Origin of the sequence: Pseudomonas sp. S3E12 (assembly GCF_001702295.1) — a bacterium.
GTDB classification, from domain to species: Bacteria; Pseudomonadota; Gammaproteobacteria; order Pseudomonadales; family Pseudomonadaceae; genus Aquipseudomonas; species Aquipseudomonas marginalis.
The window spans coordinates 168890-226560 of the sequence record NZ_MBDT01000021.1 but is presented as its reverse complement, the minus strand read 5'-3'; the positions used below and the strand labels follow the sequence as shown (position 1 = coordinate 226560).

The 57671-nt window shown below is 60.4% G+C and carries 46 protein-coding genes (2 of these 46 running past the window's edge); 19 read left to right on the top strand and 27 right to left on the bottom strand.

Features of this window, described 5'->3' with window-relative positions:
• From clpX to BB029_RS17630, 4 genes are all read left to right on the top strand, one after another.
• On the top strand, positions 1–477 hold the final stretch of the coding sequence (clpX, locus tag BB029_RS17645) for an ATP-dependent Clp protease ATP-binding subunit ClpX (RefSeq protein ID WP_003238279.1). Its footprint begins 807 nt before the window's first position; only the last 477 of its 1284 coding nucleotides appear in the window; the start codon falls outside the window, past its left edge; the stop codon is at positions 475–477.
• 162 nt (positions 478–639) lie between these two features.
• A complete protein-coding gene (lon, locus tag BB029_RS17640) occupies positions 640–3036 on the top strand; it encodes an endopeptidase La (protein WP_065940151.1) in 2397 nt (798 codons plus the stop codon).
• 149 nt (positions 3037–3185) lie between these two features.
• Positions 3186–3458 carry an HU family DNA-binding protein gene (locus BB029_RS17635; protein WP_003174819.1) on the top strand — a complete coding sequence of 91 codons (273 nt, stop codon included), beginning with the start codon at positions 3186–3188 and terminating at the stop codon, positions 3456–3458.
• A gap of 229 nt (positions 3459–3687) precedes the next feature.
• Positions 3688–5562 carry a SurA N-terminal domain-containing protein gene (locus tag BB029_RS17630; RefSeq protein ID WP_065940150.1) on the top strand — a complete coding sequence of 625 codons (1875 nt, stop codon included), beginning with the start codon at positions 3688–3690 and terminating at the stop codon, positions 5560–5562.
• A gap of 157 nt (positions 5563–5719) precedes the next feature.
• Here the strand turns inward: BB029_RS17630 and BB029_RS33270 are convergent, their stop codons facing one another.
• Together BB029_RS33270 and BB029_RS17620 are read right to left on the bottom strand one after the other, a co-directional pair.
• Positions 5720–11119: a hypothetical protein gene (locus tag BB029_RS33270; protein ID WP_065940149.1), complete on the bottom strand. Its 5400-nt coding sequence runs from the start codon at positions 11117–11119 to the stop codon at positions 5720–5722.
• A 248-nt stretch (positions 11120–11367) separates the two neighbouring features.
• Positions 11368–12597, bottom strand: a complete 1230-nt coding sequence (locus BB029_RS17620; protein WP_065940148.1) for an MFS transporter — start codon at positions 12595–12597, stop codon at positions 11368–11370.
• 118 nt (positions 12598–12715) lie between these two features.
• On the opposite strand from BB029_RS17620, the gene BB029_RS17615 reads away from it, so the two are divergent.
• Both BB029_RS17615 and BB029_RS17610 read left to right on the top strand, forming a co-directional pair.
• The gene (locus BB029_RS17615; RefSeq protein ID WP_065940147.1) at positions 12716–13612 is read left to right on the top strand and encodes a LysR family transcriptional regulator; all 897 of its coding nucleotides are present in this window, start codon (positions 12716–12718) and stop codon (positions 13610–13612) included.
• An 89-nt stretch (positions 13613–13701) separates the two neighbouring features.
• Complete coding sequence (locus BB029_RS17610) at positions 13702–14484, top strand: DUF2242 domain-containing protein (protein ID WP_065940146.1); 783 nt, start codon at positions 13702–13704, stop codon at positions 14482–14484.
• A 1-nt stretch (position 14485) separates the two neighbouring features.
• On the opposite strand, the gene aceE is transcribed toward BB029_RS17610, so the two are convergent.
• Positions 14486–17146: a pyruvate dehydrogenase (acetyl-transferring), homodimeric type gene (gene aceE / locus BB029_RS17605; RefSeq protein ID WP_065940145.1), complete on the bottom strand. Its 2661-nt coding sequence runs from the start codon at positions 17144–17146 to the stop codon at positions 14486–14488.
• A gap of 145 nt (positions 17147–17291) precedes the next feature.
• On the opposite strand from aceE, the gene BB029_RS17600 reads away from it, so the two are divergent.
• Together BB029_RS17600 and BB029_RS32955 are read left to right on the top strand one after the other, a co-directional pair.
• A complete protein-coding gene (locus BB029_RS17600; protein ID WP_027606249.1) occupies positions 17292–17768 on the top strand; it encodes a MarR family winged helix-turn-helix transcriptional regulator in 477 nt (158 codons plus the stop codon).
• Positions 17769–17905: 137 nt separating this feature from the next.
• Positions 17906–18163, top strand: coding sequence for a hypothetical protein (locus BB029_RS32955; protein ID WP_139237758.1), 258 nt, complete (start codon positions 17906–17908; stop codon positions 18161–18163).
• Positions 18164–18171: 8 nt separating this feature from the next.
• Here BB029_RS32955 and BB029_RS17595 read toward each other — a convergent pair whose 3' ends face one another.
• Together BB029_RS17595 and BB029_RS17590 are read right to left on the bottom strand one after the other, a co-directional pair.
• Entirely contained in the window at positions 18172–19206 is a 1035-nt protein-coding gene (locus tag BB029_RS17595) for an AraC family transcriptional regulator (RefSeq protein WP_065940144.1), read from the bottom strand.
• 4 nt (positions 19207–19210) lie between these two features.
• On the bottom strand, positions 19211–20341 hold the full coding sequence (locus BB029_RS17590; RefSeq protein ID WP_065940143.1) for a carbon-nitrogen hydrolase family protein: 1131 nt from the start codon (positions 20339–20341) through the stop codon (positions 19211–19213).
• Between the two features lie 211 nt (positions 20342–20552).
• Between BB029_RS17590 and BB029_RS17585 the strand changes: the two genes are divergently transcribed.
• Together BB029_RS17585 and BB029_RS17580 are read left to right on the top strand one after the other, a co-directional pair.
• Entirely contained in the window at positions 20553–22592 is a 2040-nt protein-coding gene (locus BB029_RS17585) for an NADPH-dependent 2,4-dienoyl-CoA reductase (protein ID WP_065940142.1), read from the top strand.
• 57 nt (positions 22593–22649) lie between these two features.
• Complete coding sequence (locus tag BB029_RS17580) at positions 22650–23534, top strand: 1-aminocyclopropane-1-carboxylate deaminase/D-cysteine desulfhydrase (protein WP_065940141.1); 885 nt, start codon at positions 22650–22652, stop codon at positions 23532–23534.
• On the opposite strand, the gene ispG is transcribed toward BB029_RS17580, so the two are convergent.
• The 5 genes from ispG to idi form a co-directional block, all read right to left on the bottom strand.
• Positions 23531–24814: a flavodoxin-dependent (E)-4-hydroxy-3-methylbut-2-enyl-diphosphate synthase gene (gene ispG, locus BB029_RS17575; RefSeq protein WP_065940140.1), complete on the bottom strand. Its 1284-nt coding sequence runs from the start codon at positions 24812–24814 to the stop codon at positions 23531–23533. The two genes, BB029_RS17580 and ispG, sit on opposite strands and share 4 nt — an antisense overlap.
• Before the next feature lie 210 nt (positions 24815–25024).
• The gene (locus BB029_RS17570) at positions 25025–26137 is read right to left on the bottom strand and encodes a terpene synthase family protein (RefSeq protein WP_065940139.1); all 1113 of its coding nucleotides are present in this window, start codon (positions 26135–26137) and stop codon (positions 25025–25027) included.
• A gap of 41 nt (positions 26138–26178) precedes the next feature.
• Positions 26179–27114, bottom strand: coding sequence for a cyclopropane-fatty-acyl-phospholipid synthase family protein (locus BB029_RS17565; protein ID WP_065940138.1), 936 nt, complete (start codon positions 27112–27114; stop codon positions 26179–26181).
• Between the two features lie 24 nt (positions 27115–27138).
• Positions 27139–28989 (bottom strand): 1-deoxy-D-xylulose-5-phosphate synthase, encoded by a 1851-nt coding sequence (dxs, locus tag BB029_RS17560; RefSeq protein WP_065940137.1) that lies wholly within the window; start codon positions 28987–28989, stop codon positions 27139–27141.
• Between the two features lie 30 nt (positions 28990–29019).
• Positions 29020–29565 carry an isopentenyl-diphosphate Delta-isomerase gene (gene idi / locus BB029_RS17555; RefSeq protein WP_065940136.1) on the bottom strand — a complete coding sequence of 182 codons (546 nt, stop codon included), beginning with the start codon at positions 29563–29565 and terminating at the stop codon, positions 29020–29022.
• 314 nt (positions 29566–29879) lie between these two features.
• Between idi and ispC the strand changes: the two genes are divergently transcribed.
• A complete protein-coding gene (gene ispC / locus BB029_RS17550; protein ID WP_065940135.1) occupies positions 29880–31046 on the top strand; it encodes a 1-deoxy-D-xylulose-5-phosphate reductoisomerase in 1167 nt (388 codons plus the stop codon).
• Between the two features lie 61 nt (positions 31047–31107).
• Here the strand turns inward: ispC and BB029_RS17545 are convergent, their stop codons facing one another.
• The 3 genes from BB029_RS17545 to BB029_RS17535 all read right to left on the bottom strand — a co-directional run bounded on the left by BB029_RS17545 (position 31108) and on the right by BB029_RS17535 (position 33761).
• On the bottom strand, positions 31108–31683 hold the full coding sequence (locus BB029_RS17545; protein ID WP_065940134.1) for a cytochrome b: 576 nt from the start codon (positions 31681–31683) through the stop codon (positions 31108–31110).
• Positions 31684–31796: 113 nt separating this feature from the next.
• Positions 31797–32624: a phosphonoacetaldehyde hydrolase gene (phnX, locus tag BB029_RS17540; protein WP_065940133.1), complete on the bottom strand. Its 828-nt coding sequence runs from the start codon at positions 32622–32624 to the stop codon at positions 31797–31799.
• A gap of 27 nt (positions 32625–32651) precedes the next feature.
• Positions 32652–33761 carry a 2-aminoethylphosphonate--pyruvate transaminase gene (locus tag BB029_RS17535; protein ID WP_065940132.1) on the bottom strand — a complete coding sequence of 370 codons (1110 nt, stop codon included), beginning with the start codon at positions 33759–33761 and terminating at the stop codon, positions 32652–32654.
• Between the two features lie 113 nt (positions 33762–33874).
• On the opposite strand from BB029_RS17535, the gene BB029_RS17530 reads away from it, so the two are divergent.
• Entirely contained in the window at positions 33875–34735 is an 861-nt protein-coding gene (locus tag BB029_RS17530) for a LysR substrate-binding domain-containing protein (protein WP_065940131.1), read from the top strand.
• Here the strand turns inward: BB029_RS17530 and BB029_RS17525 are convergent.
• A complete protein-coding gene (locus tag BB029_RS17525) occupies positions 34705–35601 on the bottom strand; it encodes a LysR substrate-binding domain-containing protein (RefSeq protein ID WP_065940130.1) in 897 nt (298 codons plus the stop codon). The genes BB029_RS17530 and BB029_RS17525 overlap by 31 nt on opposite strands.
• A 257-nt stretch (positions 35602–35858) precedes the next feature.
• On the opposite strand from BB029_RS17525, the gene BB029_RS17520 reads away from it, so the two are divergent.
• Both BB029_RS17520 and BB029_RS17515 read left to right on the top strand, forming a co-directional pair.
• On the top strand, positions 35859–37184 hold the full coding sequence (locus tag BB029_RS17520; RefSeq protein ID WP_065940129.1) for an MFS transporter: 1326 nt from the start codon (positions 35859–35861) through the stop codon (positions 37182–37184).
• 109 nt (positions 37185–37293) lie between these two features.
• A complete protein-coding gene (locus BB029_RS17515; protein ID WP_027606258.1) occupies positions 37294–38001 on the top strand; it encodes a YebC/PmpR family DNA-binding transcriptional regulator in 708 nt (235 codons plus the stop codon).
• Positions 38002–38226: 225 nt separating this feature from the next.
• Here BB029_RS17515 and BB029_RS17510 read toward each other — a convergent pair whose 3' ends face one another.
• The 4 genes from BB029_RS17510 to BB029_RS17495 form a co-directional block, all read right to left on the bottom strand.
• Complete coding sequence (locus BB029_RS17510) at positions 38227–39531, bottom strand: protein kinase (RefSeq protein ID WP_065940423.1); 1305 nt, start codon at positions 39529–39531, stop codon at positions 38227–38229.
• Positions 39532–39570: 39 nt separating this feature from the next.
• Entirely contained in the window at positions 39571–40665 is a 1095-nt protein-coding gene (zapE, locus tag BB029_RS17505; protein WP_065940128.1) for a cell division protein ZapE, read from the bottom strand.
• A gap of 62 nt (positions 40666–40727) precedes the next feature.
• Positions 40728–41465: an anti-sigma factor gene (locus BB029_RS17500; RefSeq protein WP_027606261.1), complete on the bottom strand. Its 738-nt coding sequence runs from the start codon at positions 41463–41465 to the stop codon at positions 40728–40730.
• Positions 41462–41968, bottom strand: a complete 507-nt coding sequence (locus BB029_RS17495) for an RNA polymerase sigma factor (protein ID WP_065940127.1) — start codon at positions 41966–41968, stop codon at positions 41462–41464. The genes BB029_RS17500 and BB029_RS17495 overlap by 4 nt, the downstream gene beginning before the upstream one ends.
• 169 nt (positions 41969–42137) lie before the next feature.
• On the opposite strand from BB029_RS17495, the gene BB029_RS17490 reads away from it, so the two are divergent.
• Positions 42138–43220, top strand: coding sequence for a catalase family peroxidase (locus BB029_RS17490; protein ID WP_065940126.1), 1083 nt, complete (start codon positions 42138–42140; stop codon positions 43218–43220).
• Positions 43217–43756: a cytochrome b gene (locus BB029_RS17485; protein WP_065940125.1), complete on the top strand. Its 540-nt coding sequence runs from the start codon at positions 43217–43219 to the stop codon at positions 43754–43756. Before BB029_RS17490 ends, BB029_RS17485 begins: the two co-directional genes overlap by 4 nt.
• Positions 43757–43774: 18 nt before the next feature.
• Here the strand turns inward: BB029_RS17485 and BB029_RS17480 are convergent, their stop codons facing one another.
• The gene (locus BB029_RS17480) at positions 43775–44926 is read right to left on the bottom strand and encodes a M14-type cytosolic carboxypeptidase (protein WP_065940124.1); all 1152 of its coding nucleotides are present in this window, start codon (positions 44924–44926) and stop codon (positions 43775–43777) included.
• 463 nt (positions 44927–45389) lie between these two features.
• Positions 45390–45740 carry a DUF6124 family protein gene (locus tag BB029_RS17475; protein WP_065940123.1) on the bottom strand — a complete coding sequence of 117 codons (351 nt, stop codon included), beginning with the start codon at positions 45738–45740 and terminating at the stop codon, positions 45390–45392.
• A gap of 131 nt (positions 45741–45871) precedes the next feature.
• Between BB029_RS17475 and BB029_RS17470 the strand changes: the two genes are divergently transcribed.
• On the top strand, positions 45872–46507 hold the full coding sequence (locus BB029_RS17470; protein WP_065940122.1) for a LexA family transcriptional regulator: 636 nt from the start codon (positions 45872–45874) through the stop codon (positions 46505–46507).
• Here BB029_RS17470 and BB029_RS17465 read toward each other — a convergent pair.
• The 4 genes from BB029_RS17465 to BB029_RS17450 form a co-directional block, all read right to left on the bottom strand.
• Positions 46504–48429: an acetyl/propionyl/methylcrotonyl-CoA carboxylase subunit alpha gene (locus BB029_RS17465; protein ID WP_065940121.1), complete on the bottom strand. Its 1926-nt coding sequence runs from the start codon at positions 48427–48429 to the stop codon at positions 46504–46506. The genes BB029_RS17470 and BB029_RS17465 overlap by 4 nt on opposite strands.
• On the bottom strand, positions 48426–49232 hold the full coding sequence (locus tag BB029_RS17460; protein WP_065940120.1) for a gamma-carboxygeranoyl-CoA hydratase: 807 nt from the start codon (positions 49230–49232) through the stop codon (positions 48426–48428). Before BB029_RS17460 ends, BB029_RS17465 begins: the two co-directional genes overlap by 4 nt.
• Positions 49233–49365: 133 nt before the next feature.
• Positions 49366–50973 carry a carboxyl transferase domain-containing protein gene (locus BB029_RS17455; protein WP_065940119.1) on the bottom strand — a complete coding sequence of 536 codons (1608 nt, stop codon included), beginning with the start codon at positions 50971–50973 and terminating at the stop codon, positions 49366–49368.
• 11 nt (positions 50974–50984) lie between these two features.
• A complete protein-coding gene (locus tag BB029_RS17450; RefSeq protein WP_065940118.1) occupies positions 50985–52148 on the bottom strand; it encodes an isovaleryl-CoA dehydrogenase in 1164 nt (387 codons plus the stop codon).
• Positions 52149–52299: 151 nt separating this feature from the next.
• Between BB029_RS17450 and BB029_RS17445 the strand changes: the two genes are divergently transcribed.
• Complete coding sequence (locus tag BB029_RS17445; protein ID WP_065940117.1) at positions 52300–53937, top strand: AMP-binding protein; 1638 nt, start codon at positions 52300–52302, stop codon at positions 53935–53937.
• Between the two features lie 542 nt (positions 53938–54479).
• On the opposite strand, the gene BB029_RS17440 is transcribed toward BB029_RS17445, so the two are convergent.
• The 3 genes from BB029_RS17440 to BB029_RS17430 all read right to left on the bottom strand — a co-directional run bounded on the left by BB029_RS17440 (position 54480) and on the right by BB029_RS17430 (position 56839).
• The gene (locus BB029_RS17440; RefSeq protein ID WP_065940116.1) at positions 54480–55379 is read right to left on the bottom strand and encodes a hydroxymethylglutaryl-CoA lyase; all 900 of its coding nucleotides are present in this window, start codon (positions 55377–55379) and stop codon (positions 54480–54482) included.
• Between the two features lie 16 nt (positions 55380–55395).
• Positions 55396–55788, bottom strand: a complete 393-nt coding sequence (locus BB029_RS17435; protein ID WP_027606274.1) for a MerR family DNA-binding transcriptional regulator — start codon at positions 55786–55788, stop codon at positions 55396–55398.
• Between the two features lie 115 nt (positions 55789–55903).
• Complete coding sequence (locus tag BB029_RS17430) at positions 55904–56839, bottom strand: LysR family transcriptional regulator (RefSeq protein WP_027606275.1); 936 nt, start codon at positions 56837–56839, stop codon at positions 55904–55906.
• Positions 56840–57005: 166 nt separating this feature from the next.
• Here BB029_RS17430 and BB029_RS17425 point away from each other — a divergent pair, with 166 nt between their 5' ends.
• On the top strand, positions 57006–57671 hold the 5' portion of the coding sequence (locus tag BB029_RS17425) for an acyl-CoA dehydrogenase (RefSeq protein WP_065940115.1). 564 nt of this gene lie beyond the right edge of the window; 666 of the gene's 1230 nt are visible here — the first part of the coding sequence; the start codon lies at positions 57006–57008; its stop codon lies off the right edge, out of view.

Here is a 57671-nt window from a genome sequence, read left to right as displayed (position 1 = left end):
GGTTTCAGTGCAGAAGTGCGCAGCAAGGAAGAAGGCAAGAAGGTGGGCGAGTCCCTGCGTGAAGTCGAGCCTGACGATCTGGTCAAGTTCGGTCTGATCCCGGAATTCGTTGGCCGTTTGCCGGTCCTGGCCACGTTGGACGAGTTGGATGAGGCGGCTCTGATTCAGATCCTCACCGAACCGAAAAACGCCCTGACCAAGCAATACGCCAAGCTGTTCGAGATGGAAGGTGTGGACCTCGAATTCCGTACCGACGCGCTCAAATCGGTGGCCAAGCGGGCACTGGAGCGCAAGACCGGTGCACGTGGCCTGCGTTCGATCCTCGAAGGTGTATTGCTCGACACCATGTACGAAATCCCCTCGCAGTCCGAGGTGAGTAAAGTGGTGATCGACGAAAGCGTTATAGAAGGCAAGTCCAAGCCACTGTATATCTACGAAAACAGTGAGCCGACTGCCAAGGCTGCGCCAGACGCGTAAGCGTTTCGCAGTTTTGGTACAAACGAAGGGGCCTCTAGGGGCTCCTTTGTTTTTCATAAGGATTTTTACTGCGTGTAACTGCCAGCATTGAGCTTGTTTTTTTTACACGCAGCCCCCATCTTGGTTTCAAGCTTATTTTTCAACTGTCATAGAGGCGAAATCATGAAGACAACCATCGAATTGCCTCTCCTGCCGTTGCGTGATGTCGTCGTCTATCCGCACATGGTTATCCCGCTGTTCGTGGGGCGCGAGAAGTCTATCGAAGCCCTCGAGGCCGCGATGACGGGCGACAAGCAGATCCTGCTGTTGGCCCAGAAAAATCCTGCCGATGATGATCCGGGCGAAGATGCCTTGTATCGCGTCGGCACCATTGCCACTGTCCTGCAGCTGCTCAAGCTGCCCGATGGCACCGTCAAGGTGCTGGTGGAAGGCGAGCAGCGCGGTGCGGTAGAGCGTTTCATGGAGGTGGACGGCCACCTGCGCGCTGAAGTGGTGCTGATCGACGAAGTCGAGGCCCCTGAGCGCGAGTCCGAAGTGTTTGTGCGCAGCCTGCTCTCGCAGTTTGAGCAGTACGTGCAGTTGGGCAAGAAAGTCCCGGCTGAAGTGTTGTCTTCCCTCAATAGCATCGATGAGCCAAGCCGCCTGGTCGACACCATGGCCGCGCACATGGCGCTGAAGATCGAGCAGAAGCAGGACATCCTCGAAATCATCGACCTGTCGGCCCGTGTCGAACACGTGCTGGCGTTGCTGGATGCCGAAATCGATCTGCTCCAGGTCGAGAAGCGCATCCGTGGTCGTGTCAAAAAACAAATGGAGCGCAGCCAGCGCGAGTACTACCTGAATGAGCAGATGAAGGCCATTCAGAAGGAGCTCGGCGACAGCGAGGAAGGCCACAACGAAATCGAAGAGCTGAAAAAGCGCATCGATGCTGCCGGTCTGCCGAAAGACGCCCTGACCAAAGCCACCGCCGAGTTGAACAAGCTCAAGCAGATGTCGCCGATGTCGGCTGAAGCCACCGTGGTGCGCTCGTACATCGACTGGCTGGTGCAGGTGCCGTGGAAGGCTCAGACCAAGGTACGCCTGGATCTGGCGCGCGCTGAAGACATTCTCGATGCCGACCATTATGGCCTTGAAGAAGTCAAAGAGCGCATCCTCGAATACCTCGCCGTGCAAAAACGCGTGAAGAAGATTCGTGGCCCGGTGTTGTGCCTGGTTGGCCCGCCTGGGGTAGGTAAAACCTCCCTGGCCGAGTCCATCGCCAATGCCACCAACCGTAAATTCGTGCGCATGGCCCTCGGTGGCGTGCGTGATGAGGCGGAAATTCGTGGTCATCGCCGGACTTACATCGGTTCGATGCCAGGAAGATTGATTCAAAAAATGACAAAGGTGGGTGTGCGCAACCCGCTGTTCCTGCTCGATGAAATCGACAAAATGGGCAGCGACATGCGTGGCGATCCGGCATCGGCCTTGCTGGAAGTGCTCGACCCTGAGCAGAACCACAATTTCAATGACCATTACCTGGAGGTCGACTACGACCTGTCCGACGTAATGTTCCTGTGCACCTCCAACTCCATGAATATTCCGCCGGCATTGCTGGACCGGATGGAGGTGATTCGTCTGCCGGGTTACACCGAAGACGAGAAGATCAACATCGCCGTCAAATACCTCGCGCCCAAACAGATTTCGGCCAATGGCCTGAAGAAGGGCGAGATCGAATTCGACGTCGAGTCGATCCGCGACATCGTGCGCTACTACACCCGCGAGGCCGGTGTACGGGGACTTGAGCGCCAGATCGCGAAGATTTGCCGCAAGGCGGTCAAGGAGCACGCGCTGGAAAAACGCTTCTCGGTGAAGGTCACGGCCGACGCTCTTGAGCACTTCCTGGGTGTGCGTAAATTCCGTTACGGCCTGGCAGAACAGCAGGATCAGGTAGGGCAGGTCACTGGCCTGGCGTGGACTCAGGTGGGCGGCGAATTGCTGACCATCGAAGCTGCGGTGATCCCCGGCAAGGGCCAGTTGATCAAGACCGGCTCCCTCGGTGACGTGATGGTCGAATCCATTACCGCCGCGCAGACCGTGGTGCGCAGCCGCGCCAGGAGCCTGGGGATCCCCCTGGACTTCCACGAGAAGCACGACACCCACATCCACATGCCGGAAGGGGCTACACCGAAGGATGGCCCCAGCGCTGGCGTAGGCATGTGCACGGCCCTGGTTTCGGCATTGACCGGCATACCGGTGCGCGCCGATGTCGCGATGACCGGGGAAATCACCCTGCGTGGCCAGGTATTGGCCATTGGTGGCCTTAAAGAGAAATTGCTGGCGGCACACCGCGGTGGCATCAAGACCGTGATCATTCCTGAAGAGAATGTTCGCGACTTGAAGGAAATTCCTGACAATATCAAGCAGGATCTTCAGATTAAACCGGTTAAATGGATTGACGAGGTCCTGCAAATTGCGCTGCAATACGCGCCGGAGCCCTTGCCGGATGTGGCTCCGGAGATAGTCGCAAAGGACGAAAAGCGAGAGTCTGATTCCAAGGAAAGAATTAGCACGCATTAATGTGAATAAGCCTGGGGGCTTCCTTGACAGCTTTTTAGAGCCCTTGTTATAAAGCGGCTCTTAAGTGTCTGTAGGCCATTCAGCACTGGTTTTTGCTGTTTACCAAAAAACTTAGAATCATACTCAATAGATATATAAGGGGACTTAGAGTGAACAAGTCGGAACTGATTGATGCTATCGCTGCATCCGCTGATATCCCGAAAGCTGCTGCCGGCCGTGCGCTGGATGCAGTAATCGAATCCGTCACTGGCGCTCTGAAGGCCGGCGACTCCGTGGTACTGGTAGGCTTCGGTACTTTCTCTGTGACTGACCGCCCAGCTCGCACTGGCCGTAACCCACAGACTGGCAAAGCACTGCAAATCGCTGCTGCCAAGAAACCAGGTTTCAAAGCCGGTAAAGCCCTGAAAGAAGCGGTTAACTAAGCTTCGATCAAGCCTTTGCTACCCGGGTCGGACGCAGGTCTGGCCTGGCAGCGGAGCGACAGCTGACCCAAGTATCCATCGGGTCGCCAAGCCGGGGTGTAGATTCAACCCCCCGTCCGCTCCGCCAGTTACGAGAAGGCGCATCCTCGGATGCGCCTTTCTTCTATCCGGACTCTACCCACGCTCCACGGTTGCCAATTTTTGAAGTTCAACCGTTTCTGGGGGACGCATGCTGCAAAATATCAGGGACAATTCACAAGGCTGGATTGCCAAGACCATTATCGGGATCATCGTCGCATTGATGGCGTTCACCGGTATCGAGGCCATTTTCCAGGCTTCGACCAACACCAAGCAGGACGTGGCCAAGGTCAACGGTGAAGAAATCACCCAGACTGAACTGAGCCAGGCCGTCGATATGCAACGTCGCCAGCTGATGCAACAGCTGGGCAAGGATTTCGATGCTTCACTGCTGGACGAAAAATTGCTGCGCGAAGCAGCCCTCAAGGGCCTGATCGATCGCAAGCTGCTGCTGCAAGGCGCCGCGGACTCCAAGTTTGGCTTCTCTGAGGCTGCGCTGGACCAGGTGATCCTGCAGACGCCGGAATTCCAGGTGGACGGCAAGTTCAACGCCGAACGCTTTGACCAGGTGATCCGTCAGTTGGGCTACAGCCGTCTGCAGTTCCGTCAGATGCTGACCCAGGAAATGTTGATCGGCCAGGTTCGCGCAGGCATCGCCGGCAGCGGTTTCGTGACCGACGCCGAAGTGCTGGCATTTGCCCGTTTGGAAAAGCAGACCCGCGATTTCGCCACCGTCAATATCAAGGCCAACCCTGCGGCGGTGAAACTCACCGACGACGAGGTCAAGGCCTACTACGACCAGCACGCCAAGGAGTTCATGACCCCGGACCAGGTGGTCATCGACTATCTGGAACTGAAGAAGTCTTCCTTCTTCGACCAGGTCAGCGTCAAGGACGATGAACTGCAGGCGGCCTATCAGAAAGAAACCGCCAATCTCGCTGAACAGCGTCGTGCAGCGCACATCCTGATTGAAGTCAACGACAAGGTCACCGACGCGCAAGCCAAGGCCAAGATCGAAGAAATCCAGGCGCGCCTGGCCAAGGGTGAGAAGTTCGAGGCCTTGGCCAAGGAGTTCTCCCAGGATCCAGGCTCGGCCAACAATGGCGGTGACCTCGGCTTTGCCGGCCCTGGCGTCTACGACCCGGACTTCGAAACCGCCTTGTACGCCTTGAACAAGGACCAGGTATCTGCACCGGTGCGCAGTACCTTCGGTTGGCACTTGATCAAGCTGTTGGGCGTTGAGGCACCGCAAGTGCCGACGTTCGCCAGCCTGAAAGACAAGCTGACCCGCGAGCTCAAGACCCAGCAGGTCGAGCAGCGTTTTGTCGAAGCAACCAAGCAATTGGAAGATGCGGCATTCGAAGCCTCCGATCTGGCTCAACCGGCGTCTGACCTGAAACTGACCGTACACACCTCCGCGCCGTTTGGCCGTGAGGGCGGTGACGGTGTTGCGGCCAACCGCGCCGTGGTCACCGCTGCGTTCAGCCCGGAAGTGCTGGATGAGGGGGCCAACAGCAGCGCCATCGAGCTGGACCCGGAAACCATCATCGTGCTGCGTGCCAAAGAGCACCGCAAACCGGCGCAATTGCCGCTGGAAAGCGTTGCAGCGGCGATCCGCACACAGATGGCCAAGGAGCGCGCCAGCGCGGCTGCCAAGACTCACGCTGATGAGCTGATCGCCAGCCTGCGTGATGGCAAGACCCCGCTGAACCAGCCGGTCGACGGCCAGGCCTGGAAAGTCACTGAAGCGGCTACCCGTAGCCAGGAAGCGATTGACCCGGCCGTGCTGCAAGCCCTGTTCCGCATGCCCAAGCCTGCGGCCAAGGACAAGCCGACCTTCACCACCGTGGCACTGGCTGATGGCAGCCTGGTGATCGTGCGCTTGAACGGCGTCAACGAGGCGGCTGCCCCAACGGACGAAGAAAAGGCGCAGTACCGCCGCTTCCTCGCTTCCCGTGTTGGCCAACAGGACTTCGCCGCGTACCGCAAGCAGTTGGAAACCAAGGCCGATATCAAGAAGTACTGATGACGGTTTGAACAAGAAGCCCCCGGCCTGAAAAGACCGGGGGCTTTTTTATGGTTCCAGAGGAAGCCTCAGCAGAGCGCGCCGTTGATGGAGCGGACTGTAATAAGTCCCTATGCTCACTGGGTTCCCATGAGTTGCAGATGGTTTTATACAGGGCCTAGGTAAAATCTTCGTAATCACTCAAATCGGCATTGTTGTGGGTGGCATCATCTTGGGCACGTTGGGCATCCGCGACCCGTTTGTTGTGTTGTTCAATTTCAGCCTGTGTCATTGGTCGCGGAGTTTTTGGGGTAGAGGGTTGAGCAACCCCTTGGGCAGAAAATTTCACGGGTTTGTAGCTTGGGTCCGGGTAGTACTTCATGACGCCGTTATCCAACTGGCCTATCTCAACATATTTGTTTTCTACTTGTCGTTTAACGCCCAGAAACCGGTCATCCAGATAATCCCTGCGAGCAGCCCTGTGGGGAAAGTTATTCAGATGCATGGATTCCACATTAGGCTGCACGTACATTGTTCCTTCATAGCCTTTCACCGGTTTTTTCGTGAGTTTTGCAAACTGCGCAGCGAATGAATTGGCACCGCCGTTAGCAGAATTGCATACAGTCAGGCGAATTTCGTCATAGTCTTCAATCTTTACCCTAGTACGTTTTAAATGGTCGAGGAACTCTCTGGGCGCCAGGTGCTCACCGTTCACTAATATACTGGTGGAACCATCCATTGGATTCACGACGCCATGAGCATCCAGAGTGAGCCGTTTGGCTCCGCCATGAATGTCCTCAAATAAAACAAGCCCTTCATCCAACACCCTGACGTTTTTAATCTCGCCGCCCATCGCGATGCTATTTGGATTAAAAAAAGCCAGCGGTTTTCCATAGGGAGCGTTGTTCGTCAGGCTATAGGGGTACCATTTGCCCTTGAAGAAAACTGCAGTCCCTTCGAAGACCTCGTCCATGATCTTGAACGTACCGGTGGCGGCAGCATCGAAGCGCTTGCTGGCTGCCACCAGATCAAAACTATTCATTGACCCAAGCAATCGTCTGGTACCTGCCAGGTCGCCGATGGTTCCTCCCAGTTTCGAGGCCAAATGGCCTCCTGCATGGATCAGCCTTTGACCACCGTTTACAATCAGTCGACCCAGATCATCAATACCGCTCGCCGGGTTGAGGGCACTGAGTGTCAGTCGACCGATGACCCTTGCCCCCTGGAGCACGCGAGCGGCTGTCGAGGCGCCGGAAGCTGCGGCTTTTAGGCCGGCAGAAGCACCTCCAGTCGCAAACGCCATCACAACGCCCAGGATATCTAAGCCCAAGTCGACGAGACCTGCGCCAATCTTGCCTTGTTGGAAATTGACAATCGCTGACCTGAGGGGAATGAGGTTCATCACTACTTCATGTAAGAACTTATCGGTGTTGAATTCGGTCTCGAAGGTTGTCACACCTTTTGCCTGGGCTTGCAGTCTGTCGATGGCAGCGTCCTGGATCGCGGCACCGGCAATAAGGGTCGTTCTGTCGCTGAAGTAACTTTTGGGCGTGGTGTCGGTGTCGGCTTGCTCCTGGAGCAGGTGCTGCTGTGTATTCGAGGGAGTAAGGGGTTGCATGTACTCAGTGTCGATCTGGGACTCGCTGACAATCCCGGCCTTGACATTATCAAGATCACTCCGATGGCGAACGCTGGCCTCTTTCAAGTCAAACTCAAAGGTCTTGGGATCTCCCCCAAGCGTGGTTTTTATGATGAGACGGTCCGGGTTTGGCGTATAGGCATAGGTCGGCGCGGATGAGATGCCAAGAGCCCCTTTTTTTTTGGCATCTATTACTTTAAATAGCTCCAGCTTCCCTAACTCCAAGTGCTTGCGGTCCTCCAGGGGCATTTTTGAAATCAGGTGTTTGACGACAGTCGGCAAGTGTTGTTTTAGCTTGGGCCTGTAAGCAGAAAAGGCTTGCTCGAATTTACTGGTTATATCGGGAAGTTCCCCTTGCCTGGCGAGCAGGCTGCGGAGGTCGACCTTGCTGTTGGAAGATACCCAGTAGTTAAGCTTCAATCGATTGCTCGTGCTGGACCCTGTGCCAAGCGTCCCGTTTACAACAGTTTCCGTAGGTTTGAGAATACCGGCGGGCGTCCCCAATTTGTCCGCCATATACAGATCCAGAAACGAGTAAGGCCCCTTATAGTCCCGATGAGGTGAGGCCACATTGATGCATTTTTCTTCAAAAGGGATCTGTTCACCGAAGACCCTTTTCAGTTCGGCCAATGCCATTGCCTTTCGGTTCGGCATGTCGACATGCAAGGCTGTAGATGCGGCTTTCAATTCGGTGATTTGGTTGTTAAACGCTTCGAGAACGGTGTTCAGTTGCTGATCGCTATACGCGTCCCGAGCGTTAACCTTAAGAAGTCCCTGGGCAACTCCCCAATCTTTCAATGCCGATTTTCTGGCAGCTTGCTCGATACCTTGTGCCGACTGGGTAATTGGGGCCAGGTCTGCGTAGGCCATGATTTGGGCAAACGTCATTTTCGCCGAGGCACCCGGCGCTTGTGCCTCGACACGGGCGACGGCTGTTGTAAAGGTGACCCAGGTATGTGAGCCCATGGTCACGGTTTCGGGAATATCTTTGACCAGTAGAGCCGGGGCCTTGTGTGACAATAACAAGAGCGCCGCGGCGCAGGCCATGTTCCGAGGGACTCTAGCGTTTTTGACCAAGTGATCGGTCAAGTCCTTGACCACGACAGAAGGAGGCGTGTGCCAGTACTGACTCTTGGTCAGGTCAAAACCCGCAATGGTTGTTCTCGCCGGGGAGGCGGGGTTAAGCGGGCTGGCCTGATGCTCAAGCTCGGCACTGAGCGCCGCCAGGACCAAGTCATTGGCAGTCGACGCGGAGGCGATGCCTTGATATTCATTTTGAAGTGTTACTCCCAGCGCCTTGGCGCGAGGTGTGTTGAGCACTTTACCGAGCCACTGTCGGGCATTGTCCAGTGTTATCTCGGGACCGCCCTCATAGGCGGAGAGGCTGACAGTTGAGCCCAGGCTGCCCAGCAATCCTTTCGAGGCGTCGTAATCCTTGGATAATCTCAGGGAGGTTACCAGACTTGCGCGAGCCTTATCGTCTAGAGGGATGGGCCAGGACAGGGCACCGCCTAAATTGCCATGCCGCGCAGAGGTCAACGGTTGGCGCTTGAGATGACCGATCAGATTGATCAGTTCTTCAGTATTTTTCGGTTGAAGCCAACCGTTCATACGGATGAATTCTTCCAGGGTGACGGATTTCTCAGCCAAATCCTCCTCTGATGCCAGGAACGAACCGGGTGCAAGTGTGATCCTGGTGGTTTTCAGTGCATTGGTCAGCTCAGTCTGAGCATCGCCGATGGCACTCAGCTGAGTGGCCAGGGAGTGTTCATTCAGAATGGCACCCAAGCGCCTCTGTGCCACTTCAATGGTTGCTAGCGACTTTGATGGGGAGGCTGCACGCGAAGAGAGGTTTTGCTGAGCGGGGAAGGCATTGATCTTGCGAAGTATCGCAACCCGCTGCTCCAAGGTGGTCTTTGACCACACAGATGGCTCATCGTAAAACGCCGCGATGTCTTCGAGAGTGGCGTCTTCGGGGCTGTCGGACAGCAAGGCGTCCGGAGTCGGTACTTGGGCGGCGGCGGCGAGGATCAGCGGCCAGGTCAGAGGCAACGACTCTAAGTCTTGCCCGCTAAACACTTTAGAATTGCCGTTGACGTAGCATTTCAGCTCGCCGTCATCGGTGATCTCGAATGGCTTCGACAGGTCCACCCCGTTGAGGCCTGCCCAGCTTTTAAGCTCGGCATTGTTGAGCAGCGAGTGAAGGTGAGCCTTCCATTGCCCGAGCGTCGAGTGCCGTGGAATGTTTTTGATAACAAGTTTACGAAGATCAGCAGGGGGTTTACTCGCTGCGTATTCGTCCAGCTCATTTGCGTAAAGCTGTGCCAACTCGCTGTCACCGATTTCCCGCGCAGTGCCGTCAACCATCTTGATGGAGCCCAACCGCTCGGACAACGCGACAACGGCTTCTCTGTCGACTGGAAGGGGCCACCCGTGAGCTTTGATGAAATCTCCGACACTTGCGGTCTCGCCGGCATTCGCCGTCCATTGGCTATACGTGCTGTCTGGATCGATAGGAATACGTTGTGCCGTCGGCCCGATCAACTGCGAGTCGAGAGAATGAGTTGATCCAGCGTCAGGGCTCAGAAGGGAGGCAATGGAGTCGAGTGCTTTGATCAATTCTCGTTGATTGGCTACGTTGCCAAAAGTGGTCTTGGCCGTCGCCAGGGTTTCCTCGCTGCGTGGATCGGTAGGGCTCAGTGTCAATGCGCCGTTGGTACTGCTCAAGTGAGTATCCAAAGCATGAAAGTCGCCCGTTTTTTCGACGTCGTGACGATAAAACCTACCTACTTCATACAGGGGGGCTGTGCTTTCCCAGTCATCATCCATCTGATAATAATGGGCTCCCAGCGCTTTAGCTGCGCTTATCAACAAAGACCACCACTGTGGAGGATTTTGATGGTAGGTAATCTGCTCCGTATCGCCATTCTTTGGGTACGAGATCGCACCTAAGCCTCCGGATGGTGTGACGTGGACCCGAAACTGCTTGAGGTCGATCCCCTCCTTGGAGGCCCACTCTTTGACGTCCGTGCTATCGAGGATCTTTCTGAAGTGCGCTCGCCATTGTCCGAACAATGAGTCTTTTGGGATGTTTTCAAGTGGTTGAAAGCCAGGATAATGGCGATAACTTAATAGTTTCTGGTGAAAGAGCACGGCCAATGCACCGTCCCCGGCGCTACGGGGGCTAATCGCAGGGGGGGATAAGTCGGGGCTTTGAGTTTCGTCGAGAGTGATAGCTTTGCGCTTGATGAACGTTTCCAGAGCTTGCTTCTGGGTGTTGAGTTGATCCTCACTCCGTGGGTCGGAAAGGTCAAGATTGAGCGCGCCCTGATTGTTGTCCAGTTCAAGGGCACGCTGTTCGAACGCCGCTTTGGTTGATGCTAATGTCCCGTGATCACGAAAAAACCGGGATATTTCAAGCACCCCGACCGTCGTGTGCCCAGCGCTGATAGCTCCACTGTCGCTCGCCAGTACTTGGGCCGCATTCATCAGCAGACGCCACTCATCCGGAACCGTTCTCATCGCTTCAAAGGCCGAGAGGCTCTTGATTGTTCCGTCCGCCTTAACCTGCCCTATGGCGTTTTTCGATGGATCAATGCTGATACCTTTTGTCAGATCGATACCATTGGCAAGCGCCCACACCTTTAACGCCGGAAGTTGCAATAGCTTATTCAGATGAGTGCGCCATTGGCCGTACAGCGAGTCGGTGGAAATATTGTCGATAGAGTCACTGCTGGAGATCGCGACGGGCAGTTCGTTTGCGTATTTGCGCAGTGCTGTGGCGTAAGTGATGGCGAGGTCTCTGTCGGCTTGGGCGCGGGGCGTCAGATCGTTCGCCTCCGAGGCATGCCGAGAGTCTGTTTCTTCCTGCCGCATCTCTCGCAATGTGGCAGCAGCAGTTTGTGGAGCAATATTGCGTAGGGTGTCGATGCTTCTCATGGTCTAGACTTCTCGTGTTGCCTAAGAGGGTGTTTTCAGCAGAGGTCTAGTTGGGTGGCTACAGAGGTGAGGAGGTTCCGGAGTTGGGGTGGTAGTTATATGAATGGATGTGATCCCGCCCTCACATGAGTCACGGGACATTTTTCCAGGCGCTGCCGGATGACTTTTGCCAGTGTGGCGGATGTTCCTGCCGTGCTGCGGGTGTTCGACGAGGTAATCACTTGGTTAGTCGGCACGGGCAATAACCATCAATGGGGCACTGAGCCCTGGTCGGCGTCGCTCCGGCGAGTGGCGCAAATGACTGAAGCCTGCGCGGCCGTCTGCAATGCGCCGGCCCACGCCAATAGCATCAGAAGCACAACCGCCCATGGAAAGGCCGCAACGCCCCAACCTTGAAGCAATACGCCACCCGCCAGGCCGCCGCCGGCTATCCCCAGGTTCCACACGGTCACCAGCATGGATTGTGCGGCATCCGCCGACTCGCCCGCCGATTGGGCCAGTGCGGTTTGCAGCAATGCCGGCAAACCGCCGAACGCCAGGCCCCATAACGCCACGACGATATAGATGACTGCCGGCACATTGATCCACAACGCCAGCGCCAGGGCGATCAGGCCAAACAGCGCACAGCTGATCAGCAGCAAGGCGCGCAGCCACCGGTCAATCAATACACCTGCCAGCCAGATGCTCAGCACCGCCGAGAGGCCGAACACCAGCAGCACTCGGTCAACGTCTGCCTCAACCCCGGCGGGCACCAGCAACGGGGCGATGTAGGTGTACAGAATGTTATGGGCCAGCACGTAGGTAAACGTCACCCATAGCACCGGACGAACGCCCGGCAGGTTCAGCACCTGGCGCAGCCCCAGGCGTTTATCCGCCCGTTCGCCGGCAAAGTCCGGCAGTTGCCAGCGTGCCCAGGCGAGCAGTACCAGGGTCAGCCCGGTCATGATCGCAAAGCTCAAGCGCCAGCCAACGGCGGTGCCGAGGAAGGTACCCGCGGGTACACCCAGCGACAGCGCCAGCGGTGCACCCAGCATCGCCACGGCAATGGCGCGACCTTGCAGGTGTGGCGCCACCATTCGGCTCGCGTACCCCGCCAGCAACGCCCACAGCAACCCGGCGAAGACCCCGGCAAAAAAGCGCGCCACCAGGGTCAACCCGTAATGGCTGGACAGCGCGGTTACGCTGTTGACCAAGGCAAACCCGCCAATGGCCAGCAGCAGCAAGGGCCGCCTGCGCCAGCCGCGGGTCAGCAGCGTCAGCGGGATGGCTGCCAGCAGGGAGCCAAGGGCGTAGAGGGTAACCAATTGGCCGACCAAGGCGGGCGACACGCCCAGGCCCTCGCCCATCTGCGGCAGAAGCCCGGCGGGCATGGCTTCGGTGAGGATGGTGATAAAGCCGGCGCTGGCCAGGGCCAGTAAACCGCCCAGGGGTAAAGAATCCCGCTGGCCTGATGCGGTGAGTGAAGGGCTGCTGCTCATGACGTTTTATCCAGGTAAAAGGGCAAGCAGGCAGAGTAGGGGGCTGTGACTGACGGAAAAACAGGCTAAGGTTCCGAACTTATCGGACGCCGGTGTCCGCAATCGCTGGAGGCAGATCATGGACAGCTTGGGCAGCCTGTCGGTATTTGTGCAGGTGGCGCAGACGCTCAGCTTCACCGCCGCCGGCCGCGTGCTGGGGGTGTCGTCGTCGGCCGTGGGCAAAAGCATTGCGCGGATGGAAGAGCGCCTGGGCGTGCGGCTGTTTCACCGCAGCACGCGCAGTATCACCTTGACCAGTGAAGGTGCACTGTTCCTTGAGCGCTCGCGGCGGATTCTCGCTGAGGTGGAAGCGGCCGAGCAGGAGCTGACGGACGCCGCTGCAACGCCACGGGGCAAGTTGCGCATCAGTGTGCCGCAGGTGCGCGGCTTGTTGATGCCGGTGCTCAGTGACTTTATGCGTACCTACCCGGAGATCGAGCTGGACGTGGATTTTTCCGACCGCATGGTGGACGTGATCGAGGAAGGTTTCGATGCGGTGATTCGCACCGGCAAGCCGGAAGATTCGCGTTTGATGGCGCGTCATCTGGGCCACTACCAGTTGGTACTCGTCGCCACACCGGGCTACTTCGCCCAACACGGCACGCCGCAGCAACCACAGGACCTCAATGGCCACGCCTGCCTGCGCCACAAGTTCTGCGCCACGGGCAAGCTCGAGCCCTGGCCGTTGCGCCTTGCCCCGGGGGCTGCGGAACCGCTGTTACGTACGCCGTTGGTCAGTACCACCATCGAGTCTCTGAACCATGTGGTGCTCGAGGGCTTGGGCATTGCCTGCCTGCCGGACTACATGGTCAACCAGGCCGTGGACGAGGGGCGCTTGCAACGGGTGCTGGATGAATACCTGGAGCATCGGGGCAGTTTCTGGATGTTGTGGCCCGGTCGCCATACATCGGCCAAGCTCCGCGTATTTATTGATCATATGTGCGCCGGGCTTTTCCCGGCAGGCCCCGGTGCTTAGCCCTGTGACGTTTTACCGACAGGAATGCGCGCGCCAAGGCCTCGTTCTGTTGCACAATACCGCCCAGACCGTTTTCCTCAGGATTTTCAATGTCGACATCATTCCACTTGCGTAGCTTCGGGCTGGCGCTGGTGCTGGCGGGCGCCGCGGGCTGCTCGTCACCCAAGACCGCTATTTATGAACATGAGAACTTCGACGACTCCGGTACATTTTCCCGGGATTACCCGGTTACCGATGTAGCGGCGTGCGAGGCCGCGCGGCGTGCCTTGCTGAGCCAGGGCTACATCATCACCAGCAGCGATCCGAAACTGGTCGTGGGTAACAAGAGCTTCCAGCAGACCGGCGAAACGCACCTGCAGATCAGCTTCAACGTGGTGTGCGCCGATGATGGCAAAGGTAAGAACCACTCGACAATGTTTGCCAATGCCCTGCAGGATCGTTATGCACTGAAGAAGGTCAATAACTCCGCGAGCCTGGGTGTGGGCGTGCTGGGGTCGGTGTCGATGCCGATCGGCTCCACCGATGACTCGATGGTGAAGGTGGCCAGTGAGACAGTGTCCGCGCCGAAGTTCTACGACCGTTACTTTGCGTTGGTGGATGTGTTCCTGCCCCAGGAAGTGAAGAAGGCTGAGCATATCCCCGAGCAGCCAAAGGCCGACCTCGGTGTACCGGAGCCGAAGGCCGCACCGGCTGCAGAGAAAGTCGAGGCGCCGAAGGAAGAGCCTGCCGCACCGGCTGCCTCGGAGCCGGTTGTGCCCGCGCCTGAGGCTGCACCGATTGCGCCGCAGGCCGAACCCGCACCCGCTGCCACCACGCCGGACCTGCCGCCGCCGACAGAAGCGATTCCGCCCCTGCCGACGCCTGCGCAGTAAATCAAACCGCTACGGGGTCGGCCTTGTCGACGTTGATCCCGTAGCGTTTGATCGCTTCACTGACCTTGTCGCGACCGATCACGCCGTCATCCGCCAGTGCCTTCAGGGCAGCCAGGGCGATGAAGTGGCGATCCACCTCAAAGAACGCGCGCAAGGCTTCCCGGGTGTCTGATTGCCCGAAGCCATCAGTGCCCAGTGCGATAAAGCGTCGGCCCGGCACAAACGGACGAATCTGATCGGCGAACAGCTTCACGTAGTCCGTCGCCACCACCACCGGTCCCGTTTGCCCGGCCAGGCATCGCTCGACGTAGCTCTCGCGCGGCTCACGCTCGGGGTGCAGCAGGTTCCAGCGCTCCACCGCGTGCCCGTCACGGCGTAACTCGGTCAGGCTGGTCACGCTCCATACATTGCATTGCACGGCAAAGTCGTTGGCGAGCAGGTCGGCGGCGGCGATCACTTCGCGCAGGATCGAACCACTGCCCATCAGTTGCACCTTGGCGTGCTGGCTGCCGCTCAGGCGGTACATGCCTTTAACAATGCCATCCTCCACACCTTCGGGCATCGCCGGGTGCGGGTAGTTTTCGTTGAGCAGGGTGATGTAGTAGTAAATATCCTCCTGTTCGACATACATACGCCGCATGCCTTCGCGAATAATCACCGCCAGTTCGTAGGCAAAGGTCGGGTCGTAGGACACGCAGCACGGAATCACCGATGACAGGATATGGCTATGGCCATCGTCATGCTGCAGGCCTTCGCCCATCAACGTGGTGCGCCCGGCGGTGGCACCCAGCAGGAAACCACGCGCGCGTGCATCGCCCGCCGCCCAAGCCAGGTCGCCGACGCGCTGGAAGCCGAACATCGAATAGAAGATATAGAACGGCACGGTCATCAGGCCGTGGTTGCTGTAGGACGTACTTGCTGCGATCCACGAGGAAATGGCGCCGGATTCATTCAGGCCTTCCTGCATGATCTGTCCGTCCTTGCTCTCCTTGTAATAGCTCAGTTGCCCGGAGTCCTGTGGGGTGTAGAGCTGGCCGACGGCAGAGTGGATGCCGATCTGACGGAACAGGCTTTCCATGCCGAAGGTGCGTGATTCATCCGGCACGATGGGCACGATCAGCTTGCCCAGGTGCGGGTCTTTCAGCAGCGTACCGAGGATGCGCACGAAGGCCATGGTGGTTGATATCGCGCGCTCGCCGGTGTCCTTGAGCTGAGTGGCGAAGGCGCTCAGTTCGGGGATCTGCAACGGTTCGACCGCCGTGTGGCGCGCGGGCACATAGCCGCCCAGGGCCTGGCGACGCGCGGCGAAGTAACGGGCTTCTTCGCTGTCGGCGGTGGGCTTGAGGTACGGAATTTCAGCGAGTTGCTCATCGGGCACTTCCAGGCCGAAGCGGTCGCGGAAGGCTTTGACGGCGTCGGCGCCCATCTTCTTCAATTGGTGGTTGATGTTCTGGCCTTCGCCGGCTTCGCCCATGCCAAAGCCCTTGACGGTTTTTGCCAGGATCACCGTCGGTTGGCCGCTGTGGCGCACGGCGGCGGCATAGGCGTTGTAGACCTTGTCCGGGTCATGGCCGCCCCGTGAGAGTTTCCAGATATCGTCGTCGGACAGGTCTGCAACCAGTGCCAGCAACTCCGGGTATTTGCCGAAGAAATGTTCGCGCACGTAGGCGCCGTTCTGGGATTTGTAGTTCTGGTAGTCGCCGTCCACGCACTCCATCATGCGCTGGCGCAGCAGGCCACTGGTGTCTTTTTCCAGCAGTGCATCCCAGCCACCGCCCCAGATCACCTTGATCACATTCCAGCCGGCGGCGCGGTACAGGCTTTCGAACTCCTGGATCACCTTGGCATTGCCGCGTACCGGGCCGTCCAGACGTTGCAGGTTGCAGTTGACCACGAAGATCAGGTTGTCGAGTTTCTCGCGTCCGGCCAGGGAAATGGCGGCCAGGGATTCCGGTTGGTCCATTTCGCCATCACCGAGGAATGCCCAGACCTTGCGGCCCTGGTGTTGCTTGAGATTACGAAACTCCAGATAGCGCATAAAACGCGCCTGATAGGCTGCCGTGATTGGCCCGAGGCCCATGGACACCGTAGGAAACTGCCAGAAGTCCGGCATCAGCCGGGGGTGGGGGTAGGACGAAATGCCCTCGCCACCGGCTTCGCGGCGGAAGTTATCCAGTTGTGCTTCGCTGATGCGGCCTTCGAGGTAGGCGCGACCGTAGATGCCCGGCGAAGAGTGACCCTGGATGTACACCAAGTCGCCGTCGAAACTGTCGGTGCGGCCACGGAAGAAGTGGTCGAAACCTACGTCGTACAGCACAGCGGCTGACGCATAAGTGGCGATATGCCCACCCACACCGGAGTGTTTGCCTGCACGCAATACCATGGCCATGGCGTTCCAGCGGATAAACGCGTTGATACGGCGTTCGATGACCAGGTTGCCGGGGTAGGGCAACTGGCGTTCCACCGGGATGGTGTTGACGTAAGGGGTGGTCACCCGCCCGTAGAAGTCGCCATGCCGCGCCACGTCGAAATCCAGCAACTGATCGATCAGGTAATGGGCGCGCGGGCGGCCTTCGGTGGACAGCACCGATTCGATGGACTCCAGCCACTCGCGGGTTTCCTGTGGATCGACGTCGCGTCCGACTGCGTTATTCGAGGTCATGTGAGGCTCCAGGGTAGGCGGATTTCAAGTGACGGGCTCCTTGTGGGAGCGTCGTCAAAGTTGTTGCAATTGCAACTACATGGCCGAATCTAGCGCGGGATGAGCTACTATTGCAACCTTCTTGAAATCCGCCGGATGGTGTTGCATGTCGTCGAAAGAGCCCGATGTATGGTTCCGTTTTGTCAGGGCCCACAGGACGGTCATCCGCGAAATCGAGCGCCGCCTGGCGGCCGCCGACTTGCCGCCTTACGCCTGGTACGACGCTTTATGGGGCCTGGAAAGCGGCCCCGAAGGCACCCGCCGCATGCACGAATTGGCCGATGTACTGGCCATCGAGCGCTATAACCTCACGCGCCTGGTAGACCGCCTGGAAAAGGACGGCCTGGTGCTGCGTTCACGCTCCGACGGCGATGGCCGCGCGGCCTTTGCATCTATCACCGATGCCGGCCGGGCGTTGCGTAAAAAAATGTGGAAGATCTACGAAAGTACGGTGGACGAGTTGTTCCTGTCGCAGATCGAACCGCAGCAGCGCCAGGCGTTTGCCGAGGCGTTGGAGCGTACCGCCGGGATGGCGGTGGAGGCGGGTGTCCAAACCCGTGGTCGACGCAAGTCTGAAACTTGATGCAGATCGAATGTGGGAGGGGGCTTGCTCCCGATAGCGGTGGGTCAGTGACAGATGTGTTGACTGACACCCAGCTATCGGGGGCAAGCCCCCTCCCACAATGGAATGCATTCCCGCCCATTTCAGTGCATCCCTGATTGCAATCGCGCCTCAAAACCCCGGTGCTAAATCCGCATTACGCTGCTACGTTTAATCCTGGAGTGCAGGAACGTCATGACGTCGACATTTTTTCGTCATCACGGCACTTTAGGCTGGCTGTGCAGGTCATTTATCTGCAGCCGCTTTTAATTCAAAACAAGGAGCCCACCATGGACGAATATCAGGAAGAACTGCTGGAGTACCAGGCCTTTGAACTGGATCCTCTGGATCCGGCCGATGACGCCACCGAGCTGTAAGACCGACTTCAGGCGGAATGCCGCTGACTGCGGCGAAATTCCCCTGGGGTCTGGTTGTTCCATCGCCTGAACGCCCGTTGAAACGCCTGGGCCGAGGCAAAACCGAGCAAGTAGGCGATTTCGCCGAATGCCAGTTCCGTATCGCGAATGTAGGTCATGGCCAGGTCGCGGCGGGTATCGTTGAGAATCGCGCGAAACTGTGTGCCTTCTTCGGCCAGTTTGCGGCGCAGTGTCCAGGTCGGCAGCTTCAAGCGCGCCGCCACTTCTTCCAGGTCGGGTTCCCGGCCGCCATTGAGCATTGGCCCGAGCAAGCGGGTAATGCGCTCGCGCAGGCTGCGGGTGCGGGTCAACTGCTCCAGCTCCCGTTCACACAGTTGCAGCAACAGCTGCCAGGTACTCGGACAATGCTGCGGGTTGCGCAGGGCCAGGGTTTGCTGGCTCAGGCGCAGTTGATTGGCGTCGGCGCCGAACTGGATCGGGCCATCGCCCAGCACCGCGTACTGTTCGCTGTAGTCCGGCGCTGCAAATTCGATTTCAATCCGCTGCGCCTGCACCGGTTGCTGGGCCAGGCTCGACAGTTGCTGCAGCCAGCCGGCGATGATCGAGTCCACCACGAAGCGGTTGTAGGCGTTATAGGGGCTGATGGAATAGAACCGTAGCCAGGCGCCTTCGGCGTCCTCGTGAAAACTCGATTGCCCGCGATAGTTGGAGCCGTACAGCGCCTCGAAGCGGGTCAGGGTGCGCGCCGCCTCACGTACGTTGGGCGCCTGGGCGGCGGTGACCCCGGCCAGCCCGGCCTGGCTCAGGCGGCTGAGCTGGCCCATGCGCAGGCCCAGGCCGGGGTCGCCGGTGAGTTGGATGGCCGCATGGCCCAGGCGCATATAACGGGGGATCGACAAGCGTGCACCCGCTTCGGCGAGGCGCGCGGGGTCGAGGCCGTATTGCAGCAGCAGCGGTTGCGGGTCGAGGCCGTGGCTGTGGATCGCGTCGGCCAGGGTGTGCACGAAGCCCACCGACAAATCACCCAGGCGCACCGGCTTCACGGGGTTACAGCCAGATATTCAGCAGGCGCGCGCCACGGGCGTCGCCGTCGGCGCTGATCTGCCCGTTGCTGCTGAGAAAGCTGTGCCCGGCGGTGCCCAGGTCCCAGAACTGCCCACGCAGGAATACGCTCATGCCCGCGGTTGCCTGGCTGACGGGTTGCTGGCTGATCAGCGTCAGGCGTCGCCAAGCCTCACCTTCGCTGAGCTCTTCAGGCTTGAGGCTGATTTCCGGCGGCGTGGACACGCTCTTGAAGCCGCGCCATGGTCGATCCCAGGTATCGCGACCGAGCACAAAGGCCGGCACCGCAATCAATTGCGCACCTTGCTCGTTGAGCTTGCGATAGTTGTCCGGGTACCAGCTGTCACTGCCGACCAACACGCCGAGGCGCCCGGCCGGGGTGTCGACCACGCTGACGATGTTTTCGTCACCGGGTTCGATAAAACCGCGTTCATCGTAGATCGGATAAAGCTGGCGCTGGGGATCGCCGAGGGGCAAGCCGTCCGCCGCGAACACCACGCTGGCGTTGTACAAGGCGCCATGGCCGACCTGCAATTGGCCCTGGCTGACACTCGGGTTCGGCAGCGTGATGGAGCCGGCCACCAGCGTTACGCCAAACTCCTTGGCCAGGCCGCCGAACAGCACCTGATAGTCCCGCGCCATGCCGGAGGCTTTCATGCGCAGGTAGGCGTCATCGGTGCGGTTATCGCCGGTTGCGCTGATCCAGGCACGGGCAAACAGCAGCGGGTTGCTGACCGACAGCCAGTTCATCGCATCCTTCACGTGCAGCGCCTGGTACACCTCGTTTTTTTCGCCGGTCAACATCAGCCAGGTGCCGATATGTTCGGGCAGCACCACAATGGTTTTTTCGTTGATCAATCCCTGGTCCCGGGCCTTTTGCAGGTAGGCCGCGAGCTTCAGGTGCAGACGTTCCAGGCTCTGGTAATCGGCGGGAAACAGCTCCGGCTGGATGCCCAGGAGGTTGCCGCGATCGGCGGGCAGGCCTTCGTTGACGGCGAGGGTGATGCGCAGGTCCGACAGGTAATGCGCCACGGGGCGCTCCTGGGTCCAGACCAGATACGCGGCGACGGCGGCAACCAGGGCCATGGAGACGGTAAAAGCGAGAAGTTTACGCATGGGGCAACAGACAACAGACCGGGTGCAGGGTTCGCGACTAGGGTAGGGCCCCTGCAACGGCTTGCCAAGGGGCGCTGTGCATTTGGATCAATAACTTGTCAGTTTCAGTCATTGAGCCGTCGTCCACCGCCTCTTAGTCTGTGGGACATAAACCGATGAGGTGCCATTCGAGCCCCTCACGTCCCGTGATGATCCGTTGTGGAGCTGTACCATGACCGCTGCTGCCTACCCGCACCTGCTGGCCCCGTTGGACCTGGGTTTTACCACCTTGCGCAACCGCACCCTGATGGGCTCGATGCACACGGGCCTGGAAGAAAAGCCCGGTGGTTTCGAGCGCATGGCGGCGTACTTTGCCGAGCGCGCCCGTGGCGGTGTGGGCCTGATGGTCACCGGCGGCATTGGCCCGAATGATGAAGGCGGGGTGTATTCCGGCGCGGCCAAGCTCACCACCGAAGAGGAAGCGCAGAAGCACAGGATCGTCACGCAGGCCGTGCATGAGGCGGGCGGCAAGATCTGCATGCAGATCCTCCACGCCGGCCGTTATGCCTACAGCCCCAAACAGGTCGCGCCGAGTGCGATCCAGGCGCCGATCAACCCGTTCAAGCCCAAGGAGCTGGACGAGGAGGGCATCGAGAAGCAGATCCAGGATTTCGTCACCTGCTCGCTGCTGGCCCAGGTCGCCGAGTACGACGGCGTGGAAATCATGGGCTCCGAAGGTTACTTCATCAACCAGTTCCTCGCCGCCCACACCAACCACCGCACCGACCGTTGGGGCGGCAGCTACGAAAACCGCATGCGCCTGGCGGTGGAAATCGTGCGCCGGGTGCGCGAAGCCGTTGGCCCGAACTTCATCATTATCTTCCGCCTGTCGATGCTCGACCTGGTGGAAGGCGGCAGCACCTGGGAAGAAATCGTGCAGTTGGCCAAGGCCATCGAGCAGGCCGGAGCGACCATCATCAACACCGGCATCGGTTGGCACGAAGCGCGTATCCCGACCATCGCCACCAAAGTACCCCGTGGCGCGTTCAGCAAAGTCACGGCCAAATTGCGCGGTGCGGTGCGGATCCCGTTGATCACCACCAACCGCATCAACACCCCGGAAATCGCCGAGCAGATCCTCGCCGAAGGCGATGCCGACATGGTCTCGATGGCGCGGCCGTTCCTCGCCGACCCGGAGTTCGTCAACAAGGCCGCTGCCGGCCGCGCCGATGAAATCAACACCTGCATCGGCTGCAACCAGGCCTGCCTGGACCACACCTTTGGCGGCAAGTTGACCACCTGCCTGGTCAACCCACGCGCGTGCTACGAGACCGAACTCAACTACCTGCCGGTCAAGCAGATCAAGAAAATCGCCGTGGTCGGTGCCGGCCCCGCAGGCCTGGCCGCCGCCACCGTGGCGGCTGAGCGCGGCCACCAGGTGACACTGTTCGACTCGGCCAGCGAGATCGGTGGCCAATTCAATATCGCCAAGCGCGTACCGGGCAAAGAAGAGTTTTTCGAGACCCTGCGCTACTTCAATCGCAAGTTGCAGACCACCCACGTCGAGCTGTGCCTCAACACCCGGGTCGACACCGCACAACTGGTGGCGGGCGGTTACGACGAGATCATCCTGGCCACCGGCATTGCGCCGCGCACGCCGGCGATTCCGGGCGTTGAAAACCCCAAGGTGCTGAGCTACCTGGACGTGATCCTCGAGCGCAAGCCGGTGGGCAAGCGCGTCGCGGTGATCGGCGCCGGCGGCATTGGTTTTGACGTGTCGGAATTCCTCGTGCATGAAGGCGTGTCTACCAGCCTCGACCGCGAAGCGTTCTGGAAGGAGTGGGGCATCGACACCCAGTTGCAAGCCCGTGGCGGCGTGGCCGGGATCAAGCCTCAGCCCCATGCCCCGGCCCGTGAAGTGTTCCTGTTGCAACGCAAGGCTTCGAAGGTCGGCGACGGCCTGGGCAAGACCACCGGCTGGATCCACCGTACCGGCTTGAAGAACAAGCGCGTGCAGATGCTCAACAGCGTCGAGTACCTGAAGATCGACGATGAGGGCCTGCATATCCGCATCGGTGCCGAAGGTGAGCCGCAGCTGCTGGCCGTGGACAACATCGTCATCTGCGCCGGGCAAGACCCGCTGCGCGAGTTGCAGGACGGCCTGGTCGCCGCCGGGCAGAACGTGCACCTGATCGGCGGCGCCGATGTGGCGGCCGAGCTGGATGCCAAGCGCGCGATCAACCAAGGCTCGCGCCTCGCCGCCGAGCTGTAAGACGACGCAAGGGGCGGTGTTAGACTACCGCCTCTTTTTCCATGCAGATGCCGCCCGATGGGTCCCTTTGACTGGCTTCCCCACGCGCCCCTTGAAGCCATGCGGCTCGATTGGCTCAATGGCGTCGAACTGGCCGTGCTGCGCCTGGACCGCATCGACCCGCTGATCAGCGGCAACAAGTGGTTCAAGCTCACCGAACATTTGGCCCAGGCACGACAGGCCGGTGCCAGCGGCGTCATCAGCCTTGGCGGGGCGTACTCCAACCATCTGCATGCGCTGGCAGCGGCGGGCAAGCGTTTTGGTTTCCCCACTGTCGGCCTGTTGCGTGGTCACCCTCAAGACACCCCCACCGTCCTCGACCTGAAAGCTTTTGGCATGCAGTTGCATTGGCTGGGCTATGCCGGCTACCGCGCGCGCCACGCGGAGGATTTCTGGCTGCCGTGGCGCGCGCACTATCCCGATTTTTACCCCGTGCCCGAAGGCGGCGGCGGGATGGCCGGGGCATTGGGTTGCGGGGTCTTGGTCGAGCAGGCACGCCGGCAACTGAACACCGTGGGCTGGGCCGATTACGACGCATGGTGGTTGGCGACAGGTACCGGTACGACGTTGGCGGGTTTGGTCCTGGCAGAGGCGGGCGCACATCCGGTGTATGGCGCCATGGCGGTACCGGATGATCATGGCGTGGCGCAGAACGTGAGTGCCCTGGTGCAGGGCGGTTATGAATTGCTGGACGCCAGCCGGGGTGGCTTTGGAAAGGTTGATTCGCTGTTGCTCGAGTTTATCGACACCACCGAACAGGCCTGCGGTGTACCGCTGGAGCCGCTCTATACCGGCAAGGCGCTGCTGGCGTTGAAGCAGCAGATCGAGGCCGGGCGTTTCGTGCCCGGCACTCGCCTGATCTTCGTGCATACCGGCGGCTTGCAGGGCCGCCGAGGTTTTTAATCGTGCTTGATCAAATCGGATGGCCTCAACAGCTCCAGCAGTTTGGATCTGTCTTGGGGATTCTCACCGTATCGTGTCGCGACATACACCTCAAGGAGGTGAGTGAATTCCGCGGCAATGCTGTTGCCCTTTAGCGTCGCTACCCGCTCGCCGTCGATATAGACCGGGGCGCTGGGGTGTTCCCCTGCGCCCGGAAGCGAGATGCCGATGTCGGCGAGGCGGCTCTCGCCTGGCCCATTCACAACACACCCCATGACGGCGACATGCAGGTGCTCCGCGCCGGGAAACCGGGCTTTCCAGTCCGGCATTCGAGTCAGAATAAAGCCCTCGATGTCTTGCGCCAGCGTCTGAAAGAAGCTGCTCGTTGTACGCCCGCAGCCAGGGCATGCGACTACCGTCGGAGTGAACGCCCGCAAGCCCATGGCCTGCAGGATGTGTTGTGCAACCAGCACTTCCCGTGTGCGCTCACCGTTGGGTTCTGGGGTAAGGGATATGCGCAGTGTGTCCCCGATACCCTCCTGCAACAGTACCGCCAATGCGGTGGAAGAGGCGACGATACCCTTGGAGCCCATGCCTGCTTCGGTCAGCCCCAGATGCAGCGGAAACTCGCAGCGGCCGGCCAGGTCGCGATACACCGTGATCAAGTCCTGCACCTGACTGACCTTGGCCGACAACACGATGTGATTTGCCGGCAGGCCGACTTCAATCGCGCGCCGGGCGCTTTCCAATGCCGATTCCACCAAAGCCTCGCGCATCACCGCGCCGGCGTTCTGGGGTTGGGCGAGCGCCGCATTGGTGTCCATCATGCGCGCCAGCAAGTCGGGATCGAGACTGCCCCAGTTGACCCCGATCCTTACAGGTTTGTCGTAGCGGCAGGCGATCTCGATCATCTGGCAAAACTGCTCGTCGCGCTTGGCGCCTTTGCCGACATTGCCTGGGTTGATTCGGTACTTGCCCAACGCCTCGGCGCATTCAGGGTAGGCTGCGAGCAGGCGATGACCATTGAAGTGGAAGTCACCCACCAGCGGTACGCTGACGTTGCGGCGGTCTAGCAGCTCTCGAATGTTTGCTACCTGAGCGGCGGCGTCATGACTGTTGACCGTGATCCGCACCATTTCGGCACCGGCCAACGCCAGGTTCTCGACCTGACGCGCTGTAGCTTGGGCGTCTGCGGTGTCGGTATTGGTCATGGCTTGCACGACGATCGGATTATCGCTGCCGAGTGTCACCGGGCCTACAGTGACTTGTGTAGTGCGGCGTCGGGGGCGTGCACTGTTCATCGATTCGGCTCCTCTGGCGATTCTGTACGGCATAACAGATGTCCCGGGTATCGGGACCGACGATCTGCGGGTTGCCCTGGGCGGCGTATTGAAGGCCGTGATTGTGCACCTTGGTCACCAGTGGGTTACAAGGCGTGGACAATGGGGCGCTGCCCGCAGCGAGTCGATCCGCTTCCGGCGGAGCCCAACTTTCCCGCCCAAGCATTGACGTCACTGTTTCGTACGATTGGCCTGTTGTTCTGCAATATCTGCAGCGGCGATTTCATCGGTAGAGGGAAGCGGCCTGATGGTCACTTGCCCGCAGATAAATCGTTTTCCTTTGAAATCGCTCCCGTGGTAACGCGTGCTGACTGCATGGAACTCAGCATTGCCCGAGGCCAGATGCTCCAGTTCCGTGAGGTATTCTCGTACGTCGCTGCGATTGCCGAGCGGCCCGGCAAGCACCTTGTCGCGAGCTGCAATGAGTTTCTTCTCATTGTCCTGAACAATGCCAGCCAGTTTGTCGATCGCTTGCTGAAGCGTGAGCCCCTCAAGGTGCATGAACAACCAGACGGAATTGACAGAGTCCGTGATGTGTAATTCTTTGCGGAACGAATAGGGGTCGTTCACCAGTGTGATCGAGTCGATAGCGGCTGTTCTTACCGTAACGAGTGATTCATCGATTGCCAATGCTTCGGTCATGTCTACGTCGATAGCATATTCAGTCATCATCGCTGCCCACTCACCATAATTATCAACGCGTCGTAGTTCCAGATAACGTTCGAAGGTGAGTGTGTTCATCTCTAACGCCAGCGAGTGGGTCTGTCGGCTAATGAGGGTATTGAGCGAGTCCTCCATGCGTTTCCATACTTGTGGTTTGGATAACAGCTGTTTCTTGATGGGGATCAGCCCCTCATACAGCAGTTGAGCGATAGGAAATTTTGCGGGAGGCTTAATGCCGGCAATTGCGTCGAAGTAATGTTGGCGAAGTTCAGCTTGCAGTGCATGGTTACCAAGGATTTCAGGCCGTGTGGTCGTGTCGTCGATGAGTGTGGTGATACTCATCATTCTTTCCAGATTATAGATCCTGTCGTTTTTAGTATGCGGGTACGCGAGACCGCCATAGGCCGTCATTTCCATAGATAAATAGTGGTCAACGGCTTTCTGGCTACCGTAGTGGGCCAGCATATAGGGGCTATCTGTGAGGGCGACCAGCCTATCCGTTTCCGCATGAGCCGGATGCCACATAGGCTTGAGGGTTAAGTTGAAGTCAGGGTGATAAAGGGTGTCTCCCAGTTTCGGGAGGTTGGCTAAGTGGGATACGAAGTTGGGCGAGCGCTGCATGATTCACTCCTCTATAGCCGTTGTTGGGTGATATGGCTGTACTAGAACCGCTTTGCGATCGTGCTATAGATTGAAAGTTTGTTTTTGACGAGGGCAACCGCCAGGCTCTCGCACATCACGTGTAGCTCTTCCAGCGCACCGGTGATTCCGTTCGGAAAGTGCTGTTCGATATTTGACTTTATATCGAGCAGCCAATGTACGGCGTCAGCATTGCTGGGCAGTACGCGTATGTCCTGGATGGTGAATTTGCTGCGCTCCAGTACGCTCGAAAAATAATCAGCTGTTTTGCGGTGTTGGCAGGCGAGCCTGTCAACCAGATCAGGTATGTCAGAGGTATATTTATCCAATGCTACGTTGTAGAGGTTGTCGGAAATAATGATCGTGCCGCCCGTGGCCATGCGCTGCCATAACTTTTTCATGACGGTTTCGTATAAATCATTGGGGAAGTGAGAGATAACACCACGCATAATCACCACGTCATAGAGGCTATCCAAATCGGGTAATAAATCGATGTCATGTGCGTTGCATTGATATAAATGAATACGCTTGGATAATCCCTGTTTTATATGCAGTTTGGCACTGTGCTGCAGCTGGCGCCCGCTGATATTGACGCCGTCCAAGTGCTGGCAATCGGGGAAGTGTTCAGCCATATACCTCAAAGCGGTACCCCAGCCGCAGCCAACATCGAGAATACGGTTGATAGTCGGTTTTTCAGTTGGTGCAAGGCCGGCCAGTTTCAATTGTCTTTCGAAGTACCGTTTGCCTGACTCATCAAGCGTAAGAGGTGGCGCGGAACATGTGTCATCGTAGACGCCAAACTGGAACCACAAGGCATTGCCAATCGCCTTGCGCCAATCATCAGGACTGTCGCCATAGGCGCGTACGACTCGCTCTTGATAGGGATTGATACTGGGGCCCCGTATGATTTTATAAGGGCGCTCAGCCTCGGCTAGGGTACTTGCTGTGTGCTTGTTCACAGGGTGCCTCCTTGGGGCAGGCGTTCAGGCTGTTGCCAAGACTGAAACGTGGCCTGTTATCGCGCGGTTGTTGGAAAACGCTATTCCGTGCGGCTTCAGAAACGCCTCTACCGCATGGATGATTCCGGGCGTATCCAGTCCGCATAGGCCAAGCACTTTTTCGGGGGGGCCATGCTCGATGAAGTGATCGTGGAGCCCTAATTGCAGCACGGGGGGTGAGTGGCCCGCGCTCACCCATTGCTCAATACACGCCGAGCCGGCCCCCCCTGTCACGCAACCTTCTTCAAGGGTTACAAGCCAGTCATGGGTAAACGCCAGGCGTTTAATCAGGTCAGTGTCAATGGGCTTGATAAAACGCATGTTGGCCACCGTCGCATCGAACGTATCGGCGGCTTCAAGAGCCGGCGACAACAGTGAGCCGAACGTCAGGAAAGCGATGCGGTACCCCTCTGGTTGAGTGGATGTTCTGCGGATCTCACCTTTCCCCACCGGCACTGTCTGCAGTGCTATTGCCGCAGTCGCACCGCAACCTGTTCCTCGTGGATAGCGCACAGCACTCGGCCCCTTCAGGAGCAACGCGGTATGCAACATCTGTCGACATTCATTTTCATCGGCAGGCGCCATGATCGTCAGGTTGGGCACACAGCGCAGATAAGCAATATCAAAGGCCCCGTTGTGGGTGGCGCCGTCGGCACCGACGATACCTGCCCGGTCGATGGCGAATACCACCGGCAGATTTTGAATGGCGATGTCGTGAATCAACTGGTCATAGGCGCGTTGCAGGAAGGTCGAGTAGATCGCGACTACTGGCTTCATGCCTTCGGCAGCAAGCCCGGCGGCGAAGGTCAGGGCGTGTTGCTCGGCGATGCCGACATCGAAGTAGCGATCCGGGAAACGTCGTTCAAATTCAACCAGCCCCGAACCTTCGCGCATGGCGGGAGTAATGGCGACGACGCGCGGATCGTTTTGCGCCTCGTCACACAGCCATTGGCCAAATACCTGTGTATAGGTGGGGCTGCCTGGCGTGCCGGGAAGGATGCCTTGAGCCGGTTCGAACTTTCCGGGGCCGTGATAGAGCACCGGGTCAGTGGCGGCCGGTGAATAGCCGTGGCCCTTTTCCGTGATGATATGCAGCAGTTGCGGCCCGCGCAGGTTACGCATGGCTGACAGGGCGGGCAGCAATTCGTCCAGATCATGCCCGTTGATGGGACCGTGATACTGGAATCCCAGCGCCTCGAACATCGGTGCCGGAGCAGCGAGCCCTTCGAGCTTGATGGCGCAGCGGTTGAACCGGAGTTGGCCCAGGTGAGAACACAGGGCGCCGACGGCAGGTGAAATCGACATGGCGTTGTCATTGAGGATCACCAGTAACGGCAATTCCCTGTACAGCCCGGCATTGTTCATGGCTTCGAACGCCATGCCGCCTGACAGGGCGCCATCGCCGATCACTGCAATGCAGTGGTGAGGCTCACCTTTGAGGTGGGCGGCCAATGCCATGCCCAGGGTCGCCGAAATCGAAGTGCTGGAATGTGCGGTGCCAAAGGCGTCATAGCGCGATTCGCTGCGCCTCGGGAACCCCGAGATGCCACCCGACTGACGGATGCCGGCCATGGCTTCACGGCGACCGGTGAGGATTTTATGCGCGTAGGCCTGATGCCCCACATCCCATACAAGCCGGTCCGTGGGGGTGTCGAACACATAATGCAAGGCGATGCTCAATTCGACGGTGCCCAGATTCGCGGACAGATGGCCGCCGGTCTTTGCAACGCTATGCAGTATGAAGGCCCGCAGCTCATCGGCCAGAGGCCCAAGCGCATTGGGGTGCAGCGCCCGTAAATCTTCGGGTATGTCGATGGTATTGAGTAGTTCGAACATGGTGAACACTCCGGTTGGCGCCAGTTAGCCCTAACGATTGGCGGGCGCCAGCTCTTTCCAGGCGTGCATGCCCGCCAGTCCAATGGACTCGAATATCCGTTGGAACCAGACAGTGAAGGTGCCGGGAGCGGCGTTGATGCGTGCATGGATCTGTGCAAGCGTCGTCCATTGCCACGCATGGGCTTCGTTGGGATTGGCAATTGGATCGCCAGGGTTGACGCCAACGAAGATGTGATCGAACTCATGCTCAATGAGCTGGTTTGAAACCGGCTCGCGATAAAGCAGGGTGGAGACTTTGCGCAGGGAGCAGGTTATTCCCATCTCTTCCCGCAGGCGGCGTTCTGCCGCCGTCTTGGTCCGTTCGCCGGGGCGGGGGTGACCGCAGCAGGTGTTGGTCCACAAGCCTTGAGAGTGGTATTTGCCGAATGCCCGTTGTTGCAGCAACAAACGGCCTGCGTCATCGAAGATGAACACCGAAAACGCTCGATGCAACTGGCCTGTGCGATGGGCCTCCAATTTGGGGGCACAGCCTTTTTTACGGTCGTGTCGATCGACCAGAATCAGTAACTCGCTCATAACGAAGGCTCCATCCATTGTGTCTTCGCTACAGGGTTACGGCGGGAAAGATAATGTAGTGAACAGCAGACAGGTACACGGGTAGGGCGAAACTTAGTGGGTGGGGTTTTACTTTTCAAGCGTTTTTTTAGAATGGATTTGCTGTGTTTTTCTTAAGTAATTGCGAGTTGTTATATATGGTGTTGTGCGCGTTGAGTGACGGGTTTATTGTTTTTTATATGAAAATATATAGCTAAATTTTATAGGCGGTTAAGGTGCAGGTGCCAAAATCGAAAGGGTGAGTTTTGCGTGTAAAGAGACTAGAGGGTGGAGCTATGTTGCAGCGCCTTTGTATTCTCGGTTCTACCGGGGCCATTGGCGACAGTACTTTAGCGGTAGTCGCAGGTAATCCGGATGCATTTGTCGTGTATGCGTTAAGTGCGCATCGCAATATCGAAAAGTTGTTTAAGCAGTGTTTGAGGTATAAGCCCGCGCTGGCAATTGTCAGTGAGCCGCATCACGCCATTGAGCTTCAGGCCCATCTTCAAGCGGCGCAATTGCCCACAGAGGTCGGATGTGGCCTGGACGCCTTATGTGCCGCCAGCGCCGGAGAGTGCGATACGGTGGTCGCTGCGATTGTCGGGGCGGCCGGGCTCCTGCCCACATTGAGTGCGGCCAGGGCCGGTAAAAAAATACTGCTGGCGAACAAGGAAGCGCTGGTTATGTCAGGCGCATTGTTCATGGACACGTCCCGTGAGTCAGGCGCGCTTATCTTGCCAATCGACAGCGAACACAATGCAATTTTCCAATGCCTGCAAGGCAGCCGTGATGGCCTGGTCGGGGTGGATCGTTTGATCCTCACGGCGTCGGGAGGCCCGTTCAGGACGCGCTCCGTTGCCTCTCTGAAGGACGTCACGCCAAAAGAAGCCTGTGCGCATCCCAATTGGGTGATGGGCCGTAAGATTTCCGTTGATTCGGCGACGATGATTAACAAAGGCCTGGAGATCATTGAGGCTCGTTGGCTGTTTGACATTGCGCCATCCCGCATAGAAGCCTTGATACACCCCCAGAGTATCGTTCACTCCATGGTGGTATTTCGAGATCAGTCCGTGTTGGCTCAGTTGGGTCGCCCGGATATGCGCACTCCCATTGCCCATGCATTGGGCTATCCCCATCGCGTGCTGTCTGGCGTGCCCTCGTTGGATTTGACCCAATTATCCGGGTTGACGTTTGAAGAGCCTGATCTGCAACGGTTTCCCTGTCTTGAGTTGGCAATGGCGGTGATTAATGAGCATCCAGAGGCCAGCGTTATATTAAATGCTTCCAATGAAGTAGCGGTGGACGCCTTTTTGTCTTCACGCATTCGTTTTACGGATATCGAAAGGGTTATTCGCCATACCTTGCAGCGCGTTACCGCAACAACGCTTGATTCACTGGAGGATATTCTGGACAAGGACGAACAGGCACGCGCCGTCAGCCGTGAGTCAATTGCTTTGTTATAGACCGAGACGCCTCCGCAGCCCGCATGGAAGACCCTGCGGGCTTTGGCTATTTGCTAAAGGATCAGTCAGTCGACTGGGTGAAGGACCCGCCACGCCTGCCCGGCATCATCCGCAACGCCGTGTTATCACGCATCACATAATGATGAAAGATCCCCGCCACCGCATGCAGCCCGATCAGCCAGTAACCGACCTTGCCGAACCACACATGCCAGCCTTCAATCTCTTTGGCCAGCGCCTTGTTTTCGGCGATCAGCGGCGGCAGCTCGATCCCATAGAACATCACCGAATGCCCCTCGGCACTGACGATCAGCCAACCGGCAATCGGCATGCCGATCATCAAGGCGTACAGCGCGAAGTGCATCAGCGTGGCCAGCAGGCTTTGCCATTGTGGCGGGGCGGGGACGATCTTGGGGGCAACCCCCAGGCTGCGCGCGAACAGGCGCAGCCACACCAGTACAAACACGGTGAGGCCGAACATGAAGTGCATCTCGACGATCAACGTGCGTGCACCGCTGCCTTTGGGGAACTGTCCGCGTAACTCAATGCAGGCGTAGACCACCGCCAGTAGCACCACCATCAACCAGTGCAGCGCAATCGACATGGTGCTGTAGCGCGTATCGGAATTTTTCCACGGCATCGCTGGGTTCCTCACTCATCAGGGCGAACCTTCGTTCTTTGGCGACGAAGTCCTTTTACTGTAAGCCTGTTTTGCGCGGTTTGCCCGGTGCGATGTCGTTGTCTTGACCTCTATCAGTTGGTTTGCGGCATTTCGCCACGGGCCAGGCGCTGGTTGATGTCGGCGATGACGGCCGGCAGGTCGGTAATGGTGTCGATCAGGTAATGGGGGCGCGAGCCTGCGAACATCGCTTCGATACGAGTGCGTTCGCTGGCCAGCGTCGCGGCGTCGAGGGCGCGAAACTGCGCGTAGGTCAGGCCCAGGGCGTTGCCGGAGCAGGTCAGGGCCACGGTCCACATCCCGGCGCGACGGCCTTCGAGGATACCCGGCACGGTGTCGTCGACCTTGACGCACGCCGCCACATCGTCGATGCCCAGGGCGATCACGTTGGCGAGTGCCTGGGCTGGCCATGGGCGGCCGTTGGGCACTTCGTCGGTGGCGACCACGTGGTCGGCGACGTAGCCGTTGGTGGCGGCCAGGGCGACCACTTTATCCATGACTTGCTTGGGATAGCCCGAGCAGGAGCCGATCTTGATGCCTTGCCCGCGCAGCTGGCCGATGGTCTCGAGGGCACCGGGGATCAGCGCCGAGTGCTCGGCGATTTTCTCGATCTGCAACGGCATGAAGCGCTGGTAGATGGCGGTCACGTCGTCATCGGTGGGCGTGCGGCCGAACGCCTGGCGGTAGCGCTCGGCGACTTGCGGCTGGTCGCACAGGGTGCGGATATGGTCCCACTTGCCCATGCCCATCGGGCCACGGGCTTCTTCGATGGAAACCTGCACATCGAATTCGGCGAAGGCCTCGACGAAAATCTGCGTGGGGGCGAAAGAGCCGAAGTCGACCACGGTGCCGGCCCAGTCGAGGATGACGGCCTGGAGGGTGTTGGGGTTTTGATAGTTCATGGTTCAGATCCTGTGGGTAAGGGGCAATCAGATGTCCGACACTTCCATTTCTTCCAGCACCTCGGCGATCGCCTTGACCGCTGCGCGCATCCCTTGCGCATCGACATGGCCGATGCAGCCCACGCGGAACGTCTCCACCTGGGTCAATTTGCCGGGGTACAGAATGAAACCCTTGGCCTTGACCCGTTCGTAGAAGTCCTTGAACTGGTAGCGCGGGTCCTGCGGTGCGTGAAAGGTCACGATGATCGGGGCCTGGATCGCCGCCGGCAGGAAGCTGCGCAGGCCCAGTGCGGCCATGCCGTCGAGCAATGCCTGGCAGTTGTCGGCATAGCGTCGGTGGCGCGCGGGCAGGCCGCCTTCTTCCTGGTATTGCAGCAGCGCTTCGTGCAGGGCGGCGACCACATGGGTCGGCGGGGTAAAGCGCCATTGGCCGGTCTTGGTCATGTAGCTGTGCTGGTCGAACAGGTCCATCGCCAGGGAATGGCAGTTGCCCTGGGCGGCGGCCAGCGCCTGTTTGTTCGCGAAGACGAAGCCCATGCCCGGCACGCCTTCCAGGCACTTGCCGGAGGCGGCGATCAGTGCGTCGAACGGCACTTCGCGGGCATCGATCGGCAGCGCACCGAAGGAGCTCATGGCGTCGATGATCAGGCGCTTGCCGTGGTGTTTGACGACCTCGGCGATCTGCGGCAGCGGGTTGAGAATGCCGGTGCTGGTTTCGCAGTGGATCAACGCAACGTGGGTGATGGCGCTGTCTGCCGCCAGCAGGCGGTCCACATCGGCCGCGGTGGTGGGCTGGTCTTCGGCGGTCTCAAAGGTGCTGACATCACGGCCGAGCACTTCGCAGATCCTGGCCAGGCGCTTGCCGTAGGCGCCGTTGATCAGCACCAGCACCTTGCCGTCACGCGGTACCAGGGTGCCGATGGCGGCCTCGACCGCAAAGGTGCCGCTGCCTTGCAACGGCACGCAATGGTGGCTGCCTTCGCCGTGGAGGATCGCCAGCAATTGCGCGCAGACGCTGGCGGTGAGTTGGTTGAAGCGGTCATCCCATGAACCCCAGTCCACCATCATGGCCCGGCGGGTGCGGTTCGATGTGGTCAGGGGGCCGGGGGTCAGCAGGATCGGCGCGGCAGTGGTCATCTCAAGTCCTCGCAAGGCATCGGGGGGTGAAGCTACGGCGCCTAAATTGCAGTTTGGCTTGTCATCAATCAAATTGTTTGTTGTTATGCGAGCTATCAGTGAGGCCGATAGCCATGAACCTGTTCCAACTGCGCGCGTTCGACGCCGTGGCCCGTGAGGGCAGTTTTACCCGTGCTGCCGCGCGGCTGTTCATCAGCCAACCGGCGGTGACCGGGCATATCAAGGCCCTGGAGGAGCACTACCAGATCCCTTTGCTGCGCCGCACCGCACGGCGGGTGGAGTTGACCGAAGAGGGCGCGCGGCTGGCGGCGATCACACGAGCGATCTTTGGCCTGGTGGACGAAGCCCAGACGATGCTGGAGGCCAACCGCCAACTGCTGAGCGGGCGCCTGGAAGTCGCGGCGGACGGCCCGCACCTGGTGATGCCGATGATTGCCAGCCTGCGCGCGCGCTACCCCGGGATTACCGTCAACCTGCGCCTGGGCAATGCCCAGGAAACCCTTGCCGCGCTGTTGTCCGAGCATGCGGATGTGGCGGTACTCACCGAAGTGGAACCGCGCAACGGTCTGCACCTGCAACCGTTGAGCGAGTCGCGGATGTGCGCATTGGTGCCGGCCAGCCATGCGTGGGCGCAGCAACCCGAGGGTATTCGCCTTGAGCAACTCAACGAGGTGATCATGGTGCTGCGCGAGCCCAGTTCCATCACCCGGCGTACCTTCGATGAGGCCTGCATGGCCGCGAATGTGCAGCCCAAGGTGCTGCTGGAGCTGGACAGCCGCGAGGCGGTGACCGAAGCCGTCGCCGCTGAGCTGGGGGTGGGCGTGGTCTCGTCCATGGAAGTCAGCCCCGACCCACGGGTGCAGGCGGTGCCGATTCAGGGCGAGGGGCTGGTCAACCGGCACCTGCTCGGTTGCATGGAGCGGCGCCGCTCGTTGCGCCTGATTCAGGCGGTTTTCGAGTTGGCGCCGGGCTGAAGGCTGTCGCGTACGATCTCCAGGAACGTCGCCACCACCCGGCGTGAACTCTGTTCCTTGAGGCACACCAGGGTTTCTTTCATGCGCTGGCTGCAATCGCGGATCGGCATGGCGTATACCCGCGAGTCGGCGCCGAACTCCGCCGCCGAGACCACGCCCACGCCGATGCCCACCACCACCGCTTCACGGGCGGCCTCGCGGCCCTCCACCTGGATCGCCGGGCGAATGCGCAAGCCTGCCTGGCTCATTTCCTGCTCCAGGGTCTGGCGGGTGACCGAGCCGATTTCGCGCAACACCAGCGGCGTGTCGTCCAGGTCGGCCAGGCAGATGGACGCGCGCCCGGCCCAGGGGTGGTTGCGTGCGACAAAGGCGAGCAATTGGTCGTCGGGCAACGGCAGCGACAGCAGGCGCTCATCGTCGACGTCGCGGCCCAGCAAGGCCAGGTCGGCCTGGTAGTTGTACAGGCGAGACAGCGATTCATCGGTGTTGCCGGTTTCGATCTTCACGCTGATCCCCGGGTACAGCTGGCAAAAGCGCGCGATCTGCGGCAGCACATGCACCGGGGCATCCACGGCGAGGGTGAGGGTGCCGGTAAGCAATGCGCGGGAGTCCTGCAACAGTTCCTCGGCTTCGGCTTCGATCACAAACAGGCGCTGGGTGATGCTCAGCAGGCGTTCGCCCAGGTCGGTCAGGCGCACCGAGCGCTTGTTGCGATGAAACAACAGCACGCCGAAGCGCTCTTCGAGTTTGCGCACCTGGTCGGAAATCGCCGGTTGCGTCAGGAACAACCGTTCGGCGGCCTGGGTGAAACTGCCGTGGATGGCGACGGCGTGGAACGCTTTGAGCTGTGTGTGGGACACCGACATCGCGAATCCTCTTACAAGCTGAACTTATATTTGAAATACGATAAATCGATTTTACCTATTAGTCAGCCATTGCTTTGATACGCCTCAACCCCCGTAGGTTGAGTCCTACAACCTACGGGGCCATGGGCTCCTGGACACCGGACCCATCTGACCAATGCCGCGCCATCCACGGCTCGGCATTGCAGTGCTCAACCATAAAAACAACAGGCATTCGCTTCTCGATTCTGCCGGCACACTCACCTGAGGTCAGAACCACCATGAATATCCCTATGGGTAGCATCAAGCGTTGGCGCGTGCAGATTTTCGCCATCACCTGGCTGGCGTACGCAGCGTTCTATTTCACTCGCAAAGCGTTTTCCGTGGCGAAGCTGGGGATCGTCGACGACCCGAGTTTCCCCCTCGACAAAATGATGATGGCCAACCTGGATGGCATTTACCTGGCGGCCTATGCCGTCGGGCAGTTTACCTGGGGCATGCTGGCTGATCGCTTCGGGCCGCGTGTCGTGGTGCTTGGAGGGTTACTGATTTCTGCCGCTGCGGCGCTGGTGATGGGCACGTTCGCCACCTTGCCGATCTTTATCAGCTGCATGTTGATCCAGGGGTTGGCGCAGTCCACCGGCTGGTCGGGATTGTGCAAGAACCTCGGCAGTTTCTTCCCGGCGCAGCAGCGCGGGCGAGTGTTGGGGCTATGGAGTTCGTGCTACGCCTTCGGCGGCCTGGTGGCGTCGCCCTTTGCCGGGTGGTGGGCCTACACCCTGATCGGCAGCTGGCATGCGGCGTTTATCTCCAGTGCGGCGGTGGTGGCGTGTGTGGCGCTGCTGTTCTTTCTCTTCCAGCGCAACACGCCCCAGGACGTGGGCTTGCCGGCCGTGGAACCGGAGCCGCTGTTGAGCGCCGAGGAGGCCGCCGCCGAGAAGCGCATCAGCGTGCTGGAACCGCTGCGGGCGATTTTGCGTAACCGCACTGTCTTGACCCTGGGGCTGGCGTACTTCCTGCTGAAACCGGCGCGCTACGCAATCCTGTTGTGGGGGCCGGTGATTGTGTATGAGCAGATGCCGTCGGTGGGCAAGGTCGGCGCGGCCATCGTGCCGACGGCGTTCGAACTGGCCGGTTTGCTGGGGCCAGTGCTGATCGGGCTGGCGTCCGACAAACTGTTCGGCGCCCGCCGCATGCCGGCCTGCGTGCTCAGCCTGCTGGCCCTGACCGTGGCCCTGGCGCTGTTCATGGGCGCACTACACACCGGCAGCGTGGTGCTGGTGATGGCGTTGCTGTTTGTCATGGGCCTGACCCTCTACGGGCCGGACTCGATGATCAGCAGCACCGCCGCCATCGACTTCGGCACCGCCAAGGCGGGGGCGACGGCCGCAGGCTTTGTGAACGGTTGCGGTTCGGTGGGGGCGATCCTCGGCGGGTTGCTGCCGGGTTACTTCGATACGGTGACGGTGTTTATCGTGTTTGCCGGTGCCGCGCTGTTTTCCTCGCTGGTGCTGATGCCCTACTGGAACGCCAGGCCGGCCGTGCTGGCCCAGGTCGGGGATTTCGTGCCGGACCGCCGTGGGGCGATCAAACCCTTGCGAACCTGAGGGGTATGGCCGGTTTTTTGGTGGATCAGAGCGTTTTTGCCCTATAAACTCTGCCCCCAAAGCGCCGGCCAGTAGACGTTTCGGCGCGATGTATAGAAGAGAGTGAGTCATGGGCGCACAGTGGAAAGTCAAACATAAAGAAGCGGCATCCAATGCCAAGGGCAAGATCTTCGGCAAGCTGGTGAAAGAAATCACCATCGCCGCCCGCAACGGTGCCGACACCGCGACCAACGCCCACCTGCGTCTGGTGGTGGAACAGGCCAAAAAGGCCTCGATGCCCAAGGAAACCCTGGAACGCGCGATCAAGAAGGGCGCCGGTCTGCTCGGTGAAACCGTGCAATACCACCGCGTGACCTACGAAGGGTTCGCCCCGCATCAGGTACCGCTGATCGTCGAGTGTGTGACCGACAATATCAACCGCACCGTGGCGGAAATCCGCGTGGCGTTCCGCAAGGGGCAGCTGGGTGCTTCCGGCTCCGTGGCCTGGGATTTCAACCATGTCGGCCTGATCGAAGCCTCGCCGGACACCCCGGATGCCGATGCGGAAATGGCCGCGATCGAAGCCGGTGCGCAGGACTTTGAAGACGGCGAAGAAGAAGGCACCACCCTGTTCATCACCGAGACCACCGACCTGGACGCCGTGCAAAAGGCCCTGCCGGAACAGGGTTTCACCGTGCTGTCGGCCAAGTTGGGCTACATCTCGAAGAACCCGGTAAGCGGCCTGACCGATGAGCAGATGGCTGAAGTCGAAGCCTTCCTCGAAGGCCTGGACAACCATGATGACGTGCAGGATATGTTCGTCGGCCTGGCGGGCTGATTTATCAACTGAAGAAACGCATTCAAAATGTGGGAGGGGCAAGCCTTAATGCCAGTCAGTTAAGGCTTTTTGTAGGAGCGAGCTTGCTCGCGAAAAACTCACAGGCGCCGCGTTCATTCAGGAAGCACGCGTTATCGTTGACGTTTTTCGCGAGCAAGCTCGCTCCTACAGGAGGCGATGTACGCTTAACTGACTGGCATTAGGGCAAACCCCCTCCCACATTTTTTAGTGGTGTTGGATGGATTGCAGCAGGGCGTTGATTTCTTCGAAGCTCGGCCGTGCCAACACGTCGGGCTGGCAACAGCTTTTCTGCAAATCCAACAGCACCTCGTCAAACAACCCCGCCTCAACCCGCTCCAGCAATTCCCCCAGCAACACCCCGAACGCGCGCACTTCAATGCGTTGCAAGGCTCGTGTTTCCAAGGTGTCTGCCTTGGCATGGAACGACGCCGCGCCAAAGTCCCCAAGCAAACAATCGCCCGCTTCATTCCACAGGATATTGTGCCCGTACAGGTCGCCATGGGTGATGCCGTGCCGGTGCAGATGCGCCGCCACGGAGGCGATGCCCCGGGCCATGCGCAAGGCTACGTCGAGGCTGAAGCGAGTGGCGGGGTCGTAGACATCGCGGGTGCACGAGGCCAGGCTCGGCAGGGCGGCGAGGTTGCGGTAGCTCGGGTCGATCAGGTCCATGACCAATGCGGCCTGATCCTCGGGGGCACCCACCACGCGGCCTTGCACCTTGATCAGGTTAGGGTGCAACCCGGCGGCGATGCAGGCCTGCATTTCGTGCAGCGGCGAGCCGTCGCTGGTGATCGTGCCTTTGTACAGCTTGACGGCGACGGGCTTGGCCGTGGGGGTCCACAGGGCCTTGCGAATAACCCCCGAGGCACCTTCGCCCAGCACCTCGGCCAGTTCCAGTTCCGTCCAGGGAATAGCCGCTGTCGCGTCGTCTACCGCCACATCCACGGCCATTTCCACCGGGTTGCCCGCGTAGGCCAGCCACGTCAGGCTCGGCAGCGTCAACAGCCACTCGGGCAGGCGCGTGAGGCGGTTGGAGGCAATGCGGATCAGCTCCAGGTTGCTGCAGTTGGCCAGGCTCTGCGGCAACTGCGTCAGTTGGTTCCCGGCGAGCATCAGTTTCTGCAGCAGCGGCCGCTCGCCCAACTCGCTGGGTAACTGGCTGATGCGGTTGTCGGTGAGGATCAGCCAGCGCAGCAACGGTGGCAGCGCGGCGGCGGGCAGGTGGCTGATCTGGTTGGCCTTGAAGCCGATCATGCTCAGTTTGGCGCATTGGCCCAGGCATTCCGGCAGTTCGGTAAAGGCGTTGTCCGAGCAGAACAGCACGCGCAGGTGCGGCAGGCGGTGCAGGTCGTCGGGCAGGCGGCTCAGGGCATTGCCGCTGAGGTTGAGGATTTCCAGGGAGTCGGCCAGCCCGAAGATTTCCTCAGGAAATTCGGTGAGCCCGCAGGACAGGTCCAGGCGCGTAATGCCGGCCAAGTGGCCGGCCTTGAGTTGGGCGAGGGTATTCATGAACGGCGCGGTCACTCGGCAAGGGGGCGTAAATGGCGCTCATGATACCGGGTCGCGCACCCGTTGCGGGTTGGCCTGTTGCAATTGGTTCAGGCGGCTGGCGGTGCGCGCCAGGTCGATGGCCTGCCCGCTCATGGCCTGTGCCAGCGGTTGTTCGCCGATCAGGATCAGGTGCTTGTCCTTGTCGTAAAGCACGTCCACCAGGTTGATAAACCGCTGCTGCACGGCGATCGGGCAGTCTGCCAGGCGGGGCAGGCCGTCGATGACCCAGTGATCGAACGTCTCGCACAGCAACAGGTAGTCCATCACCGCCGTCAGCTGTTCGCACAGGTCGTTGAAGGTGAATACGATGGTGCGGGCCTGATGCCGGCGGCAGATCAATGTGCGGTGGCCCACCGTCAGCGTCTGCGGCGGGCCGCCGCTGACCGGCAGGCCGAGCGCCGCACGCTGGGCCTGCGTGCCCGGCCACAGGTAACAACCGGTGGTAAAGCGTTGCGCGGCATGGGCCTGGGGCAGGCTGCGAAAGTCCTCGGGCGAACTGACTTCCAGCACGTCCATACGCGCGGCAATCAAGTCGATCACCGGCTTGAAGCGCTCGTGGTACAGCGGGTTGGGCAACAGCCCTTCGGGTGGATAATTGGAGGTAACCAGCACCCACACGCCACGCTGGAACAGGGCCTTGAACAGCCGGGTAATCAGCATGGCATCGCCGATGTCGTGCACGTGGAACTCGTCGAAACACAGCACGCGACAGCCGTCGAGTAGTTCGTCCAGGGTCATGGCCAAGGCATCGTCCGTCGCCTGGTGCGTAAACATACCGCGGTGCAGTCGGGCGAAAAACTCATGGAAATGCACGCGTTGTTTCTCGGCGATGGGCAGCGCCTGGAAGAAACCGTCCAGCAGCCAGCTTTTGCCGCGTCCCACCGGGCCGTGCAGGTACAGGCTGCGGGTAGGTTGGCTGGCGAGCAGGTGCCGGGTCTGGCGCGCCATCGCGGCGATGGCCTGGGTTTGGCCTGCACTGAGGGTGTAACCCAGTTGCCGGGCTTTGTCCTGAAAGAACGTCTGGATGGGCGTGTCGTCCAGTGTGTCGGTTTTTTTACCGAGCAAACGACGGATAAGGGGGAGCACGGCCAATGCGAGTCACTCTGTAGTGCGGTGGTCGCTTACTTTAGGGCGCCGGTGGCGATTTGACCAATCTAGAACGGCTGCAGGGGTGGCGTCGCCTGGCCGGCCGGGCTGACCACCGCATAGTTGTAGCCGCCGCCGGACCAGTATTGCGCTTGCAACCCATCCGCCGTGCGCTCGCCACGGGGCAGGAAACCGTTGTCCGGGCCAGGTGGGCGGATGTAGAAGCTGAGGCGTCGACCTTGTGCGTCCTGGTACAGCACCATGGCGGCGGCGCCTTGATCGGTAGTGAGCAGTCGCCCGCTGACGGGCGTGAAGCCCGCCTGGCTCAAGTCCGGCAGGCGATGGGCTTGATTGAAGTAGCGGTCGAGCCACGCCTGCATCGTGCCGCGGTCCTGGCCGTTGTAGTCGGCGGGCATGATGCCCTCCTGGGCAAACAGGCGGAACGCTTGCATCGCATCGGCCATCGGCAGCAACGGCGGTTGCGTGGCTTCACGGGCCTGCCAGCCGCCGAGGCCACCGAGGCTGACGGCCATCAGCAGCACTGCGGCGGTGGCAAAGCGGCGGCGCGTCTGGTGCTTGAGGCGCTGGCGAATCAGCGCCGGGTCCAGCGCCGGGTTGGCCGGCTGTTGCAGGGCGCCGCTCAAGGACGCGCGCAGCAATTGCGCGTCCTGCTGCCACGCCTGCACTTGGGCCGCGACCTCGGGGTGGGCGGCCAGGTAGGTTTCGAGCACACGGCGATCACTGTCCAGGAGTTGGTGATCGACGTAGGCATGCAGGTCGCGTTCGCTGGGGGGCAGGCTGATCATTTGAGTATCCGCAGGGAAGGGCTGGCGATGTCGCCATCGCTGAGTTGACGCAACGCTTGGCGCGCCCGGGACAGGCGCGACATCACGGTGCCGATCGGCACCTCGAGTATTTGCGCGACTTCCTTGTAGCTCAAACCCTCCACCGACACCCACAACAGCAGCGCACGTTGTTCGGCGTTGAGTTGGTCGAAGGCTTGCAGGGTCGCCTGGGCGATGACGGTGCGCTCCACCGACGGCTGCGCATCATCGCGGCCGGTAAAGAATTCCAGCATGCGTGCATAGCGCCGGGTGCGGCGGTGGGCATCGAGGAACTGCCGGTAGAGGATCGAGAACAGCCACGCGCGCAGATCGCCCTCGACGCGCCTGTCGGCCCAGCGGGTGATCGCTCGCTCCAGGGTCGCCTGCACCAGGTCGTCGGCACTGCTGGCGTTACGGGTCAGGGACACAGCGAAACGCCGCAGCCTGGGGATGAGTTCACGTAACGGTTCGTCGAGTTCATGCATGGGCGTCTGGCTGGTCACTACGCTGGGACTAGAGAGACGTCCGGCGTGAACGGTTATTCCCGGCCGTGGAAAATAAATCCAGGGCCTGGGAATAGAGCGGATCGGCGTTCGTCTTAATGCTCCGACCTTATGGTTACCCCCAAAGGCCTTCAGGCCCTGGAGTCTGTTCATGGTAGATCACTCATCACCGCCACGTCCTCCGTTAAGCACGGCGAGCCTGATCGCGCGGCTTGCGGGTATTGGTGCCGTGGTTGCGGTTATGGCCGGGGCATTTGCCTACGTCAACGGCAGCCTCGACCCACAACGCCTGCGCCCGAAAACCCTGGTCAATGCCCTGGAAACCAACAACGGCGTGCACCCGGGATTCCGGCGTAACCATGCCAAGGGCGTGTGCGTGGCCGGGTATTTCGAAAGCAGTGCCGAGGCGCGTGCCTACTCCCGCGCCGAGGTGTTCAGCGCGGCCAGGACGCCGTTGATCGGCCGCTTCGCCCTGCCCAGCGGCAACCCCTATGCGCCGGACAGCAGTGTGCCGATCCGCAGCTTTGCCGTGCAGTTCAGCCTGGACAACGGCCAGCAATGGCGCACCGGCATGAACAGTATGCCGGTATTCCCGGTGGGCACGCCCGAGGCGTTCTACCAGTTGCTCAAGGCCGGCGCGCCGGACCCGGCCACCGGCAAGCCGAACCCGGCGAATATGCCGGCGTTTTTTGCCGCTCACCCTGAGGCTGCGCCATTCCTGGCGTGGGTCAAGACGGCCAGGCCATCGGCCAGTTATGCGACCGAAACCTATAACGGTATCAACGCGTTTTACCTGGTGAGTGCCGAGGGCAAGCGCCAGGCCGTGCGCTGGGGCGTAGTGCCCCAGAGTCAGGATGCAGCGGGGGAGACCGCACCGGCGGGCGCCGACTTTCTGGAGAAAGACCTGGTGCAACGCCTGGCCTCAGGGCCGTTGCGTTGGCAATTGAACATGACCCTGGCCAACCCCGGCGACCCGCTGGATGATGCGAGCAAACCCTGGAGCGGTGAGCACAAGGTGCTGAATGCCGGCACCCTGGTGTTGCAAAGCAGCCAGCCCCAGGCCGACGGCGATTGTCGCGACATTAATTTCGATCCGTTGATTTTGCCCAGCGGTATCGAAGCCTCCAATGACCCGCTGCTGGCTGCACGTTCGGCGGCGTATGCCAGTTCGTACCTGCGCCGTGCCGGTGAAGTCAGCCCCTTGCACAGTGCCCCAGCGGAGTCGAAGCCATGAATGCCCAACCACGGTTTTTTGCGCCCCTGGCGCGCCTGCTGCACTGGTTGATGGCGCTGATGGTCATCGCCATGTTGTTTATCGGCGCAGGCCTGGCGGCGTCAGTGTCGGAGCGGCATGAGTGGTTGATCCACCTGCACAAGCCGCTGGGGATCGCGATCCTGGTGCTGGTGATCGTGCGCCTGGCGGTGCGCTTCTCTACCCGCCAGCCGCCGTTGCCGTCTGACTTGCCGCTGTGGCAGGTGCTGGCAGCCAAGGCGTCCCATCTGGTCTTGTATGGGTTGATGCTGGTGTTGCCGCTGCTGGGCTGGGCGATGATTTCGGCGGCGGGCGACCCGGTGATGCTCAGCAGTTCGGTGCAGTTGCCGGCGCTGGTGGCGGCGGATGCACCGCTGTTTGCGCTATTGCGCAAGGCCCATGGGTATCTGGCCTACCTGCTGTTCCTGACGGTACTGCTGCACCTGGCGGCGGCGCTGTTCCATGGGTTGATTCGGCGCGATGGTGTGCTGCAGAGCATGACCGGCACCAAGGACTGATGCCGGGGGCCAGGGGCGTTAGCGCAGGACCGTGACGATATCGGCCACGGTGCTCAAGACGTCCTTGGCCAACTGTTTGGAGCGTTCGCCTGACCAACCGGTTTTCGGGTTGGGGGCGTCGTCGTTGTCCTTGAACGGCATTTCCAGGGTCAGGGACAGGCAGTCGTACTGCTCGCCGACGGCATTGCAGGCCAGGGTCATATTGGCTTCGCCCGGCAAGTCGCGGGTGTAGCCGTGGGTGGTTTGGAAGTCACGGGTCAGCGAACTCAAATGGCTGCGGAAGCGTTTTTCCAGCGCTTCGATACGCGGGGTGTAGCCGGGGTTGCCTTCGCAGGCAGCGGTGAACACGTAGGGGATTTCTTCGTCGCCGTGGATGTCGAGGAACAGGTCGACACCGTACTGCTGCATTTGCTGTTGCACGAACAGCACTTCCGGGCTGATCTCCTGGCTGGCGCTTTGCCAGGCGCGATTGAGGTCCTGGCCCATGGCGTTGGTGCGCAGGTGACCGTGGAAGGCGCCGTCGGGGTTCATGTTCGGCACCAGGTACAGGTCGGCAACGGCCAGGAGCTTTTTCATCTCGGCATCGCCATCCTGTTGCAGGCGTTCGATGATGCCCTCCATGAACCATTCGGCCATGTGTTCGCCGGGGTGCTGCTGGGCAATGATCCAGACATTGCGTCGGCCTTCGCCGCCTTTGCCACGTCGCAACAGTTGAATATCGCGGCCCTCGACACTTTTGCCGGTGGCCAGCACTTGGGTGCCGGCGTACTTCAGGGCCTGGTCGATCAGCCAGTCGTGGCGTTCGCGGCTGTAGGGCTCGAAGTAGGCCAACCAGGCATGCTTCTCACGGGTTTCGAGGCTGATGTGCAGGATCTCGCCGTCGAAGCGCGTAGGGACTCGGAACCAGTTGACGTGATCATAAGACGCGACAGCGTTGTAGCCGCTCCAGGCGTGCTTATACGAAGAACCACCGGCGTTGCTCAGGCGAAAATTATGGGTGTGGCCCACGTGCATGCCTTCGGCTTTGAAGTGGAACCATTGGTAATGGTGGCTGCGGGTATCGGGCTGGATGGCCAGCAGCAACTGGTAGGCGTCGCTGGCGTCGAGCACCTGGATATTGCCACTGTCGAAGTCGGTGCTGATCTTGATGGAGGTCAAGGCCACGGTCATAGTCTGGTTGCCTGAATATGAGTGTTGTGGCGGCTATATTACACAGGAGTGTGGTAAAGCCTGGATGCAAAATTGTTGCGGGGAGGGGGGCGTCGTCCTTGACGCCGCCGCAGCTTAGAATCTATGAGATTGATTCTCAAGCGCTATTTCGCAGAGATGTGCGCTGGAGCACTGGACTGGCTTTCTTTTGGCGATGGTCTTTTGCTACCATGCGCGCCATCAAGCAACACACAGTCTTCATTAGCCTGAAGCCATGCCAGGGAAACTGGCAAAAAAAAGACCCGGCCAAAGAGCCGGGTCAAAAACCGTGATTAGCCTGATGAGGAGATATTCCAAGAGTCCGACCTAAGGTCCCTTGGTCTATCGACTGATCTCGCGATCAGCTGGGTCCAATAATAATCATTATCATTTGCAAGTCAAATGTTTTTATCCGTGGGATAGAAATATTTTTCCTTCGCGGCTGTTATCCGTTCGCCCGAACCTCCGGTGCCCGCAACGACCGCTCGACCATCGCCTTCGCCATATCAATCAAATACACCACTGAAAACGCCAGGTCGCGCTGGTTGCCCTGATGGCTGCTCGCTGATTCGTAGGCCGTGGCGGCGGCACTGCGCAACAGGTCCGAGGCGTGCACCAGGGCTTCCTCCTGGCTGATGCCGGGCTTGATGGCGAAAAAGCTGTCATCCGGGACGGGTGCTGACATATTTTCTTTCAAGTAGAAGTCCAAGGCACGCTGGGCAGCACCGCTGCTGCGCAGGTTTTGCACGTCATCGTTTTCGGGTGTTTCAGGCAGGAGATACGGGCTCGTCGTCATAAGGGGCGGTACTCTGGGTGGGTGTCGAAAACCTTATGCTCGATGATAGTACGTATCGTATTTATGTCGTTTTATGGATTACTACAAACTGTTTATTGCCCTGGAAACTGGCTGACGTATTGTCGGCGGCCATGGATAAATGGATAGCGTTGGTCAAGGCCAACATGAAAGACCGCAAGGTCACCCAGGGTGAGTTGGCTGAACGCTTGGGCATGTCCCAGGGGGGCGTTGGCCACTGGCTCAACAAGCGCCGCGTGCCGAGCCTGGCGGATATGAACCGGGTGCTGTCAGAGTTGGGGCTGGGCGACCTGGAAGTGGTGCAGGAGCTGCGTGAGAAGGCCGACGAGGTCGTAGATCCGGCAAGACAGTACACGGCGTATTTTCGCTACCCGGTCAGCGAGTGGAAAGGCCTGGGCGAAACGCGCGAAGAGCGCCCGGCCTATGGTACCGCACGCTTCGAACCGACGGATTACCACGCCCGGGGCGACGCCTTCTGGCTGCCGGTGACGTCCGACGCCATGACCGCGCTCAGCGGCCCGAGCATCGCAGCGGGGATGATGATCCTGGTAGATCCGGCCATCGCCGCCGAACCCGGCAAACTGGTAGTCGCCCAACGGGCCGGCAGTACCCAGGCGACCTTCCGGCAGTTGCTGGAAGAGAGCGGCCAGCTCTACCTGGTGCCGCTCAACCCCACCTACCCGAAACTGCTGTTCACCGTCGATTGCCGCATCCTCGGCGTCGTCGTGCAAGCCACGGTGAAGTTCTAGTCCGCCGTTTCGAGCTCCACCAACGCACACCCTTCGGCAACCATTTCGCCCTCCTGGCAGAACAGCGCCTTGACTACCCCGGCCTGGGGCGCGCGGATGCTGTGCTCCATCTTCATCGCTTCGAGCACCACCAACTGCGTGCCGGCCTCGACCGTTTGGCCGACGTCCACCAGCACCCGCACGATGCTGCCGTTCATCGGTGCCGTGAGGCCGCCCTGGTGCGACTGGTTGGCCTCGACAGCGGCAATCGGATCGAACAGGCTCACGCCCTGCATCTCGCCGTCCCAACGCAGGAAAACCGTGTGCTCGTTGCGCACTGCCAGATGTGAACGACGGACGCCCTGGTGTTCGATCACTAACTGTTCGCCCTGCAATGTCGCGGCGCCGGCGGCCAGTGTTACCAGGCGGTCCTGGCCATTGCAACTCAAGTGCAGCGAGACCTCGGCGGGCAGCCCTGCACGGAATCCACCGGTGTCCGCCCATGGCCCGTCACCCGCAGGCAAGCTCTGCATGAAGGCCGAACCTGCGGCCTGCCAGAACGCATCGCTCAAAGTCCCGGCCACCGGCAGCAGCTCATCCTGATAGCGCGGAATGAACCCGGTATCCAACTCAGCCGCCGCAAATGCCGTATGACCAATAATGCGCCGCAGGAAGCCCAGGTTGGTCTTCAGCCCACCCACGGCAAACTCGTCGAGCATGCTCAGCAAGCGCAGGCGCGCCTGTTCACGGTCTTCGCCCCAGGCAATCAGCTTGCCGAGCATCGGGTCATAGAACGGCGACACGTCGTCTCCTTGCTCGACACCACTGTCCACGCGACGCCCCGGGCCCGGCGCGGACTCGCGATACAGCGCCAGGTGCCCGGTGGCGGGCAGGAAGTCGTTGGCCGGGTCTTCGGCGTACAAACGCACTTCAATCGCATGACCGATCAGCGGCACCTGCTCCTGGGTGATCGGCAGCGCCTCGCCCTGGGCGACGCGAATCTGCCAGGCCACCAGGTCCAGGCCGGTAATCGCTTCGGTGACCGGGTGTTCCACTTGCAGCCGCGTGTTCATCTCCATGAAGAAAAACTCGCTGCGCGCATCCAGCAGGAACTCCACCGTGCCCGCGCCGACATAACCGATGGCCTGGGCCGCACGCACCGCCGCTTCGCCCATGGCCTTGCGCTGTGCAACGCTCAGCCCCGGTGCCGGGGCTTCCTCGACGACCTTTTGGTGGCGGCGTTGGATCGAGCAATCCCGCTCATTGAGGTACAGGCAATGCCCGTGCTGATCGGCAAATACCTGGATCTCTACGTGGCGAGGCTTGAGCAGGTATTTCTCCACCAGCATCTGCCCATTGCCGAAGGACGACAGCGCCTCACGTTGGGCCGAGGCCAGGGCGTCGGCGAGTTGGCTGACATCCTCCACCACCTTCATGCCCTTGCCGCCGCCCCCGGCCGTGGCCTTGAGCAACACCGGATAGCCGATGCGCTCGCAGGCGGCGCGGAATGTCTCCAGGTCCTGTTCTGGGCCGTGATACCCCGGCACCAGGGGCACGCCGGCGGTTTCCATCAGTGCCTTGGCGGCGGACTTACTGCCCATGGCGTCGATGGCCGAGGCGGGCGGCCCGAGGAAGATCAGGCCCGCCGCCTCGATCGCACGGGCAAACCCGGCGTTTTCCGACAGGAAGCCGTAGCCTGGGTGAATGGCCTGGGCACCGCTGGCCTGGGCGGCGGCGATCAATTTGTCGATTTGCAGGTAGCTCTCGGTGGCTTTGCTGCCCCCCAGGTCGACACGAATATCCGCCTCGCGGCTGTGTCGCGCATCACGGTCGACGGCGCTGTGCACCGCCACGGTGGTCAGGCCCATGGCCTTGGCGGTGCGCATCACCCGGCAGGCAATCTCGCCGCGGTTGGCCACCAGTACGGTGGTCAGCGTGCTCATGAACGCGGCTCCTGGGGCTGCCAGCTGGGTGGGCGTTTTTGCAGGAACGCGCGCAAGCCCTCCTGGCCTTCGGCGCTGACACGGATGCGCGCAATGGCATTTTCGCAATAGCGGCGCAGGGCAGGGGTGAGCGCGCCGTTACCGACTTCGCGCAGCAGGTCCTTGCTGGCGCGCATCGCCGCCGGGCTGTTTTGCAGCAGGTTAGTGACCCACTGTTCCACCTGCTGGTCCAGTTCACCAATCGGGTAGCTTTCCGCCAGCAGGCCGATTTCCCGTGCACGCTGGCCGCCAAAACGCTCGGCGGTCAGGGCATAGCGCCGCGCCGCCCGCTCGCCGATGGCCTGCACCACGAACGGGCTGATCACGGCCGGGGCCAGGCCAATGCGCACTTCCGACAGGCAGAACTGCGCATCATCGGCGCCGATGGCCATGTCGCAGCAACTGATCAAGCCCAGCGCGCCGCCGTAGGCCGCGCCTTGCACCACTGCCAGGGTGGGGATTTTCAGCTTGGCCAGGTTGTACATCAGCTCCGCCAGTTCGCGGGCGTCGTCCAGGTTGGTGTGGTAATCCAGTTCGGCCGACTGCTGCATCCAGGCCAGGTCGGCACCGGCGCTGAAGTGCCTGCCGCGCCCCCGCAGGACGAGGAAACGCAGGGACGCATCACCTTGCACATGGTCGAGGGCGATGATCAGTTCGCGGATCATCTCGGCGTTGAACACGTTGTTCTTGGCTTCTCGGCTGAGCCACAACGTGGCAAAGCCACGGCTGTCGGTGATCAGTTCGAGGGTATTGAAATCGCTCATGCAAGGAGCTCCATGATGATGAGAGGTCTCCTGTAGGAGCGAGCTTGCTCGCGAAAAACGTCCAGGCAACGCGTTCATCCAGAATGCTCGCGTTATCGTTAACGACCTTCGCGAGCAAGCTCGCTCCTACAGGTTACATGCGGAACACGCCGAAGCGGCTCGGCTCGATGGGGGCATTCAGCGCGGCGGACAAGGCCAGGGCCAGCACATCGCGGGTCTGCATCGGGTCGATGACGCCGTCGTCCCACAGGCGTGCGCTGGAGTAATAAGGGTGACCCTGGGTTTCGTACTGTTCGAGGATCGGCTGCTTGATCGCCGCTTCCTCTTCAGTGCTGAAGCCGACGCCTGCCCGTTCAGCCTGCTCACGCTTGACCTGCACCAGCACGCCCGCAGCCTGTTCGGCGCCCATCACGCCAATCCGCGCGTTGGGCCACATCCACAAAAAACGTGGGTCATAGGCGCGGCCGCACATGCCGTAGTTGCCGGCGCCGAAGCTGCCGCCGATGATCACCGTGAATTTCGGCACCTTGGCGCACGCCACTGCAGTCACCAACTTGGCGCCGTGCTTGGCGATGCCTCCGGCTTCGTATTTCTGGCCGACCATAAACCCGGTGATGTTCTGCAGGAACAGCAGCGGAATCCCGCGTTGGCAGGCCAACTCGATAAAGTGCGCGCCTTTTTGCGCGGCCTCGGCGAACAGAATCCCGTTGTTCGCCAGGATCGCAATCGGGTAGCCGTGCACATGCGCGAAGCCGCACACCAGGGTGGTGCCGAACAGTGCCTTGAACTCATCGAACACCGAGCCATCCACCAGCCGTGCGATCACTTCGCGTACATCGAACGGCTGCTTGGCATCGGCCGGGATCACGCCGTAGAGCTCTTCGCTGCTGTACAACGGCGCCACGGGCGTGCGTTGCAGCAATTGGCCCTGCTTGCGCCAATTGAGGTTGGCCACGCTGCGGCGGGCCAGGGCCAGGGCGTGTTCATCACTGTCGGCATAGTGGTCGGCCACGCCAGAGATCCTGCAGTGCACATCGGCACCGCCGAGGTCTTCGGCACTGACCACTTCACCGGTAGCCGCCTTCACCAACGGCGGGCCGGCCAGGAAGATGGTGGCTTGGTTGCGCACCATGATCGCTTCGTCGGCCATGGCCGGCACGTAGGCGCCACCGGCGGTGCACGAGCCCATCACCACGGCGATCTGCGGGATGCCCTGGGCACTCATGTTGGCCTGGTTGAAGAAGATCCTCCCGAAGTGTTCGCGGTCGGGAAACACTTCATCCTGGCGCGGCAGGTTGGCGCCGCCGGAGTCCACCAGGTAGATGCATGGCAGGCGGTTCTGTTCGGCGATGGTCTGGGCGCGCAGGTGTTTTTTCACCGTGAGCGGGTAGTAGGAGCCGCCTTTGACCGTGGCGTCGTTGGCGACGATCATGCATTCGACACCCTCCACGCGGCCGATGCCGGCGATCACGCCGGCGGCCGGCACGTCTTCGCCATACACCTGATGGGCGGCCAGTTGGCTGAGCTCGAGGAACGGCGAGCCCGGGTCCAGCAGGCGATTGATACGCTCGCGTGGCAGCAGTTTGCCGCGCGAGGTGTGGCGCTCCTGGGCCTTGGCGCCGCCGCCTTGCTGCACATGGGCGAGCAGGGTGTGCAGGGCGTCGACCTGTTGGCGCATCGCCGCGCTGTTGCTGGCGAACTCCGCCGAGCGTGGGTTGAGCTGGGTGTGCAAGGTGGCCATGGGACGCTCCTTCAGCGGGTTTCGTTGAAGAGTTCGCGACCGATCAGCATCCGCCGGATCTCACTGGTGCCGGCGCCGATTTCATACAGCTTGGCGTCCCGCAGCAGGCGCCCGGCGGGGAATTCATTGATATAGCCATTGCCGCCTAGGATCTGGATCGCGTCGAGGGCCATTTGCGTGGCGCGTTCGGCGCTGTACAGGATCACCCCGGCCGCATCCTTGCGCGTGGTTTCGCCGCGTTCGCAGGCCTGGGCCACCGCGTAGAGGTAGGCGCGGCTGGCGTTGAGCTGGGTGTACATGTCGGCGACCTTGCCCTGGATCAGCTGGAACTCGCCGATGCTTTGACCGAACTGCTTGCGATCGTGGATGTACGGCACGATCAGGTCCATGCACGCCTGCATGATCCCGGTGGGGCCGCCGGACAGCACCACGCGCTCGTAATCGAGGCCGCTCATCAGCACTTTCACGCCGCCGTTGAGCACGCCGAGGATGTTTTCTTCCGGCACTTCGAGGTCATCGAAAAACAGCTCGCAGGTGTTGGAGCCGCGCATGCCGAGCTTGTCGAACTTGTTGCTGCGGCTGAAGCCTTTCCAGTCGCGCTCGACGATAAACGCGGTGATGCCGTGGGGGCCCTTTTCCAGGTCGGTCTTGGCGTAGATCACATAGGTGCTGGCGTCGGGGCCGTTGGTGATCCAGGTCTTGCTGCCGTTGAGCACATAGTGGTCGCCGTGTTTGTCGGCGCGCAGTTTCATCGAGACCACGTCGGAACCGGCGTTGGGTTCGCTCATGGCCAGGGCGCCGACGTGCTCGCCGCTGATCAGTTTGGGCAGGTACTTGAGTTTCTGTTCGTGAGTACCGTTGCGGTTGATCTGGTTCACGCACAGGTTGGAGTGGGCGCCGTAGGACAACGCCACCGAGGCCGAGCCACGGCTGATTTCTTCCATGCTCACCACGTGGGCCAGGTAGCCCAGGCCGGCGCCGCCGTATTCTTCCGGTACGGTGATGCCCAGCAGGCCCATGTCCCCGAACTTGCGCCACAGGTCGGCGGGGAACAGGTTGTCGATGTCGATCTGTGCCGCACGGGGCGCGATTTCCTTGGCCACGAAGGACTGCACCTGGTCGCGCAGCATGTCGATGGTTTCACCGAGGGCGAAGTTCAGGGACGGGTAACTCATGGACAGGCACCTTAATGTAAGCGTTGTTGTTGTGTGGAGGGCGCGTCAGGGAAAGGGCGCTCACCTTTACGTTAACGTAAGCTTGCGTTACGGCGCTGTCAATCGTAGTTTACGTTTACGTCAACCTACAAAAAAGACAACAGGGGTCGTTATGGATCAACCGCATCCGAGCTACAGCCGTGGCTCCCAGGACAAGAGCCTGCTGGCCATGACCATTGGCCAGGCCTTCGATCACACCGTGGCGCAATACCCCGATGGCGAAGCCCTTGTGGTGCGCCATCAGCAGCGTCGCTACACCTGGCGGCAACTGGCCGAGACCGTCGAGGTGCACGCCCGCGCGTTCCTGGCCTTGGGTATGCAGACCGGCGACCGCCTGGGTATCTGGGCGCCCAATTGCGCCGAATGGTGCATCAGCCAGATCGCCAGCGCCAAGATTGGCGTGATCCTGGTCAATATCAACCCGGCGTACCGCAGCAGTGAACTGGACTACGTGCTCAAGCAGTCCGGCTGCGAGTGGCTGGTGTGCGCCGGCGCGTTCAAGACCTCCGACTACCACGCGATGTTGCAGGCATTGCAGCCTGAGCTGCGTGGCATGATCAGCCTCGACCCCAGCCCGCCCCCGGGCTTCCTGCCCTGGTCGGAACTGGCGGCCCTCGGTGCGGGCCTGCCGCCCGAGCAGTTGCACAGCCGCCAGGCCAGCCTGCACTTCGATCAAGCCGTCAATATCCAGTACACCTCCGGCACCACCGGGTTCCCCAAGGGCGCCACCCTCAGTCATCACAACATCCTCAATAACGGCTATATGGTCGGCGAAAGCCTGGGCCTCACCGCGCAGGACCGCCTGGTGATCCCGGTGCCGCTGTACCACTGCTTCGGCATGGTGATGGGCAACCTGGGCTGCATTACCCATGGCACCACCATGATCTACCCGAATGACGGCTTCGATCCGCTGCTGACCCTCACCGCCGTCGCCGAAGAACGTGCCACCGGCCTGTACGGCGTGCCCACCATGTTTATTGCCCTGCTCGATCACCCGCGCCGGGGCGAGTTCGAGCTGTCCACCCTGCGCACCGGCATCATGGCCGGCGCCACGTGCCCTATCGAGGTGATGCGCCGGGTCATCGGCGAATTACACATGGGCGAGGTGCAGATTGCCTACGGCATGACCGAGACCAGCCCCGTATCCCTGCAAACCGGCGCGGATGACGATCTGGAGCGCCGCGTGACCACCGTCGGCCGCACCCAGCCGCAACTGGAAAGCAAGATCATCGATGAAGCCGGTAACACGCTGCCCCGTGGCCAGGTCGGCGAACTGTGCACCCGTGGCTACAGCGTGATGCTCGGCTACTGGAACAACCCCGACGGCACCCGCGACGCCATCGACGCTGCGGGCTGGATGCACACCGGCGACCTGGCCACCATGGATGCCCACGGCTATGTGTGCATCGCCGGGCGCAACAAGGACATGATCATTCGCGGTGGCGAAAACGTGTACCCGCGCGAGGTGGAAGAGTTTTTCTTCACCCACCCGGCGGTGGCCGATGTGCAGGTCATCGGCATTCCGGACGAGCGCTACGGCGAGGAGATCGTGGCCTGGGTCAAGCTGCATCCCGGTCATGTGGCCAGCGAACTGGAACTGCAGGCCTGGTGCAAGGGCCGCATCGCGCACTTCAAGACGCCCCGGTACTTCAAGTTCGTGGAGGAGTTTCCGATGACGGTGACGGGCAAGATCCAGAAATTCCGCATGCGCGAGATCTCGATCGAAGAGCTGGGGGCAGGGCAGGGTTAAAGGCCAGAAAGCACAAAGGGGACCCGAAGGTCCCCTTTAATTTGTCGTTGCGTGCTCTTTTTTTATTATTGAGGGGCGGTCTATTGTTGTTTTTGGCAACCGTTACCCTTTACCGCTGTTTTTGGCGACCCCCATCCGGGGTCAAGAGCAAACGTATTTTTTTGAGCGCTGATCTGCTTCTTCGTTAACGATCCAACCAGTGGGTAGCTACCTGAGGTAGTTTTATTTTTCTCTAACCGGTTGCGGGTTTCGGCATGCCGTACCCTGCGAAGCACATCTTCTCCAAAAAAATCTGTTAGCTGCGTCTCTGCCGTGTTGTTTTTGTTATGTCAGAGTCGTTTCGTCTTATTTTTATTAGGTTTGGCGCTTTTTATTCTTGTTATGCCATAGAGATAGCAGAAGGCGTGCCAACTTTTAAAATCACTTTAAAATCAACAAGTTAATTTTTTAGTGGGCCTTGACCTACAGAAAATACGACAAAATATGTTCCCGTGTTACTCGATGTGTAGCCGTGCGGTAACACATTGTCACGGCTACGCTACTCAACCGGCAGTTCGCGCCTTGGCTACGCGCGAGCCCGTGGGGCGGCCGAGGACTTGGCTGATTTGCAGGCCCGCGCGAATCAATGCATCCAGGTCGATGCCGGTGTCGATCCCGAGGCCATTGAGCAGGTACAGCACATCTTCGGTGGCGACGTTACCGCTTGCGCCCTTGGCATAGGGGCAGCCGCCGAGGCCTGCAATAGAGCTGTCGAATACCGTAATGCCTTCCAGCAGGCCGGCATAGATATTGGCGATGGCCTGGCCATAGGTGTCATGGAAGTGGCCCGCCAGTTTGTCCCGTGGCACCTGCGCGCCGACCACCTCGAACAGCCGCCGCGTGTTGCCCGCCGTGCCGGTGCCGATGGTGTCGCCCAGGGACACCTCGTAGCAGCCCATGGCATACAACTCCCGCGCGACCGCCGCCACCTGTTCCGGCGCAATCTCACCTTCGTAAGGGCAACCCAACACACAGGACACATAGCCGCGCACGCTGATGCCGTGCTGCCTCGCCGCCGCCATGATCGGCGCAAAACGCTCCAGGCTTTCGCTGATGGAACAGTTGATATTGCGCTGGGAAAACGCCTCGGAGGCTGCGGCAAACACCGCCACTTCCTTCACGCCCGCCGCCAGCGCGTCCTCGAAACCACGCAGGTTTGGCGCCAGCGCACCGTAGGTTACGCCGGGCTTGCGCTGGATCTGCGCGAACACGTCGGCGGAACCGGCCATTTGCGGCACCCACTTGGGCGAGACAAAACTGCCGACTTCGATATAGCTCAGGCCCGCCGCGCTGAGGGCATCCACCAATTGGACCTTGTCGGCCACGCTGATGGGCTGGGCTTCGTTCTGCAAGCCGTCGCGCGGGCCGACTTCCACCAGGCGCACATGGGAGGGGAGGGACATGGCAGCTACCTTCTGATCAATGGCCAACCTGGCCCATGGTTTGCGCCAGGGCCTGGGTGCAACGCTCTTCGGCGGTGTCCAGCTCCAGCTTCATTTGTTCGATATCCAGCAGTTGCTGTTCCAACTGCTCACGGCGCTCGGCGATCTTGGCCAGCATGCTGTTGAGTTGGATCTGGTTGCCGCCGGTGGGGTCGTAGAGTTCGATCAGCTCACGGCACTCGGCCAGGGAAAAACCGATGCGTTTGCCCCGCAGGATCAGCTTGAGGCTGACCTTGTCCCGCGCCGAATAAATGCGCTCCTGGCCCCGGCGTTCCGGGGCCAGCAGGCCTTGTTCTTCATAGAAACGAATGGCGCGGGTGGTGATGTCGAGCTCGCGGGCGAGGTCGGAGATGCTGTAGGTCGTGCTCATGGGGGCGCTCAAGAAGGTCTTGGCGCTAAGCTAATGGCAGGTTGACGTAAACGTCAAGGGCCGCTGCGCAGCCCATCGGGGGCAAGCCCCCAGCCACAGGGGGCGTTCTTCAGCCTCAGGCCTGTTGTTTGTCCAGCTTCTTCTCGTGGGCGGTGACTTGCTGGCACAACTCGATCATCTGCTCGCGCATCCAGCGGTTGGCCGGGTCCTGGTCGGTGCTTTCATGCCAGTACAGGTGGGTTTCCACCGGTGGCACGTCATTGACCGGCAGGTTGAACCAATGCAGCTCATGGCGGCGGGCGAAACGTTCGGGCACGGTCATGACCATGTCGGTCTGCTGCAACACTTGCGAGGCCATCAGGTAATGCTGGGAGCGCAGGGCGATCTTGCGCTGGATGCCCATCTTGCCCAGGGCCAGGTCGACATGGCCCAAACCGTTGCGGCGGCTGGAGATATGGATATGGGTCAGCGACAGGTAGTCATCCAGGGTGAACTTGTCCTTGCCCGCCATGGGATGGCCCTTGCGCATGGCGCACACGTAGCGGTCTTCCATCAGCTTGACGTGGCGTACCTGCGGGTCGGTATTGAGCGGCGCATCCACGGCAAAATCCAGGCGCCCGGCCGCCAGTTCCTTGGTGGTCTCGCGGCGTTTGGACAGGAAACTCTCGATCACCACGGTGGGCGCCAGGCGGCGCAGGCGTTGGAACAGCAGCGGCAGAATCACCGCTTCGGTGAGGTCGGTCATGCTGATGCGGTAGGTCTTGGCCGCCTGCTGTGGGTTGAAGATGCGGCTTTCCTGCACCGACACCCGCAGCAACGACAGCGCATTGCGCACCGGGCCGATGATGTTCTGCGCCATCGGCGTGGGCACCATGCCTTGGGCGGTGCGCACGAACAGCGGGTCGTTGAACGTCTCGCGCAGGCGCGCCAGGGCGTTGGACACCGCCGGCTGGGTGATGCCGACAATCTGCCCGGCGCGGGTCAGGTTGGCTTCGGTGTAGATCGCGTCGAAGACGATAAAGAGGTTGAGGTCGACCTTGCTCAGATTCATTGGGTTGCGCTCTTATTATTAGGTGGCGATTTGTTACGTGCTCATACGTCGATCATATATCGGTGATGAATGTTAATACACGCCGAGAATAGGCTAGGTAAATTATCAACGCTGTTCTAGCATCGATTGCATGACCTAAACAACCTCTCAAAGAAGGGAGCTGCTCATGGATTTCGCCTATTCGCCCAAGGTTCAGGAACTGCGTGAACGTGTTACAGCGTTCATGGACGCTTACGTTTACCCTGCCGAGCCGGTGTTCGAACGCCAGGTCAACGAAGGCGACCGCTGGCAGCCCACCGCCATCATGGAAGAGCTGAAGGCCCGGGCGAAAGCCGAAGGCCTGTGGAACCTGTTCCTGCCCGAGTCCGAACTGGGCGCCGGCCTGACCAACCTTGAATACGCCCCCCTGGCCGAGATCATGGGCCGCTCGCTGCTGGGTCCGGAGCCGTTCAACTGCTCCGCCCCCGACACCGGCAACATGGAAGTGCTGGTGCGCTACGCCAACGAAGAGCAGAAACAACGCTGGCTCGAACCGCTGCTGCGCGGTGAGATCCGTTCGGCCTTCGCCATGACCGAGCCCGATGTGGCGTCCTCGGACGCCACCAACATGGCCGCCCGCGCCGAGCGCCAGGGCGACGAGTGGGTGATCAACGGCAAGAAATGGTGGACCTCCGGCGCCTGCGACCCGCGCTGCAAGATCCTGATCTTCATGGGCCTGAGCAACCCGGATGCACCGCGCCACCAGCAGCACTCGATGATCCTGGTGCCGGTGGACGCCCCCGGCGTGAAAATCGTACGCCCGCTGCCGGTGTTCGGCTACGACGACGCGCCC

Excerpts from the sequence above, each read along its gene's own strand:
- phnX (WP_065940133.1), bottom strand. The coding sequence starts at position 32,624 with ATGAACTATCAAAACCCCAACACCCTCCAGGCCGTCATCCTCGACTGG.
- BB029_RS17500 (WP_027606261.1), bottom strand. The coding sequence starts at position 41,465 with ATGATCAGCCTGCCCCCCAGCGAACGCGACCTGCATGCCTACGTCGAT.
- ispG (WP_065940140.1), bottom strand. The coding sequence starts at position 24,814 with ATGAACAGTGCACGCCCCCGACGCCGCACTACACAAGTCACTGTAGGC.
- BB029_RS17510 (WP_065940423.1), bottom strand. The coding sequence starts at position 39,531 with ATGAATACCCTCGCCCAACTCAAGGCCGGCCACTTGGCCGGCATTACG.
- BB029_RS17430 (WP_027606275.1), bottom strand. The coding sequence starts at position 56,839 with ATGAATCTGAGCAAGGTCGACCTCAACCTCTTTATCGTCTTCGACGCG.
- dxs (WP_065940137.1), bottom strand. The coding sequence starts at position 28,989 with ATGTTCGAACTACTCAATACCATCGACATACCCGAAGATTTACGGGCG.
- BB029_RS17465 (WP_065940121.1), bottom strand. The coding sequence starts at position 48,429 with ATGAGCACGCTGACCACCGTACTGGTGGCCAACCGCGGCGAGATTGCC.
- BB029_RS17435 (WP_027606274.1), bottom strand. The coding sequence starts at position 55,788 with ATGAGCACGACCTACAGCATCTCCGACCTCGCCCGCGAGCTCGACATC.
- BB029_RS17535 (WP_065940132.1), bottom strand. The coding sequence starts at position 33,761 with ATGACCACTGCCGCGCCGATCCTGCTGACCCCCGGCCCCCTGACCACA.
- BB029_RS17490 (WP_065940126.1), top strand. The coding sequence starts at position 42,138 with ATGGTAGATCACTCATCACCGCCACGTCCTCCGTTAAGCACGGCGAGC.
- BB029_RS17600 (WP_027606249.1), top strand. The coding sequence starts at position 17,292 with ATGTCGTCGAAAGAGCCCGATGTATGGTTCCGTTTTGTCAGGGCCCAC.
- aceE (WP_065940145.1), bottom strand. The coding sequence starts at position 17,146 with ATGACCTCGAATAACGCAGTCGGACGCGACGTCGATCCACAGGAAACC.
- BB029_RS17495 (WP_065940127.1), bottom strand. The coding sequence starts at position 41,968 with ATGCATGAACTCGACGAACCGTTACGTGAACTCATCCCCAGGCTGCGG.
- BB029_RS17440 (WP_065940116.1), bottom strand. The coding sequence starts at position 55,379 with ATGTCCCTCCCCTCCCATGTGCGCCTGGTGGAAGTCGGCCCGCGCGAC.
- BB029_RS17480 (WP_065940124.1), bottom strand. The coding sequence starts at position 44,926 with ATGACCGTGGCCTTGACCTCCATCAAGATCAGCACCGACTTCGACAGT.
- BB029_RS17515 (WP_027606258.1), top strand. The coding sequence starts at position 37,294 with ATGGGCGCACAGTGGAAAGTCAAACATAAAGAAGCGGCATCCAATGCC.
- BB029_RS17445 (WP_065940117.1), top strand. The coding sequence starts at position 52,300 with ATGGATCAACCGCATCCGAGCTACAGCCGTGGCTCCCAGGACAAGAGC.
- BB029_RS17525 (WP_065940130.1), bottom strand. The coding sequence starts at position 35,601 with ATGTCGGTGTCCCACACACAGCTCAAAGCGTTCCACGCCGTCGCCATC.
- BB029_RS17450 (WP_065940118.1), bottom strand. The coding sequence starts at position 52,148 with ATGAGTTACCCGTCCCTGAACTTCGCCCTCGGTGAAACCATCGACATG.
- BB029_RS33270 (WP_065940149.1), bottom strand. The coding sequence starts at position 11,119 with ATGAGAAGCATCGACACCCTACGCAATATTGCTCCACAAACTGCTGCT.
- BB029_RS17630 (WP_065940150.1), top strand. The coding sequence starts at position 3,688 with ATGCTGCAAAATATCAGGGACAATTCACAAGGCTGGATTGCCAAGACC.
- BB029_RS17460 (WP_065940120.1), bottom strand. The coding sequence starts at position 49,232 with ATGAGCGATTTCAATACCCTCGAACTGATCACCGACAGCCGTGGCTTT.
- BB029_RS17570 (WP_065940139.1), bottom strand. The coding sequence starts at position 26,137 with ATGCAGCGCTCGCCCAACTTCGTATCCCACTTAGCCAACCTCCCGAAA.
- BB029_RS17530 (WP_065940131.1), top strand. The coding sequence starts at position 33,875 with ATGAACCTGTTCCAACTGCGCGCGTTCGACGCCGTGGCCCGTGAGGGC.
- BB029_RS17470 (WP_065940122.1), top strand. The coding sequence starts at position 45,872 with ATGGATAAATGGATAGCGTTGGTCAAGGCCAACATGAAAGACCGCAAG.
- BB029_RS17620 (WP_065940148.1), bottom strand. The coding sequence starts at position 12,597 with ATGAGCAGCAGCCCTTCACTCACCGCATCAGGCCAGCGGGATTCTTTA.
- BB029_RS17455 (WP_065940119.1), bottom strand. The coding sequence starts at position 50,973 with ATGGCCACCTTGCACACCCAGCTCAACCCACGCTCGGCGGAGTTCGCC.
- ispC (WP_065940135.1), top strand. The coding sequence starts at position 29,880 with ATGTTGCAGCGCCTTTGTATTCTCGGTTCTACCGGGGCCATTGGCGAC.
- idi (WP_065940136.1), bottom strand. The coding sequence starts at position 29,565 with ATGAGCGAGTTACTGATTCTGGTCGATCGACACGACCGTAAAAAAGGC.
- BB029_RS17475 (WP_065940123.1), bottom strand. The coding sequence starts at position 45,740 with ATGACGACGAGCCCGTATCTCCTGCCTGAAACACCCGAAAACGATGAC.
- BB029_RS17585 (WP_065940142.1), top strand. The coding sequence starts at position 20,553 with ATGACCGCTGCTGCCTACCCGCACCTGCTGGCCCCGTTGGACCTGGGT.
- BB029_RS17615 (WP_065940147.1), top strand. The coding sequence starts at position 12,716 with ATGGACAGCTTGGGCAGCCTGTCGGTATTTGTGCAGGTGGCGCAGACG.
- BB029_RS17580 (WP_065940141.1), top strand. The coding sequence starts at position 22,650 with ATGGGTCCCTTTGACTGGCTTCCCCACGCGCCCCTTGAAGCCATGCGG.
- lon (WP_065940151.1), top strand. The coding sequence starts at position 640 with ATGAAGACAACCATCGAATTGCCTCTCCTGCCGTTGCGTGATGTCGTC.
- BB029_RS17590 (WP_065940143.1), bottom strand. The coding sequence starts at position 20,341 with ATGCGTAAACTTCTCGCTTTTACCGTCTCCATGGCCCTGGTTGCCGCC.
- BB029_RS17485 (WP_065940125.1), top strand. The coding sequence starts at position 43,217 with ATGAATGCCCAACCACGGTTTTTTGCGCCCCTGGCGCGCCTGCTGCAC.
- BB029_RS17520 (WP_065940129.1), top strand. The coding sequence starts at position 35,859 with ATGAATATCCCTATGGGTAGCATCAAGCGTTGGCGCGTGCAGATTTTC.
- BB029_RS17545 (WP_065940134.1), bottom strand. The coding sequence starts at position 31,683 with ATGCCGTGGAAAAATTCCGATACGCGCTACAGCACCATGTCGATTGCG.
- BB029_RS17610 (WP_065940146.1), top strand. The coding sequence starts at position 13,702 with ATGTCGACATCATTCCACTTGCGTAGCTTCGGGCTGGCGCTGGTGCTG.